Source organism: Streptomyces sp. NPDC020996 (genome assembly GCF_040641355.1).
In the GTDB taxonomy this organism is placed as follows: domain Bacteria; phylum Actinomycetota; class Actinomycetes; order Streptomycetales; family Streptomycetaceae; genus Streptomyces.
Window position 1 is genome coordinate 1 of the sequence record NZ_JBFADM010000058.1, and the last position, 56228, is coordinate 56228.

The 56228-nt window shown below is 71.6% G+C and carries 49 protein-coding genes and 1 pseudogene; 26 read left to right on the top strand and 24 right to left on the bottom strand.

Annotated features, from left to right (window positions below; all coding sequences use genetic code 11):
• Nucleotides 1–62: 62 nt before the first annotated feature.
• The 9 genes from AB0G63_RS30525 to AB0G63_RS30565 all read right to left on the bottom strand — a co-directional run bounded on the left by AB0G63_RS30525 (nt 63) and on the right by AB0G63_RS30565 (nt 12360).
• Nucleotides 63–1832 carry an IucA/IucC family siderophore biosynthesis protein gene (locus AB0G63_RS30525; protein ID WP_360756752.1) on the bottom strand — a complete coding sequence of 590 codons (1770 nt, stop codon included), beginning with the start codon at nt 1830–1832 and terminating at the stop codon, nt 63–65.
• Nucleotides 1829–2407 carry a GNAT family N-acetyltransferase gene (locus tag AB0G63_RS30530; protein WP_360756754.1) on the bottom strand — a complete coding sequence of 193 codons (579 nt, stop codon included), beginning with the start codon at nt 2405–2407 and terminating at the stop codon, nt 1829–1831. The genes AB0G63_RS30525 and AB0G63_RS30530 overlap by 4 nt, the downstream gene beginning before the upstream one ends.
• The gene (locus AB0G63_RS30535; RefSeq protein ID WP_360756756.1) at nt 2404–3687 is read right to left on the bottom strand and encodes a lysine N(6)-hydroxylase/L-ornithine N(5)-oxygenase family protein; all 1284 of its coding nucleotides are present in this window, start codon (nt 3685–3687) and stop codon (nt 2404–2406) included. Before AB0G63_RS30535 ends, AB0G63_RS30530 begins: the two co-directional genes overlap by 4 nt.
• Nucleotides 3671–5113 (bottom strand): lysine decarboxylase DesA, encoded by a 1443-nt coding sequence (gene desA, locus AB0G63_RS30540; RefSeq protein WP_360756759.1) that lies wholly within the window; start codon nt 5111–5113, stop codon nt 3671–3673. The genes AB0G63_RS30535 and desA overlap by 17 nt, the downstream gene beginning before the upstream one ends.
• A gap of 297 nt (nt 5114–5410) precedes the next feature.
• The gene (locus AB0G63_RS30545) at nt 5411–6457 is read right to left on the bottom strand and encodes an ABC transporter substrate-binding protein (protein ID WP_360756761.1); all 1047 of its coding nucleotides are present in this window, start codon (nt 6455–6457) and stop codon (nt 5411–5413) included.
• A gap of 127 nt (nt 6458–6584) precedes the next feature.
• Nucleotides 6585–7745 carry an acyl-CoA dehydrogenase family protein gene (locus AB0G63_RS30550; protein WP_360756764.1) on the bottom strand — a complete coding sequence of 387 codons (1161 nt, stop codon included), beginning with the start codon at nt 7743–7745 and terminating at the stop codon, nt 6585–6587.
• Between the two features lie 6 nt (nt 7746–7751).
• On the bottom strand, nt 7752–8705 hold the full coding sequence (locus tag AB0G63_RS30555; protein ID WP_360756767.1) for a hydroxymethylglutaryl-CoA lyase: 954 nt from the start codon (nt 8703–8705) through the stop codon (nt 7752–7754).
• Nucleotides 8702–10726, bottom strand: coding sequence for an acetyl-CoA carboxylase biotin carboxylase subunit (locus AB0G63_RS30560; protein ID WP_360756769.1), 2025 nt, complete (start codon nt 10724–10726; stop codon nt 8702–8704). Before AB0G63_RS30560 ends, AB0G63_RS30555 begins: the two co-directional genes overlap by 4 nt.
• Before the next feature lie 17 nt (nt 10727–10743).
• Nucleotides 10744–12360, bottom strand: coding sequence for a carboxyl transferase domain-containing protein (locus AB0G63_RS30565; protein WP_360756772.1), 1617 nt, complete (start codon nt 12358–12360; stop codon nt 10744–10746).
• Nucleotides 12361–12456: 96 nt separating this feature from the next.
• Between AB0G63_RS30565 and AB0G63_RS30570 the strand changes: the two genes are divergently transcribed.
• The 4 genes from AB0G63_RS30570 (at nt 12457) to AB0G63_RS30585 (ending at nt 16213) form a co-directional block, all read left to right on the top strand.
• A complete protein-coding gene (locus AB0G63_RS30570) occupies nt 12457–13065 on the top strand; it encodes a TetR/AcrR family transcriptional regulator (RefSeq protein ID WP_360756774.1) in 609 nt (202 codons plus the stop codon).
• 352 nt (nt 13066–13417) lie between these two features.
• Entirely contained in the window at nt 13418–14575 is a 1158-nt protein-coding gene (locus AB0G63_RS30575; RefSeq protein WP_351884982.1) for an acyl-CoA dehydrogenase family protein, read from the top strand.
• A gap of 35 nt (nt 14576–14610) precedes the next feature.
• Nucleotides 14611–15486: an acyl-CoA thioesterase II gene (locus AB0G63_RS30580; RefSeq protein ID WP_360756777.1), complete on the top strand. Its 876-nt coding sequence runs from the start codon at nt 14611–14613 to the stop codon at nt 15484–15486.
• Between the two features lie 58 nt (nt 15487–15544).
• Complete coding sequence (locus tag AB0G63_RS30585; protein ID WP_360756780.1) at nt 15545–16213, top strand: maleylpyruvate isomerase N-terminal domain-containing protein; 669 nt, start codon at nt 15545–15547, stop codon at nt 16211–16213.
• A gap of 24 nt (nt 16214–16237) precedes the next feature.
• On the opposite strand, the gene AB0G63_RS30590 is transcribed toward AB0G63_RS30585, so the two are convergent.
• Both AB0G63_RS30590 and AB0G63_RS30595 read right to left on the bottom strand, forming a co-directional pair.
• Complete coding sequence (locus tag AB0G63_RS30590) at nt 16238–17026, bottom strand: phosphatase (RefSeq protein WP_360756782.1); 789 nt, start codon at nt 17024–17026, stop codon at nt 16238–16240.
• A 537-nt stretch (nt 17027–17563) separates the two neighbouring features.
• Nucleotides 17564–19078 carry a helix-turn-helix domain-containing protein gene (locus tag AB0G63_RS30595; protein ID WP_360756784.1) on the bottom strand — a complete coding sequence of 505 codons (1515 nt, stop codon included), beginning with the start codon at nt 19076–19078 and terminating at the stop codon, nt 17564–17566.
• A 116-nt stretch (nt 19079–19194) separates the two neighbouring features.
• Here AB0G63_RS30595 and speB point away from each other — a divergent pair, with 116 nt between their 5' ends.
• From speB to AB0G63_RS30625, 6 genes are all read left to right on the top strand, one after another.
• Nucleotides 19195–20175, top strand: coding sequence for an agmatinase (gene speB / locus AB0G63_RS30600; protein WP_360756787.1), 981 nt, complete (start codon nt 19195–19197; stop codon nt 20173–20175).
• 454 nt (nt 20176–20629) lie between these two features.
• Nucleotides 20630–20998 (top strand): hypothetical protein, encoded by a 369-nt coding sequence (locus tag AB0G63_RS30605; RefSeq protein WP_360756789.1) that lies wholly within the window; start codon nt 20630–20632, stop codon nt 20996–20998.
• A gap of 57 nt (nt 20999–21055) precedes the next feature.
• Nucleotides 21056–21870, top strand: a protein-coding gene (locus tag AB0G63_RS30610; RefSeq protein ID WP_360756792.1) for an IS5 family transposase whose coding sequence is annotated in 2 segments (ribosomal slippage) — nt 21056–21401 and nt 21401–21870 — 816 coding nt in all. Because the reading frame shifts where the segments join, the coding sequence is not laid out codon by codon here.
• A 188-nt stretch (nt 21871–22058) separates the two neighbouring features.
• Nucleotides 22059–22535, top strand: coding sequence for a hypothetical protein (locus tag AB0G63_RS30615; RefSeq protein WP_360756795.1), 477 nt, complete (start codon nt 22059–22061; stop codon nt 22533–22535).
• A gap of 21 nt (nt 22536–22556) precedes the next feature.
• Complete coding sequence (locus AB0G63_RS30620; RefSeq protein WP_360756797.1) at nt 22557–22853, top strand: hypothetical protein; 297 nt, start codon at nt 22557–22559, stop codon at nt 22851–22853.
• A gap of 283 nt (nt 22854–23136) precedes the next feature.
• Nucleotides 23137–23619: a hypothetical protein gene (locus AB0G63_RS30625; RefSeq protein WP_360756800.1), complete on the top strand. Its 483-nt coding sequence runs from the start codon at nt 23137–23139 to the stop codon at nt 23617–23619.
• Between the two features lie 94 nt (nt 23620–23713).
• Here AB0G63_RS30625 and AB0G63_RS30630 read toward each other — a convergent pair whose 3' ends face one another.
• Complete coding sequence (locus tag AB0G63_RS30630; protein WP_360756802.1) at nt 23714–24517, bottom strand: endonuclease; 804 nt, start codon at nt 24515–24517, stop codon at nt 23714–23716.
• 395 nt (nt 24518–24912) lie between these two features.
• Here AB0G63_RS30630 and AB0G63_RS30635 point away from each other — a divergent pair, with 395 nt between their 5' ends.
• A complete protein-coding gene (locus AB0G63_RS30635) occupies nt 24913–25767 on the top strand; it encodes a serine hydrolase (protein ID WP_360756805.1) in 855 nt (284 codons plus the stop codon).
• A 48-nt stretch (nt 25768–25815) separates the two neighbouring features.
• Nucleotides 25816–26913 carry an esterase-like activity of phytase family protein gene (locus tag AB0G63_RS30640; RefSeq protein ID WP_360756807.1) on the top strand — a complete coding sequence of 366 codons (1098 nt, stop codon included), beginning with the start codon at nt 25816–25818 and terminating at the stop codon, nt 26911–26913.
• 80 nt (nt 26914–26993) lie between these two features.
• Here the strand turns inward: AB0G63_RS30640 and AB0G63_RS30645 are convergent, their stop codons facing one another.
• On the bottom strand, nt 26994–29738 hold the full coding sequence (locus AB0G63_RS30645) for an AAA family ATPase (RefSeq protein WP_360756810.1): 2745 nt from the start codon (nt 29736–29738) through the stop codon (nt 26994–26996).
• A 20-nt stretch (nt 29739–29758) separates the two neighbouring features.
• A complete protein-coding gene (locus AB0G63_RS30650) occupies nt 29759–30250 on the bottom strand; it encodes a hypothetical protein (protein ID WP_360756813.1) in 492 nt (163 codons plus the stop codon).
• A gap of 192 nt (nt 30251–30442) precedes the next feature.
• Here AB0G63_RS30650 and AB0G63_RS30655 point away from each other — a divergent pair, with 192 nt between their 5' ends.
• The 3 genes from AB0G63_RS30655 (at nt 30443) to AB0G63_RS30665 (ending at nt 36227) form a co-directional block, all read left to right on the top strand.
• Nucleotides 30443–34162, top strand: coding sequence for an ABC transporter ATP-binding protein (locus tag AB0G63_RS30655; RefSeq protein WP_360756815.1), 3720 nt, complete (start codon nt 30443–30445; stop codon nt 34160–34162).
• A 154-nt stretch (nt 34163–34316) separates the two neighbouring features.
• The gene (locus tag AB0G63_RS30660) at nt 34317–34706 is read left to right on the top strand and encodes a hypothetical protein (RefSeq protein ID WP_360756818.1); all 390 of its coding nucleotides are present in this window, start codon (nt 34317–34319) and stop codon (nt 34704–34706) included.
• A gap of 99 nt (nt 34707–34805) precedes the next feature.
• On the top strand, nt 34806–36227 hold the full coding sequence (locus tag AB0G63_RS30665; protein ID WP_360756821.1) for a S28 family serine protease: 1422 nt from the start codon (nt 34806–34808) through the stop codon (nt 36225–36227).
• A 210-nt stretch (nt 36228–36437) separates the two neighbouring features.
• Here AB0G63_RS30665 and AB0G63_RS30670 read toward each other — a convergent pair whose 3' ends face one another.
• Nucleotides 36438–38237 carry a glycoside hydrolase family 3 protein gene (locus AB0G63_RS30670; protein WP_360756823.1) on the bottom strand — a complete coding sequence of 600 codons (1800 nt, stop codon included), beginning with the start codon at nt 38235–38237 and terminating at the stop codon, nt 36438–36440.
• A 235-nt stretch (nt 38238–38472) separates the two neighbouring features.
• Here AB0G63_RS30670 and aroA point away from each other — a divergent pair, with 235 nt between their 5' ends.
• Entirely contained in the window at nt 38473–39714 is a 1242-nt protein-coding gene (gene aroA, locus AB0G63_RS30675) for a 3-phosphoshikimate 1-carboxyvinyltransferase (RefSeq protein WP_360756825.1), read from the top strand.
• A 65-nt stretch (nt 39715–39779) separates the two neighbouring features.
• Nucleotides 39780–40126: pseudogene (locus AB0G63_RS30680) on the top strand (GNAT family N-acetyltransferase); the annotation flags it as partial.
• A gap of 56 nt (nt 40127–40182) precedes the next feature.
• On the opposite strand, the gene AB0G63_RS30685 reads toward AB0G63_RS30680, so the two are convergent.
• Complete coding sequence (locus AB0G63_RS30685) at nt 40183–40743, bottom strand: TetR/AcrR family transcriptional regulator (RefSeq protein WP_360756828.1); 561 nt, start codon at nt 40741–40743, stop codon at nt 40183–40185.
• 120 nt (nt 40744–40863) lie between these two features.
• On the opposite strand from AB0G63_RS30685, the gene AB0G63_RS30690 reads away from it, so the two are divergent.
• The 4 genes from AB0G63_RS30690 (at nt 40864) to AB0G63_RS30705 (ending at nt 44359) form a co-directional block, all read left to right on the top strand.
• Nucleotides 40864–41556: an SDR family oxidoreductase gene (locus AB0G63_RS30690; RefSeq protein WP_360756831.1), complete on the top strand. Its 693-nt coding sequence runs from the start codon at nt 40864–40866 to the stop codon at nt 41554–41556.
• Between the two features lie 51 nt (nt 41557–41607).
• Nucleotides 41608–42663, top strand: coding sequence for an aldo/keto reductase (locus AB0G63_RS30695; protein ID WP_360756833.1), 1056 nt, complete (start codon nt 41608–41610; stop codon nt 42661–42663).
• Between the two features lie 136 nt (nt 42664–42799).
• Nucleotides 42800–43804, top strand: a complete 1005-nt coding sequence (locus AB0G63_RS30700; protein ID WP_360756836.1) for an NADP-dependent oxidoreductase — start codon at nt 42800–42802, stop codon at nt 43802–43804.
• Nucleotides 43805–44146: 342 nt separating this feature from the next.
• On the top strand, nt 44147–44359 hold the full coding sequence (locus AB0G63_RS30705; RefSeq protein WP_360756838.1) for an alpha/beta hydrolase: 213 nt from the start codon (nt 44147–44149) through the stop codon (nt 44357–44359).
• A 435-nt stretch (nt 44360–44794) separates the two neighbouring features.
• Here AB0G63_RS30705 and AB0G63_RS30710 read toward each other — a convergent pair whose 3' ends face one another.
• The 4 genes from AB0G63_RS30710 to AB0G63_RS30725 form a co-directional block, all read right to left on the bottom strand.
• On the bottom strand, nt 44795–45583 hold the full coding sequence (locus tag AB0G63_RS30710; RefSeq protein ID WP_360756841.1) for an alpha-L-glutamate ligase: 789 nt from the start codon (nt 45581–45583) through the stop codon (nt 44795–44797).
• On the bottom strand, nt 45580–46494 hold the full coding sequence (locus tag AB0G63_RS30715; RefSeq protein ID WP_360756844.1) for a hypothetical protein: 915 nt from the start codon (nt 46492–46494) through the stop codon (nt 45580–45582). The genes AB0G63_RS30710 and AB0G63_RS30715 overlap by 4 nt, the downstream gene beginning before the upstream one ends.
• Before the next feature lie 120 nt (nt 46495–46614).
• The gene (locus AB0G63_RS30720) at nt 46615–46851 is read right to left on the bottom strand and encodes a DUF397 domain-containing protein (protein ID WP_360756846.1); all 237 of its coding nucleotides are present in this window, start codon (nt 46849–46851) and stop codon (nt 46615–46617) included.
• Nucleotides 46848–47663: a helix-turn-helix transcriptional regulator gene (locus AB0G63_RS30725; protein WP_360756849.1), complete on the bottom strand. Its 816-nt coding sequence runs from the start codon at nt 47661–47663 to the stop codon at nt 46848–46850. Before AB0G63_RS30725 ends, AB0G63_RS30720 begins: the two co-directional genes overlap by 4 nt.
• A gap of 118 nt (nt 47664–47781) precedes the next feature.
• Here AB0G63_RS30725 and AB0G63_RS30730 point away from each other — a divergent pair, with 118 nt between their 5' ends.
• Together AB0G63_RS30730 and AB0G63_RS30735 are read left to right on the top strand one after the other, a co-directional pair.
• The gene (locus tag AB0G63_RS30730; RefSeq protein ID WP_351884927.1) at nt 47782–48180 is read left to right on the top strand and encodes an ATP-binding protein; all 399 of its coding nucleotides are present in this window, start codon (nt 47782–47784) and stop codon (nt 48178–48180) included.
• Between the two features lie 57 nt (nt 48181–48237).
• Nucleotides 48238–48822 (top strand): alpha/beta hydrolase, encoded by a 585-nt coding sequence (locus tag AB0G63_RS30735; RefSeq protein ID WP_360756852.1) that lies wholly within the window; start codon nt 48238–48240, stop codon nt 48820–48822.
• A gap of 22 nt (nt 48823–48844) precedes the next feature.
• Here AB0G63_RS30735 and AB0G63_RS30740 read toward each other — a convergent pair whose 3' ends face one another.
• The 4 genes from AB0G63_RS30740 to AB0G63_RS30755 form a co-directional block, all read right to left on the bottom strand.
• The gene (locus tag AB0G63_RS30740) at nt 48845–49645 is read right to left on the bottom strand and encodes a sugar phosphate isomerase/epimerase family protein (RefSeq protein WP_360756854.1); all 801 of its coding nucleotides are present in this window, start codon (nt 49643–49645) and stop codon (nt 48845–48847) included.
• 11 nt (nt 49646–49656) lie between these two features.
• Complete coding sequence (locus AB0G63_RS30745) at nt 49657–50589, bottom strand: helix-turn-helix domain-containing GNAT family N-acetyltransferase (RefSeq protein WP_360756857.1); 933 nt, start codon at nt 50587–50589, stop codon at nt 49657–49659.
• 89 nt (nt 50590–50678) lie between these two features.
• Entirely contained in the window at nt 50679–51284 is a 606-nt protein-coding gene (locus AB0G63_RS30750) for a dihydrofolate reductase family protein (protein WP_360756860.1), read from the bottom strand.
• Between the two features lie 231 nt (nt 51285–51515).
• Nucleotides 51516–52562: a LacI family DNA-binding transcriptional regulator gene (locus AB0G63_RS30755; protein ID WP_360756862.1), complete on the bottom strand. Its 1047-nt coding sequence runs from the start codon at nt 52560–52562 to the stop codon at nt 51516–51518.
• 379 nt (nt 52563–52941) lie between these two features.
• Here AB0G63_RS30755 and AB0G63_RS30760 point away from each other — a divergent pair, with 379 nt between their 5' ends.
• The 3 genes from AB0G63_RS30760 to AB0G63_RS30770 are packed head-to-tail and all read left to right on the top strand — an operon-like array spanning nt 52942 to nt 56089.
• Nucleotides 52942–54093, top strand: a complete 1152-nt coding sequence (locus tag AB0G63_RS30760; protein ID WP_360756864.1) for a Gfo/Idh/MocA family oxidoreductase — start codon at nt 52942–52944, stop codon at nt 54091–54093.
• Nucleotides 54090–55241, top strand: a complete 1152-nt coding sequence (locus tag AB0G63_RS30765; protein WP_360756867.1) for a dihydrodipicolinate synthase family protein — start codon at nt 54090–54092, stop codon at nt 55239–55241. The genes AB0G63_RS30760 and AB0G63_RS30765 overlap by 4 nt, the downstream gene beginning before the upstream one ends.
• A 32-nt stretch (nt 55242–55273) precedes the next feature.
• Nucleotides 55274–56089: a sugar phosphate isomerase/epimerase family protein gene (locus AB0G63_RS30770; protein WP_360756869.1), complete on the top strand. Its 816-nt coding sequence runs from the start codon at nt 55274–55276 to the stop codon at nt 56087–56089.
• The last annotated feature ends 139 nt before the right edge of the window (nt 56090–56228 follow it).

The following is a 56228-nucleotide window of genomic DNA, read 5'->3' on the forward strand; positions in this document are numbered from 1 at the left end:
GGTGGCGCGGGGGGGGTGGCCGCGGCGGGGGCGGCGGGGGGGGGCCCCCGCCGCGTCGCGGGTCAGAACCGCGCGAGGGGGTTGTGCAGGGTGCCGGCGAACTGGAGCGCTCCGGACGGGTCGGCCAGGTCCACCATCTGCCGGTTGTCGCGCAGTTGGAGCCGGTTGAGGCAGGACAGGGCGAACTCCGGCGCGAACAGGTCGTACCGGGCGAACCGGTCGGCGAGTCCGGGCGCCGACTCCTGGTACTCGCGGGTGACGTCGGCGACCGTCCGCCAGAAGCCGTCCTCCTCCAGGATCCCCTCGGTGGCGAGGTTCGCGGCGAGGAAGCGGAAGAAGCAGTCGAAGACGTCCGTGAAGACCGACAGCAGCCTTTGTTCCTCCGGGACTTCCATGCGGATGCGCCGCACCTCGGGCGGCAGATCCGCGTCCGGGTCCAGGACGGCGATCTCCTCGGCGATGTCCTTGTAGACCGCCCGCCGCACCACGCCGTCCCTCAGTACCAGGATCACGTTCTCGCCGTGCGGCATGTAGACCAGGCCGTAGGCGTAGAAGCTGTGCAGCAGCGGGACGTAGTAGGCCCGCAGGTAGTGCCGCAGCCATTCGGCGGGGGCGAGGCCCGACCGCTCGATCAGCGCGCCCGCGACGGACGCGCCCTCGTGGTCGACGTGCAGCAGGCAGGCCATGGTGGCCAGCGACTCGCCGTCCGCCAGCGAGGGGACCGGGCTCTCCCGCCACAGCGCCGCCAGCATCTTGCGGTACGGCGAGTGGCGGTCGGTCGCCTTCTCGTACTCCAGGTGCCGGTAGCCGACCGCGGCCCGCTCACGGATGATCGTCAGGCCGGTCGCCCTCAGCACCGGATCCGCCTCGACGAGCCGGGCCAGCCAGTCGTTGATCGCCGGGGTGGCCTCCATGTAGGCGGCCGAGAGGCCGCGCATGAAGCCCATGTTGAGCACGGACAGGGCCGTCTTGACGTAGTGCTTTTCCGGGTGGGAGACGTTGAAGAAGGTCCGCACCGACTGCTGGGCCAGGTACTCGTCGTCGCCCTCGCCCAGGCACACCAGGTGCCCGCGGGCGACCTCGGCGGCGAAGGTGACGGCGAGCTTGTTCCACCACTGCCAGGGGTGCACGGGGATCAGCAGGTAGTCGGCCGGGTCCAGGCCCCGGCCGGTGAGCGTGCGGTGGAAGCGCTCGACGGTCGCGGCGCCCAGCTCCCGCCGGACGAACGTCTCGTACTCGATCCCGGCGCCCGCCGTGAACGCCGCCCGCGAGCGGTGCGCGGCCAGCCACACCAGGCGGACCGGGCTCGCGGTCTCCGGGGCGTACGACAGGTAGTCGTGGACGCCGAAGCCGAGCCGCCCGTTGTTGGCGACGAAGCAGGGGTGGCCCTCGGTCATGCCGGTCTCGACGTCCTGGAAGCCGGCGCGGGCCAGCTCGGCGGCGGTGACCGGCGGTTTGGTCAGCTTGTAGCAGATGCCCGAGACGGTGGAGGAGATCTCCTCCAGGTAGACGGGCAGGATGTCGTCGCCCAGGCCCAGCGTCCGCCGCAGTTCGATGAAGAACTCCAGCGCGTCCAGCGGAAGTTCGACGCCGTCGCGGTGCCGGGTGATCGAGTCCGCGTCCACCTGCCAGTGGTCCAGGGCGCGGCGGGTGGCGGTGAACCGGTAGCGGGTCAGCCCGTCGTCGCCGCGGACGACGTACCCGTCGCCGTCCGGCTCGGGGGTGATCAGCCGCTCGTGCGCGAACTCGGCGAGCGCCTTGCGCACGAGGAGGCGGCCCGCCCGCTCCCAGCGCTCGGGGGAGAGGTGGGCCACGGCGTCGGCGAGGCTCACGCGACCGCCCCCGTCGCCGCCCGGAACCGCTCCCGGGTGCAGACGCTCAGCAGCGCCCGCTTCTCCGGCTTCTCGATCTCGCGCAGGGCTTCAAAGCCGACGGCCTCGTTCAGAGCGTGGACGGCCTTGTTGCGTACGTCCGGCTCGACCACGACGCGGGCGGCCGCCGGATCCGCGAAGAGGTGCGCCAGCACGGCGGTGATGACGGCGCGGGTGAAGCCGTGCTCGGGGGTGTCGGTGGCCGGCACCAGGAAGTGCATGCCGACGTCCCCCGGCTCGGGCTCGTACAGGCCGGTCAGTTCGCGGTGCGCGGGGTCGTACTTCTCCATCAGGAAGGCGGGTTCGCCGCCGCGCAGGCCGAGCAGGGCGTGGTGGTGCTCGTCGGCGGCGATCTCCAGGTAGGCGCGCTCGACGTCCTCCTGCCGGGCGTCCGCCATCATCCAGAAGGCCGCCTTGGGATGCGTCACCCAGCGGTGCAGCAGCTCGCCGTCGGCCTGCGGGTCGACGGGCCGGAAGGTGAAGTCCGTGTACCGGACCGTGTGCCGGGTCGTGTGCCTCGTCGTCTGTCGGGTCATACGCCGAACTCCTGGAAGGCGATGGTCTTCTCGACCGGGTAGTACTCGCCGCCGAGCAGCTCGCGGATGATGCAGCTGTTGCGGTACGGGCCCATGCCGAGGTCGGGTGAGGTGACGCTGTGCGTGTGCACGCCGGCGTTCTGCAGGAACACACCCCGGCCGGTGACGTCGACGGCGTAGTTGCGGCCCACGTCGAAGCGGCCGTGGCCGTCGAAGCGGAGGCGGTCGCGGACCGGGTCGAGGAAGGCCGGGGGTTCGTAGTGGTAGCCGGTGGCCAGCACCAGGCCCTCGGTGCGGATCTCGAAGTCCTTGCCCTGCTCGTCGTGGTGGAAGCCGAGCGTGTAGCCGCCGTCCTCGTGACGGGCGTGCACCAGCGAGGAGTTGGTGAGCAGACGGGTGGGTACCGGGCGGCCGCCGCGTTCGGCGTTCTTCTGGTAGAGCAGGTCGAAGACCGCGTCGATCAGGTCCGAGTTGATGCCCTTGAACAGGCCCTTCTGCTGCTTCTCCAGCCGGTAGCGGGTCTCCTCGGGCAGCGCGCGGAAGTAGTCGACGTAGTCCGGGGAGGTCATCTCCAGGGTCAGCTTGGTGTATTCCAGCGGGAAGAAGCGCGGGGAGCGGGTGACCCAGTTGAGCTGGTAGCCGTGGACGTCGATCTCGCCGAGCAGTTCGTGGTAGATCTCCGCGGCGCTCTGGCCGCTGCCCACGATCGTGATCGACTTCTTCGCCCGCAGCTCCTCCCGGCGCCGCGTGTACTCGGCGGTGTGCAGGAGGTCGCCGCCGAGCCCCCGGCACGGCTCGGGCAGGAACGGGGTGGTGCCGGTGCCGAGCACCAGGTGCCGGGCGCGGTAGCTGTCGCCCGCCGCGGTCCGCACCGCGTACAGCCCGTCCTCGTACGTCACCCGGGTGACGGTCGCGCCGAAGCGGACGCTGCTCAGCTTGCCCGCGGCCCAGCGGCAGTAGTCGTCGTACTCGACTCGCAGCGGGTAGAAGTTCTCCCGGATGTAGAAGGGATACAGCCGGCCTTTCTCCTTCAGGTAGTTGAGGAAGGAGTACGACGAGGTCGGGTCGGCCAGGGTGACCAGGTCCGACATGAACGGCGTCTGCAGGTGGGCGCCGTCGAGGAACATGCCCGAGTGCCACTCGAAGTCCGGCTTGGACTCCAGGAAGACGCAGTCGAGTTCGGCGATCGGCTCGGTCAGGCAGGCCAGCCCGAGGTTGAACGGGCCGAGCCCGATGCCCACCAGGTCATAGGCGCGGCTGGGTTCAGGATGCGCGGTCAAGGGACTCTCCCAGGTACTGCTCGGCGTGGCCGGCGATGAGGTCGAGGACGGCGGCGATGTCGGACGGCCGCGTCTCGGGGTTGAGCAGGGTGAACTTCAGGTAGTGGCGGCCGTCCACCTTGGTGCCCGCGACCACCGCGTCACCGGAGGCGAACAGGGCTTTGCGCGCGTGCAGGTTGGCGCGGTCGATCTCCGCGGGGTCGGTGACGGCGGCCGGGACGCAGCGGAAGACGAGGGTGGACAGGGCCGGCTCGACGACCACCTCGAAGCGGGGGTCGGCCGCCAGGAGCTCCCAGCCCTGCCGCGCCAGGTCGCACACCTCGTCGAACAGCTGCCCGATGCCGTCGGCGCCCATCGTGCGCAGCGTCATCCACAGCTTCAGCGCGTCGAAGCGGCGGGTGGTCTGGAGGGACTTGTCGACCTGGTTGGGGATGCGCTCGCGCGCCGTGCGGCGCGGGTTGAGGTAGTCGGCGTGGTAGGTCGCGTGCCGCAGGGTGGCGCTGTCGCGCACCAGCACCGCGGACGAACTCACCGGCTGGAAGAAGGACTTGTGGTAGTCGACGGTGACCGAGTCGGCGCGCTCGACGCCGTCGATGCGGTCCCGGTGCTTCAGCGAGACCAGCAGCCCGCAACCGTAGGCGGCGTCGACGTGCATCCACGCGCCGTACCGGGCGCACAGCTCGGCGATCTCGGGCAGCGGGTCGATGGAGCCGAAGTCGGTGGTACCGGCGGTGGCGACGACGGCCATCGGCACCAGGCCGTCCTGCCGGCAGCGCTCCAGCTCACGGGCGAGGGCGACGGTCCGCATGCGCTTGTCGCGGTCGACGGGTACGGAGACCACGGCGTCCTGGCCGAGGCCGAGCAGTTTCGCGGACTTCTGCACGCTGAAGTGACTGGCCTCGGACGCGAAGACGCGCAGGTCGGCGAGCGACGCACGCTTGGCCTCCTCTCTGGCCAGCAGCAGCGCCTGGAGGTTGGACTGGGTGCCGCCGGAGGTGAACACCCCGTCCGCGGCGGGGCCGAAGCCGATGCGTCCGGCGGTCCAGTCGATGAGCCGTTGCTCGATGAGGGTGCCGCCGGCCGACTGGTCCCAGGTGTCTAGGGAGGAGTTGACGGCGGACAGCACCGCCTCGCCGAGCACCGCCGGGATGACGACCGGGCAGTTGAGGTGGGCGAGGTAGCGGGGGTGGTGGAAGTAGACCGCGTCCCGGAGGTAGACCTCCTCGAGCTCGTCGAGCACGGCCGCGGTGTCGAGCAGCGGCCGGTCGAGGTCGATCCGCTCGATGCGGGGCGCCAGGGCGTCGACCGTGATGCCGGTGAACGGACGATCGGCGGCGGCCAGTTGCGCGGCCACCCGCTCGACGCCTTCGGTCACGGAGCGGCGGTAGTGCTCCGCGGTCGTGTCATTGAGCAGGTGCGAGCGCATGGTGGGGGTCCTCCGGTGGGGACGGTCCGCAGCGGGGCGGACGCGGGGCGGATCCGCGAGATCAACTTAGGTTAGCCTAACCTAAATTTGAGGGGGGAAACCTGCCTCGTCCGTGACCGTCGTCACGCCCCCGGAGCGTCGCCGCGGCCGCCGCACGCACCGCGGCCCGCCCCGGTTCGGTGCGGGGCGGGTCGCGGTGCGGGGCGTGCCGGGTCGGTGTGTGTCGGGTCGCGGTGCGGGGCGTATCGGGTCGCGGTGCGGGGCGTATCGGGGATCGGCGGGTCGGGGAGCGGCGGGTCAGGAGACCTTCTTCGCCTTCTCCAGCGCCTCCGCGAGGCCGGTGAGCAGCGGCGTGCACTTGTCGTACGACAGGATCGGCTCGGGTGAGCGGGGGATGACCTGGCCGGCCTTGACGGCGGGCAGCTTCTTCCAGGTGGCCTCGGTGATGTCGGCCGGCTGGATGGCCGAGGTGCGGTCGTCCATCATGATGATGTCGGCCGCGTACTTGTCGACGTTCTCCCAGCTCAGGCTCTCGTACCAGCCGCCGCCCTGGGCCTTGGCCTTCTCCGGCGGCTCGACGAGGTTCACGCCGAGCGTCTTGAAGTACTCCAGGTCGATGGAGAGGTTGCTGCCGGAGACGTAGAACAGCTCCTGGCTCGCGGAGCCCGCCATCACCTTGATGTCGGGCTTGGCCTTGGCGGCCGCGCGCAGCCGGGCGGCGGCCGCCTCGAACTTCTTCCTGGCCTCGGTGACCGCGGCGGCCTTCATGTCGGCGCCGAGCGACTCGGCGAGCGCCCACATGCGCTGCAGCGGCTCGGTGAGCGGGCGGTCGTAGACGGAGAGGCCGACGCTGGGGGCCAGCTTGGCGATCTTGTCCTGCGACTCCTCGGGGACGTACCACAGGGTGCCCGCGTCGTCGAACATGGTGGAGACGAGCACGTCGGGCGCGAGGGCCGCGTACTTCTCGACGTTGAACTGGCCCCAGACGTTGCCGAGGACCGTGACCTTGCTGATGTCCATGTCGCCGGCCTGGACGTCGGGCTTGCCGTCCGGGGTCCTGGTCGGGCCGAAGACGCCCTTCACGGAGATGCCGTAGTCGTACAGCGCGGCGGCGACGCCGGTGAACGCGACGATGTTCCGGGGGGCTTCGCCGAGCTTCACGGTCTTGCCGCGGTCGTCCTCGAAGGACCAGGGGCCGGACGCGGCGGCGGTCGTCCCGCTGCCCGAGCCGCCGCTTTTCGCGTCGTCGCCGCCGCAGGCCGCGAGCGCGGCGCCGAGGCCGAGGGCGCCGCCCGCGGCGAGGAGGCCGCGGCGGGTGAGGTGGGAGGCTCTGGCGTTGGGCATGGCATGACTGCTTTCGAACAGGGCGAGACGCCCGCCGGACGAGTTCGAAGGTAGGTTAGCCTAACCTCACTAATTGTCCAGCGGGTGTCCCGTCCCGCTCGCGGTCACCGCCCGGCCGGCGGGACGGTCAGCTCACCAGCCCCAACTCCCGTGCGATCAGCATCCGCTGGACCTCGCTGGTGCCCTCGCCGATCTCCAGGATCTTGGAGTCGCGCCACATCCGGGCCACCGGGTACTCGTTCATGAAGCCGTAGCCGCCGTGGATCTGGGTGGCGTCCCGGGCGTTGTCCACCGCGATCGTCGACGAGTACAGCTTCGCCAGCGCCGCCTCCTTCTTGAACGGCTCGCCGGACACCAGCCGGGCCGCCGCGTCGCGCCAGGCCAGCCGGGCCGTGTGGGCCCGCATCTCCATGTCCGCGATCTTGAACTGGACGGCCTGGTTGGCGCCGATCGGGCGGCCGAACGCGTGACGTTCCTTCGCGTACTTCACCGACTCGTCGACACAGCCCTGGGCGAGCCCGGTGGCCAGGGCGGCGATGGCGACGCGCCCCTCGTCCAGGATGCGCAGGAACTGCGCGTAGCCCCGGCCCTCCTCGCCCAGCAGGTTGGCCGCCGGGACGCGGACGTCCGTGAACGACAGCTCGCGGGTGTCGGACGCGTTCCAGCCCACCTTCGAGTACGCCGGCGCGACCGTGAAGCCCGGCGTGCCGGACGGGACGATGATCGCCGAGATGCGCGGCCTGCCGTCCGGCTTGCGGCCGGTGACCGCGGTGACCGTGACCAGGCCGGTGATGTCCGTGCCCGAGTTGGTGATGAAGCACTTGGTGCCGTTGATCACCCACTCGTCCGTGTCCGGGTCCAGCCGGGCGGTCGTGCGCGTCGCGCCCGCGTCCGAGCCGCCGTCCGGCTCGGTGAGCCCGAACGCGCCGAGGATCTCCCCGGAGCACAGCCGGGGCAGCCACTGCCGCTTCTGCTCCTCGGTGCCGAACAGGTGGACCGGCATCGCGCCCAGGGAGACGCCCGCCTCCAGCGTGATCGCCACCGAGGAGTCGACGCGGGCCAGCTCCTCCAGCGCCACGCCGAGCGCCAGGTAGTCGCCGCCCATGCCGCCGTACTCCTCCGGGAACGGCAGCCCGAACAGGCCCATGCGGCCCATCTCGCGGACGATCTCGTACGGGAACTCGTGGTGCTCGTAGAACTCGCCGATCTTCGGCGCCACCACGTCGTGCGCGAACTGCTCGACCGTGCGCCGCAGTTCTTCGAGTTCGGGGGAGAGACGGTAGTCCATGGCGGATCACTGGTCCTTGTGGGAGAGGGCACGGACGGTGCGGGACGGGCTGGGTCGGCCCAACTGCTCGGCCATCCACACGCTGGTGGCGACGAGGCGGCCGAGGTCGACTCCGGTGTCGATGCCGAGGCCGCGCAGCATCCACACGAGGTCTTCGGTGGCGAGGTTGCCGGTGGCGGACTTGGCGTAGGGGCAGCCGCCCAGACCGCCGGCGGAGGCGTCGACCGTGGTGACGCCGTGCTGGAGGGCGGCCAGGGTGTTGGCGAGGGCCTGGCCGTAGGTGTCGTGGAAGTGCACGCCGAGCACGGACACCGGAACGCCCGCCTGGCCCAGCGCGGTCAGCAGCGCGCGCACATGGCCCGGCGTCGCCACGCCGATGGTGTCGCCGAGACTCAGCTCGTCGCAGCCCATGTCGAGCAGCGCCCGGCACACGCCCACGACCTGCCGCACCGCGACGGCGCCTTCCCACGGGTCGCCGAAGCACATCGACAGATAGCCGCGCACGTGCACCCCCTCGGCCTTGGCCCTGGCCACCACCGGCTCGAACATGGCCAGCGCCTCGGCCACCGTGCGGTTGAGGTTGGCCTTCGCGAAGGACTCGGTGGCGCTCGCGAAGACGGCGACGCGCCGGGCGCCGAGAGCCAGCGCGCGGTCCAGCCCGCGTTCGTTCGGCACCAGCACCGGCAGGTCGGCCGGCAGATCGGCGACCAGCGGGAACAGCGCCTCCGCGTCGGCGAGCTGGGGCACCCACTTCGGGTGCACGAAGCTCGTCGCCTCGATCGTGGTCAGACCCGCGCCGGCCAGCCGCCGCACGAACTCCGCCTTGACCTCGGTCGGCACGGTCGCCCGCTCGTTCTGCAGGCCGTCCCGCGCGCCGACCTCGTGGATCCGCACCCGCGCGGGCAGTCCCTCGGCCGGTACGGTCATGGGGAGCCCTTCCGGGAGCCCTTCCACCGTCATTGCGCCACCTCCTCGTGGGGCGTGATCACCGCGAGCACCTGGTCCATGGCGACCGTCGTGCCCGGGGAGACGTCCAGTTCGGCGACCGTGCCGGCGTGCGGGGCGGAGATGACGTGCTCCATCTTCATCGCCTCGACGACCAGCAGGCTCTGACCGGCGCTCACCTCGTCGCCGACGGCGACCTTCACGACGGTGACCGTGCCGGGCATGGGCGCGGTGAGCGAGTCGGCGCCCGCGTGCGCCGCGCGGGTGAGCGACGCGGCGACCGGGTCGTGGTCGCGCACCTGCCAGGCGTCGCCGTCGCGGCCCAGCCAGGTGCCGTCCGGCAGGGCGGCGAAGGTGTGGACCAGGCCGTCGAGCCGGAAGCTGAAGACGTCCTCGGCCCCGGGCCGCGGGAGCACGCCCCCGGAGCCGCGCACGGGCCGGTCCGCGCCGGGCAGCAGGACCTCGGTCCCCCCGTCCGGCGTGCGGCGCACCCGCACGCTGACCGGGTCGTGGCCCGGCACCCGCAGATGGTGCACCGTCCAGGCCCGCTCCCCGCCCAGCCGCCAGCCGTCCGCGGCCGCGAACGGGTCGGCCCAGCCGGTGCCGTCGCCGCCACCGGGGGCGAGCGCCGTCTGGCGCAGCAGCGCCGCCGCCGCGTAGACCTCCGCCGGGACCTCGTCCGTGACCAGCCCGGCCGCCTCCCGCTCCACCAGCCCGGTGTCCAGCTCGCCCGCGACCACCGCCGGGTGGGCCAGCAGCCGGCGCAGGAACCCGGCGTTGGTCTGCACGCCCAGCACGACCGTCCCCGCCAGGGCCGCCCGCAGCTTCCTCAGCGCGCTCGCCCGGTCGGGGCCGTAGGCGATGACCTTGGACAGCATCGGGTCGTACAGGCTGCCGACCTCGGTGCCCTCGCTGAGCCCGGAGTCGGTGCGCACGCCGTCGCCCTGCGGTTCGCGCAGGGCGAGCACGGTGCCGCCGGACGGCAGGAACCCGCGCGCCGGGTCCTCCGCGCACACCCGGGCCTCGACCGCGTGCCCGGTCAGCGTGAGGTCGCCCTGCTTGAACGGCAGCGGCTCCCCGGCGGCGACCCGCAGCTGCCACTCCACCAGGTCGAGCCCGGTGATCAGCTCGGTGACCGGGTGCTCCACCTGAAGACGGGTGTTCATCTCCATGAACCAGTACGACGACGGGTCGTCGCCCGGGACGATGAACTCCACCGTGCCCGCGCCCCGGTAGCCGCAGGAGCGGGCGGCCTGCGCCGCCGCCTCGCCCATGGCCGCGCGGGTGTCCTCGTCCAGCAGGACCGAGGGCGCCTCCTCGATGATCTTCTGGTGGCGGCGCTGCAGGGAGCACTCGCGCTCGCCGAGGTGGACCACGTTGCCGTGGCCGTCGGCCAGGACCTGGATCTCGATGTGCCGGGGACGGTCGATCCACCGCTCGACCAGGAGGGTGTCGTCGCCGAAGGAGGCGCGGGCCTCGCGGCGGGCCGCGGCGATCTCGTCGGCGAGATCGGCGGCGTCCCGCACCCGCCGCATGCCCTTGCCGCCGCCGCCCGCCGACGGCTTCAGCAGCACCGGCATGCCGATCTCCCGCGCCGCGTCGGCCAGTTCGGCGTCGCTGAGGCCGCTGCCGCTGGAGCCGGGCACGACCGGGACACCGGCCGCCTTCACCGTCTCCTTGGCGCGGATCTTGTCACCCATGAGGGCGATCGCGTCCGCGGGCGGCCCGACGAAGACCAGCCCGGCGTCGGCGCACGCGCGCGCGAAGGCCGCGTTCTCCGCGAGGAAGCCGTAGCCGGGATGGACGGCCTGGGCGCCGGTGCGGGCCGCCGCGTCGAGCAGCCGCTCCACCGACAGATAGCTCTCCGCCGCCGGCGCCGGACCGATCCGCACCGCCGTGTCGGCCTCCCGGACGTGCCGGGCGTCGGCGTCCGCGTCGGAGAAGACGGCCACCGAGCGCACGCCCAGCGAGCGCAGCGTGCGGATGACACGCACGGCGATCTCGCCCCGGTTGGCCACGAGCACTGTGTCGAACATGGTCGGGTAACCCCCCTCTACATCCGGAAGACGCCGAACTGGGGTTCACCCAGGGGCGCGTTGGCACAGGCGGTCAGGGCCAGGCCCAGCACCTGACGGGTCTCCAGCGGGTCGATGACCCCGTCGTCCCAGAGCCGGGCGGTGGCGTAGTAGGCGCTGCCCTGGCGCTCGTACTGGGCGCGGACGGGGGCCTTGAAGGCCTCCTCGTCCTCCACGGACCATTCCTCCCCGCGGCCCTCGAGCTGGTCCCGCTTGACGGTGGCGAGGACCGAGGCGGCCTGCTCGCCGCCCATCACCGAGATCTTGGCGCCCGGCCACATCCACAGGAAGCGGGGCGAGTAGGCCCGCCCGCACATCGAGTAGTTGCCCGCGCCGTACGACCCGCCGACCACCACGGTCAGCTTCGGCACGCGCGTGCAGGCGACCGCCGTGACCATCTTGGCGCCGTGCTTGGCGATGCCGCCGGCCTCGTAGTCCCGGCCGACCATGAAGCCGGAGATGTTCTGCAGGAACACCAGCGGGATGCCGCGCTGGTCGCACAGCTCGATGAAGTGCGCGCCCTTCTGGGCGGACTCGGAGAACAGGATGCCGTTGTTGGCGACGATGCCGACCGGGTGGCCGTGGATCCGGGCGAAGCCGGTGACCAGGGTCTGCCCGAACTCGGCCTTGAACTCCGCGAAACGCGAGCCGTCTACCACGCGCGCGATGATCTCGCGCACGTCGTAGGGGGTGCGGGGGTCGACCGGGACGGCGCCGTAGAGGCCGTAGGGGTCCACCTTCGGCTCGACGACCGGGGCGGCCCGCCAGGGCAGCGGGCCGCGCGCGGGCAGCGTGGCGACGATGTCCCGCACGATCCGCAGCGCGTGCGCGTCGTCCTCGGCGAGGTGGTCGGTGACGCCCGACACGCGCGCGTGGACGTCGCCGCCGCCGAGCTCCTCGGCGGTCACGACCTCGCCGGTGGCCGCCTTCACCAGCGGCGGCCCGCCCAGGAAGATGGTGCCCTGGTTGCGGACGATGACCGCCTCGTCGCTCATCGCCGGGACGTACGCCCCGCCGGCCGTGCAGGAGCCGAGCACGGCCGCGATCTGCGGGATGCCGGCGCCGGACATCCGGGCCTGGTTGTAGAAGATCCGCCCGAAGTGGTCGCGGTCGGGGAAGACCTCGTCCTGCATCGGCAGGAAGGCGCCCCCGGAGTCCACCAGGTACACGCACGGCAGGCGGTTGTCGAGGGCGACCTCCTGGGCGCGCAGGTGCTTCTTCACCGTCATCGGGTAGTACGTCCCGCCCTTGACGGTGGCGTCGTTGGCGACGACCACGCACTCGCGCCCGGCGACCCGCCCGATCCCGGCGATCACCCCGGCGGCCGGGGCCTGCCCGTCGTACATCCCGTCGGCGGCCAGCGGGGCCAGCTCCAGGAACGGCGAGCCGGGGTCGAGGAGGGTGTCCACGCGGTCCCTGGGCAGCAGCTTCCCGCGCGCGGTGTGCCGGGCGCGCGCCCTCTCGCCGCCGCCGAGCCGGGCCGCGGCCAGCTTCTCGTGCAACTCCTCCACGAGCGCGCGGTGCGCCGCCTCGTTGGCCCGCCAGGCCTCCGACGCGGGATCCGCCGCGCTCGTCAGCTCCGGTGCCTGATCCATTCCTGCGGTCCCCTCACCCAGTGTCCGGCTGTTAATGAGCGTTAACCATCCCCTTCAGGTTAACGACCGCTAACCTCCCTGTCTAGAATTGCCTCCATGGCCACCAGAACCGACGCCCCCACCCGCCGCGACCAGATCCTCAAGGAGGCCGCGCGGCTGTTCGCCGAGCGCGGGTTCCACGGCGTCGGTGTCGACGAGATAGGCGCCGCGGTCGGCATCAGCGGGCCCGGTCTCTACCGCCACTTCCCGGGCAAGGACGCGATGCTCGCCGAGTTGCTGGTGGGCATCAGCGGCCAGCTGCTGACCGGCGCGAAGCGGCGCCTGAAGGAGGCCGACGGGACGGCCGGTCCCGGGGCGGTCCTCGACTCGCTGATCGAGGGGCACATCGACTTCGCGCTCGACGACCGCCCGCTCATCACCCTGCACGACCGTGAGCTGGACCGCCTGCGGGACAGCGACCGCAAGCTGGTCCGCCAGCTCCAGCGGCAGTACGTGGAGCTGTGGGTGGAGGTGGTCCGCGAGGTCTACCCGGGCCTGGCCGAGCCGGTGGCCCGCTCGGCCGTGCACTCGGTCTTCGGCCTGCTCAACTCCACCCCGCACCTGGGCCGTCCGGGCTCCCTGCCCGGCCGGGGCGCCACGGCGACCCTGCTGCACCGGATGGCGAGGGGCGCCTTCGCGGCGGCGGCAGCGGACGGCGACGACTGACGCGAGCCCCGGCGCGCCCCGGCCCCGCGCCCCGGCGTGCCGCGGTCCCGAGCCCCGGCGCGCCCCGGCCCCGGGCGCCGGGGAACCCGGCGCCCGGAACGCTCACTCGCCGGGTGCACGGGCCCGGCACTCACTTGGTGCGATGTCCGCGAAGCGGGCTGTTCGCAGCCTGCGCGGACACCGGCCGCCGCGCCCGGTGGATGAGCCGTGCGGGTGTACGCGCCGCCGAACGGGTGAGAGGGTGACGAGCGTTACGCGGACCCCTCTGGACGCCCTCGCCTACTCGCCGGTACGTTGGCGTGAGCAAGCGCTTAGACATGCTCAGTCATGCCGAGTACGTGGAGGTGGCGGCGTGCGCCGTACGGTGTTCAACGAGGACCACGAGGCGTTCCGGGAGACCCTCCGGGCCTTCATCGAGGCCGAGGTCGTCCCCGTCTACGACGAGTGGTTCGCGGCCGGCCAGGCGCCGCGCGACTTCTACTACAAGCTCGCCGAACTCGGCGTCTTCGGCATCAACGTGCCCGAGGAGTACGGCGGCGCCGGCATCGACTCGTACAAGTTCGAGGCCGTGATGTACGAGGAGACCGCGCGCGCGGGCGTCCAGTTCGGCGGCTCCGGCGTGCACGTGCTGCTGGGCCTGCCGTACATCAAGATGCTCGCCACCGAGGAGCAGAAGAAGCGCTTCCTGCCGAAGTTCGTCTCCGGCGAGGAGATGTGGGCGCTGGCGATGACCGAGCCGGGCACCGGCTCCGACCTCGCGGGCATGAAGACCACCGCCAAGCTCTCCGAGGACGGCACGCACTACGTCCTCAACGGCGCCAAGACCTTCATCACCGGCGGCGTCCACGCCGACCGCGTGATCGTGTGCGCCCGCACCTCCGCGCCGACCGCCGAGGACCGCCGCTTCGGCATCTCCCTGTTCGCCGTGGACACCAAGTCCGAGGGCTACTCCATCGGTCGCAAGCTGGACAAGCTGGGCCTGCGCACCTCCGACACCGCCGAGCTGGCGTTCGTCGACGTGAAGGTGCCGGTCGAGGACCTGCTCGGCGAGGAGAACAAGGGCTTCTACTACCTCGGCCACAACCTGGCCTCCGAGCGCTGGGGCATCGCCTTCGGCGCCTACGCGCAGGCCAAGGCCGCCGTCCGGTTCGCCAAGCAGTACGTCCAGGAGCGCACCGTCTTCGGCAAGCCGGTCGCCAGCTTCCAGAACACCAAGTTCGAGCTGGCCGCCTGCCAGGCCGAGGTCGACGCCGCCGAGGCCGTCGCCGACCGCGCCCTTGAGGCGCTGGACGCCGGCGAGCTCACCCCCGCCGAGGCCGCGTCCGCCAAGCTGTTCTGCACCGAGGTCGCCCACCGCGTGATCGACCGCTGCCTGCAGCTGCACGGCGGCTACGGCTTCATGAACGAGTACCCGATAGCCCGCCTGTACGCGGACAACCGCGTCAACCGCATCTACGGCGGCACCAGCGAGATCATGAAGACGATCATCGCCAAGGACATGGGCCTGTAAGGTCCGGGCAATCCCTGGCCGGTACAACTAACTCCATGAGTCAGGCACTACAGGATCTCCTCGATCTGCTCGACCTCGAGCAGATCGAGGAGAACATCTTCCGCGGCAGCTCCCGGCCCTCCCTCGTCCCGCGCGTCTTCGGCGGGCAGGTCGCGGCCCAGGCGCTCGTCGCCGCCGGGCGGACGGTCCCCGCGGACCGGCCCGCCCACTCCCTGCACGCGTACTTCCTGCGCCCCGGCGACCCGGGCGCGCCGATCGTCTACAGCGTCGACCGCATCCGGGACGGCCGCTCCTTCACCACCCGCCGGGTGGTCGCCGTCCAGCACGGCAAGCCGATCTTCCACCTGTCGGCGTCCTTCCAGACGCACGAGGAGGGCCTCGACCACCAGGCCCCGATGCCGCCCGCGCCGGACCCGGTGACGCTGCCGACCTCCGCCGAGCGGCTGCGCGCCTACGACCACCTCGACCCGGCCGTGGTCGAGCGGTTCATCGCGGCCCGGGAGGCCGTCGACCTGCGGTACGTCGACGAACCGCCGTTCGGCAGGTTCGGCGAGCCGCGCGAGCCGCACTCCCAGGTGTGGTTCCGGGCCAACGGCAAACTCGCCGGCGCCGTCGACGAACCCCTGCTGCACGTCGTCCTCGCCACGTACGTCAGCGACATGACCCTGCTCGACTCGATCCTGCTCGCGCACGGGCGCGGCGGCTGGGCGGTCGGCGACGTCGTCGGCGCCTCGCTGGACCACGCCATGTGGTTCCACCGCCCGTTCCGCGCCGACGAATGGCTCCTGTACGACCAGGAGTCGCCGTCGGCGTCCGGCGGGCGCGGCCTCGGGCAGGCCCGCATCTACACCCAGGACGGCCGGCTGGCCATCACGGTCATCCAGGAGGGCGTGGTCCGCGTCCCGCGGTGATCCGGCTGCCCTGCAAGTCGGTTGCCGCGGACCGGGCGCCCGCGTTGGGATGGGCACCATGACCGAACCGTGGAACTGGCGGGGCGGGCGGATCCGGGATGCGTACCTCCTGGCGGCGGGCACGGTCGCCGGACTGCTCGCCGACCCCGCCGTGGCAGCCGTATGGGACGGGCCGAGCGTGCTGGAGGACTTCGGCGTGCGCGGGCTCGCCGGGCACCTGTTCGGGCAGGACCTCGACCTGCCGGGCCTGCTCGCCGCGCCCGTGCCGTCCGAGCCCGTCGTCTCCCTGCGCACGTACTACCTGGAGCGCGTGATCTGGCTGGACGCCGGGGCCGACGCGCCCGTCAGCGCGCGCATCCGCGCCGGCGGCGAGGCCAGGGCGGCCGACGGGCACGCGGCCCTGAACGCGCGCGTGCGCGAGGCGCTGGAGGCGCTGCGCGCGGAGGTGCCCCGGGCGCCGGCCGCGCGGCCCGTGCACGTGGCCACCTGGGGCGAGTGGTCCCTCGAACTCGACGACTTCCTGCTCACCCGCCTGACGGAACTCGTCGTGCACGCCGACGACCTGGCGTGCAGCGCGGGTCTGCCGACGCCGGAGTTCCCGGAGAGCGTCACCGCGCCGGTCGTCGAACTGCTCGCCCGGCTCGCGGTCCGGCGGCACGGCGCGGTGGGCGTGATCCGGGGGCTCGCCCGCGCCGAGCGCGCCCCCGCCTCCATCGCCGGTCTCTGACCGGTCACCGGAAGGGCATCGGCCTCATGAGAGCCCCGCCTCCGCCAGCAGGTACGCCGTCAGCGGGTCGTAGTAGCGCGGGCTGAGCACGTGGTCGTCGAGCGGGACCGTCACCTGTACGGTCCCCTCGGCCTCGGCGAGGAACAGCGCCGGGTCGTTGCAGTCGGCGTAGCCGACGGAGTCCACGCCGTGCTGGCCCGCGTACCCGGCCCAGCCGTGGTCGGCGACGACCAGGTCGGGCAGCGGGCGGCCCTCGCGCTCCAGCGCCGTCAGGATCGCCTTCATCGGCTCGCCCGAGTGCGTGTGCCACAGCGTGGCGCCGTGCTCCAGCACCGCCACGTCCGCGAACTGCATCACGTACCCCTCGTCCGTCTGCAACCCGTCCGGGATGACGACGATCTCGCACCCGGCGGCGCGCAGCGCGGCCGCCGTGGCGCGGTGCACGTCGAGCAGGCCGCCGGGGTGGCCGGTCGCGAACAGCACCCGCTGCCGTCCGTCGGCCGCCTTGCGCAGCCGGGCCGCCATCCGGTCGAGGGCGTCGACGGTCAGCTCGGGGTCGATGGTGTCCTGGCCGTACCGGTGCTCCGGGTCGTCGTTCACGCCCACCCGCTCCGCCATCACGGCGAGCACGTCCTGCTCGTCCCGCCAGCGGTCGCCGAGTTCCAGGCCGAGCCAGAAGTTGCGGACGCCGTTGGCGAGCTGGCGGTAGTGGGAGAGGTTGTTCTCGCGCGGGGTGGCCACGTCGCCCGCGATACGGGTCTTGACGAGGTGGTCGACGAGCTCGGCGCGGCTGGGTGTCCCGGGTATCGGCATGGCTCCCATTGTGAGGCAGGCGCCTGTGCTCGTCCCCGGCGTTTCCGCACGCTGGGATGTGGGTCACGTGCGCGCCGGGGTACGGAGCCGGATCGCGCCGCCGCGCCGTTGGGCCGCCACGCCGCCGGGCGGGCACGGCGCGCGCCGTCGGCGTGCCGCACGCCCTTGCGCCGGGCCGGGCCCTCGCACCGGCCGCAGGCCGACTTGCGGACGGTGCGGCGACCGGGGGCCAGGGGACCGGCGGTACGGGGACCATCCGGCCCGCGAGGCCGTGCGGGCGGGCCGGGCACGCGGACGGCCTGTGCCCGTCCCCGGCGCTTCCGTACGCCGGGACGCCGTTCACGTGCGTGCTGTGGGCGCACCGTCCGCTCCGTGCCGGGCGTGGGCCGGCTTCCGACGGTGCCACGACCAGGGAGCCGGGACCGGCCCCGGCGGCCACGGGGGCCTCCCGCCGACAGGGCACCTGCGGGCGCGCCGCGCGCGGCACGGCGGACGCACGCCGCTCGCGGGCCGCTCCCTCGCCCCGCGCCTGCCGCGCTACCGCACCTGCCGCAGGGCGAACCACAGCTCCATGCGTACGTCGGGATCGTCCAGGTCGGCGTCGAGCAGCGCCGCGCACCGGGCGATGCGCTGGCGGACGGTGTTGCGGTGCACCGACAGGGCCACCGCCGTGCGGTCCCAACTCCCGTGCAGGGAAAGCCAGGCGCGCAGCGTCTCGGTGAGGGCCGGGACGGCGGCGATCGGGCCGAGCAGCGCACGCGCGTGTGCCTGCGCCTCGGCCGGGCCGACCAGTTCGGCGAGGGCGGGGCGGGCGCCGTGCCGGACGAGCGGGACGCGGGTGGCGCGGGCGCGGGCCAGGGCGCGGGCCGCCTGCGCGTCGGCGGCCGGCCACTCGCCGGGACCGGCGGCCGCGCTCACGCCGAGCGTCCAGCCGGGACACGGCGTCGGCTCCCGGTCGGCGGGCACCAGCACCCGTACGACTCCGTCCCCGAGGTCGACCAGCGGCGAGCCGAGCGCGGCGCCCAGCGCGGAGGCGGCCACGGCGTCGGGCGGCCGTTCGTCGGGCCGACCGTGCACGACGATCCACCGCTCGGCGCCCAGCAGCGCGGCGGCCTCTTCGGGCGGGGCGCCCAGCAGCAGCCGTACCAGCGCCGCGGAGCGGGCCGCGTCGGTGCCGCCGCGGTGGGCGCCGGTGAGCAGCGACAGCAGCACGGCGGCGACGGAGGCGACGGTGTGGTCGCCGGGGTCCCGCCGGGCGGCGGCCACCCCGAGGACGAAGCCCCGGCCGGCGCCGAGGCCGTAGGCGGCGAGGTGGGTGCCGGCGACGGTGTCGGTGGCGGAGGCGGGAGCGGGTCCGGCGAGGCGAGCGGGGCCGTCCGCCCACCGGTTCACGCCCGGCCGTACGACGTCCGCGAGCCGGGCCAGCGCCTGTCGCGCTTCCGTCGGCGCCGGCCGCCCCGCCGACGCGATCTCCGCACCGTCCGGCCCGTACAGCACCGCCCACCCGTTCACCTGCCGGGCCAGCCTCCGCAGCACCGACGGCACCGGGTCCGGGCGGGCGGCCGCGGCGGCCAGGCCCTGCTGCGCCTCCGCGACCCGGCGCAGCTCCGCCAGGCGGACCTCGGCCATCAGTTGCCACACCGCGCGGGCCACGCCCGAGAACGTCGTCCGCGGCGGGACCTCGACGAGCGGGAGCCCGTGCGTGTCGCAGGCGGCGACCAGGGCGGGCGGCACCGTGTCGTGCACCGGCGCCAGCCCGAAGCCGAGGGCCGCGCCGCCCGCCGCGACGATCCGCGCCACGTAGTCGTCGAAACCGGCGCCGGAACCCGCCACCGCCTCCGGGATGTGCACGCCCGCGGTCAGCAGCAGCTCGCCGCCCAGCAGGTACGGGGAGGGGTCGGCCAGTTCCGAGGCGTGCGCCGCGTGGACGACGACGCCGGGGCCGGACGGCCCGGCGATCTGCCGCAGGGCGAGGTCCTCGCGGGCCAGCAGGGACGCCAGCGGCACCGGGGGAGTGGGCGGAACGGCGGGCTCCCGCCCGGAGGACGACATGGTGGACGTTTCCTCCACAATCAGCGGCCTGAATGGAGGAAACGTACACTTCGCAGCCGCGCTCCGGCCACCTACCGTCGGTGGCACGCAGCGCGCAGAAGGAAGGCAGCATCCCCATGAGCAGCAACGAGACGCCCCGCGGCCCCGTCGACTCCTCCCGCGTCCCCCGGTACGCCGGACCCGCGACCTTCGCCCGGCTGCCCCGCCTCGACGAGGTCGGCCGCGCCGACGTCGCCGTGGTGGGGGTGCCGTTCGACTCCGGCGTCTCCTACCGGCCGGGCGCCCGCTTCGGCGGCAACGCGATCCGCGAGGCGTCCCGGCTGCTGCGCCCCTACAACCCGGCGCAGGACGCGTCCCCCTTCGCGCTGGCGCAGGTCGCCGACGGCGGCGACATCGCGGTGAACCCGTTCGACATCCACGAGGCCGTGGAGACGGTCGAGGCGGCGGCCGACGACCTGCTCTCCTCCGGCGCCCGCCTGATGACGCTGGGCGGCGACCACACCATCGCCCTGCCGCTGCTGCGCGCGGTGGCCAGGAAGCACGGCCCGGTCGCCCTGCTCCACTTCGACGCCCACCTCGACACCTGGGACACCTACTTCGGCGCCGAGTACACGCACGGCACCCCGTTCCGCCGCGCGGTGGAGGAGGGCATCCTCGACACCTCCGCGCTGTCCCACGTCGGCACCCGCGGCCCGCTGTACGGCAAGCAGGACCTCACCGACGACGAGAAGATGGGCTTCGGCATCGTCACCTCCGCCGACGTCTACCGGCGCGGCGCCGACGAGGTCGCCGACCAACTCCGCCAGCGCATCGGCGACCGCCCCCTCTACATCTCCATCGACATCGACTGCCTCGACCCGGCGCACGCGCCCGGCACCGGCACGCCCGAGGCCGGCGGCATGACCTCCCGCGAACTGCTGGAGATCCTGCGCGGCCTGGCCTCCTGCAACCTGGTCTCGGCGGACGTCGTCGAGGTGGCCCCGGCCTACGACCACGCCGAGATCACCTCGGTGGCCGCCTCCCACACGGCCTACGAACTGACGACGATCATGACCCGCCGGATCGCCGAGGCCCGCCGGGAGAACGACGGCATCTGACCCACGGCCACGCCCCGCAAACCCGGCCCGACGGCTTCCCGGGCGACGACCTCGGTGTGGTCACATCAATTTCATAGCGGGCCTTCTACGGGCGCCAGGACGCCAACCGCGTGGACACGGGCGCCGACGTAGCGAGTGGCTGCGAACGGGTTCCGGGACGATGGTACGGATCACCGCGGTCCGCCGACGGACCGAAACCCGCACGGTTCACAACCTGACCGTCGCGGACATCCACACCTACTACGTGCTCGCCGGGGCCCAGTCCGCCCTGGTGCACAACTGCGGCAACAAGAAGGCCGACGCGCCAGGCGGCTCCCGGCGGCAAGAACGGTGCGACATCGTGGACGTACTGGAGCTTCGGCCGCATGGGCAACAACGACTTCGGCGGCAGGGAGTCCGTGGCCGAGCGGTTCGGGCAGCGCATCCTCGGCATCTTCAAGAAACGGACAGGAGGGTGAGAGCCGAGATGAAGAACTTCGAGCCCGCCGAGGTACAGACCCTGGCGGCGGAGCGCAAGTTCCTGTTCGACCAGTCCGAGTGGCGCTGCCCCGCGTGCGGGGAGGAGGCAGTCAGAAGCTACCTCTACCGGGCCGACCGGCCGAACCGGCCGACGGTCATCAGCTACACCTGGTGCGCGCACTGCCGAAGGGCGACGGGGGCGACCGGTCCCCTACCGCCGGGCCTGGCCTTCGACGACCCCTGGGCGGACCTCAGCCCGAGGCAACGTGAGGAACTGGAGGAGGACGCGGACCGGATGTTCGCCGAGTTGGATGCCCTGTGGGCCAAGGGTGTCCTGCCCCAGAAATTCGGTAAGAACTCCTAACGAAATGATCTTCGAGGTGGTTGGATCACTCCGGGACCGGTGATCCGGGGGTGCGAGGTGGCGCGGCCGAAGCCGTGGGAAGTCGACGACGAGTTGTGGGCGGTGATCGAGCCGCTGCTGCCCAAGGTCGAGCGACGGACCCGCCACCCAGGACGCAAGCGGCATCCGGACCGGCTGGTGTTCCAGGGCATCCTGTTCGTCCTGCACACCGGGATCTCCTGGGAACACCTTCCGCAGGAGCTCGGCTTCGGGTCGGGCATGACCTGCTGGCGCCGCCTGGCCGAGTGGACCGAGGCCGGCGTGTGGCCCCGGCTGCACGAGGTCCTCCTCGCCAAGCTCCGCAGCGCGAACGCACTGGACTTCTCCCGCGCGGCGGTCGATGGCTCCCACATCCGGGCGTTAAAGGGGGAGCCAAGACCGGACGAAGCCCTGTCGACCGGGGCAGAACCGGCAGCAAACATCATCTGATCACCGACGCCACCGGCATTCCGCTCGCCGCCACCCTGACCGGCGGCAATCGCAACGACGTCACCCAGCTGATCCCTCTTCTCCAGGCCGTGCCGCCGGTGCGGGGCAGGCGCGGCCGACCCCGGCGCCGCCCGGACGTGGTGCTGGGCGACCGCGGCTACGACCACGACAAGTACCGCCGCCTGGTCTGGGGCCCCGGCGTGAAGCCGTTGATCGCCCGCCGCGGCACCGAGCACGGCTCCGGCCTGGGCACCCAACGCTGGGTCGTCGAGCGCGCGTTCGCCCATCTGCACTGGTTCCGTCGCCTGCGGATCCGCTGGGAGATACGCGACGACATCCACGAAGCCTTCCTCACCCTCGGATGCGCACTCATCTGCTGGAGACGCCTGAAGTCATTGCGATAGGAGTTCTAAGACCGGCGGCGAGGGCCGACGGCGCTGACCCGACCCACCCTCGTCCTGCTGGTGCCCGACTCGGACCGTGAGCGGTTGCGCGCGGATCTCCGGGCACTCGGACTGACGGATCGACCGGCCCCTTCTTCGACCTGCTCGAACTCGGAGAGCACGCCTACGGCTTCGTGCTCTCCGGGTGCGTGATCGAGGACTTCGACCCGGAGGAACTCGAAGGGGTCACGCTCGTGGCGCCGGATCCGTACGCGGTCCTCGTGGAGTACGAGAACGCCGAGTCGGCGAAGGCCCTCCTCGGTAGGCTCATCCGCGACCGGACGGGGTGGTGGACACGAACTTCGGAGAGCTCATCGCACTCTCCGAGTTCGCGAACCGCATGGACAGCGCACCGGAATGGGACTGGCGGTAGTGAGCTGCCGCTATGCGCTGCCCGAGGACATCGTGCGTCTCGAGTAGTGCTGGTGGGGACCGGGGCCCTTCCCGGAAAATCGGAGAGGGCTCCGGACGGCGCGGTGGTGGAGGCGGCTTTCGGCCTCGACCGGCATGTGGTGCGCAACCAGGCGGCGGCTCTCTTCATCCGGAAACCGTCTGCTCGACAGGTTGAGCAACTGAAGCAGCACATGGTGGAGCGCGGCTGGTACCTGGAGGACGACAAGAGCTGAGAGTCTGGAGAGCCCGAGACCATGACCGACTCCGAAGTGAACGCAGTCGACCTGCGTCTCATGGGTCACCTCGTCGAAGGCGAGGTCGTGGCCGTCTTCCGCTGGGGCGTCATCGTGGACCTGAGGATGTCATGGGTGGGCCTCATCGACGTCCTCTACATCGAGGATGACGACAACTGCCAGGTGGGAGATCGGGTGTCCTGCTACCTGGAATGCTTCGACAAGCAGAAGCGCAAGTTCATCCTGAGGCCCCCGGGACAGGTGCCTCTCGCGGAACGCCTGCGCAGGATCAGGGAGCTGAGGGATCTCTCCTCCTGACTTCCATACGACGGCGGTCGCCGGGAGCATGTGTGACGAGCTGCCCGGCGATCGCTTCGCACAGTCGATCTTCGTGGAGCAGCAACCCCCGAGGACGGGAGATTCACTTGAGCCGACCCACCCTCGTCCTGCTGGTGCCGGGGGACCGGCATGTGGCGCGCAAGCGGGTGGCAGCGGCCCTCCGTCCGCGAACCCGCCCGCTCAACAGGTCGAGCGGCTGGGGCAGCGCATGGTCGAGCGCGGGTGGTGTCTGGAGGACGACGAAAACGGATGGGGCCGAGCCGTGGTGACCTCTGTCGAGCAGTGGTTCGCCGGATTCCTGTTGTCGTTGGACCGGTTCCAGAAGAAGCTCGCCGAGTTCATGCTCGGCCGCTACCTGGAACACGACTTCGGCAGCAACTCCGGCGGTGGGGGCGAGACGACGCTCGTCCCGCAGGTGCTGCTCGACGTCGTGGACGGCACACCGCGGATCACGCTCCACCACGTCATCACCTGGATGGACCTGGCCCGGGACCAGGAGCCGAACGAGTACCGGCTCGCCGTGATCCTGGCCTTCGCCGAGGCGGGGATCACAGTGGAGGCGTACGTCCGGCTCGACCTGGAGCGGGACCTGGGCGAGTGGCCGGCCGGGGTCCACCTCCCGTACCGGCGGCACGCCGAAGGCCTCGGCCTCGACGACGCGCTCATCTTCGTCGAGGCCCGGGTCGAGGAGATGTGCCGGCGCTACGACGACGTGGCCCGGTTGGGTCTCGTACGGAGAGACTGACCGAAGGGGACGGAGGCCGTGCACGGCGCGGCACCGCCCGCCCGCCGGCGCCATGCGGCAGGCGAGCGGTGCGTGGCGCCGGGGGCGCCGCGGTCTACCAGATCGCGTCCACCCACTCCGGGTGGTCGATGAACGGGTTGCGGTTGTGCTGGTAGGTGTCGTAGATGACCTGGTTGCGGCGCTCCTCGAAGGCGTCCGGCGGGTCCTCGTCGTTCCAGGTCTTCAGTACCGAGAGCTTGCCGATGTACGGGGTGGAGCCGTTGCCGACCTTGTCGTCGGGCTCCAGGTCGGCGAAGCCGTCGTCGCCCTCGTAGCGGACCGCCATGTAGAGGATCATGCGGGCCACGTCGCCCTTGACGGCGTCACGCGGCTCGAAGGAGTCCGAGTCGGCCTTGCTGCCGCCGGAGTTGGTGAAGGTGCTGCCGCCCTCGTCGAAGTCCAGGTTGCCGCGCTTGGAGTTGACGGCCACGTCCTCGGGGCGGATGTGGTGCAGGTCGGTGCCCGGGCCGGTGGAGGTGGTCAGGTTGCCGTGCGAGATCGCCCACACGTGCTCGCGGTTCCAGTCGCCGGTGTTCCCGCCGTTGAGGGACTTGCTGCGGGAGATCCCCGAGTACAGCAGGATCACGTTGCTGCTGTTGTTCGGGTCCTGGTCGGTGTTCTTCAGGGCTTCCCAGAGCGCCGAGTACGACAGCTTGGTCTGGCTGCTGATGATGGTGTGCAGCGAGGACTTCAGGCTGGTGCCCGTCTTGCCGACCGCGTTCTTGTAGTACGTCGAGTCGTACGCCGTGGTCGTGGCGGCGGCCGGGGTGGCCGTCAGGGCCGGGGCGCTGAGGCCCACCAGGACGGTGGCGGTGGCCAGCGCCACCGACTTCCAGCGGCGTATGCGTGTCGCCGGCATGTGTGGGGTCCCATCTACGCGGGTTGAATGAAGGCGGCAGAGGGAGCGTGACATGGACACGCGGGCCTGTAAATGAATCAGACATGTCAATCACATGACCGGAACCGGCAATCCACCCCGACCCACGCGAGTCGGCCCAGCGAAACGGCCCAGGCGAACTGCTCGGCCACGCGGCCGACATGCCGGCGGGCGACCGAGTGACATCCGTTCAACTCCGGTATCTGTCGGCCGAGACGCGCGCCGCGCTGACCGACGTACTGCGGATCGCCGGAAGCCGGGGCGCACGTCTCCGCGACAGCGGCGGCCCCGATCCCGCCCCCGATCCTGCCCCCGACCCCGAATGCTGATCGGGGTCCGCGCACAACCATCGGCGCGGCCTCGTGAGTCAACTGGGCATGACTCACCTCAACTCCAGACGAGCCGGCGTGCTCACCGCCGCGCTCGGCGCCGCGGTGCTCATACCGGCGACCGTCGCGGCGACCCCCGCCGCCGCTGCCACCACACCCACCGTCAGCTGTACGTCCGCCAAAGCCGGACTCGCCACGAAGCTGCAGAAGGACATCACCGCCGCCCTCGCCAACCGCAAGGGCACCATCGCCGTCGGCCTCTACGACCGTTCCACCAGCACGACCTGCACCCTGCGCTCCAGCTACGCCTACGACTCCGCCAGCGTCGTGAAGGTGACCATTCTGGCCACGCTGCTGTGGGACGCGAAGAAGCACAACCGCTACCTGACCGACCGCGAGGCGTCCCTCGCCAAGGCCATGATCACCAAGTCGGACAACACCGCGGCCACCACGCTGTGGAAGCAGCTCGGCCTGACGAAGATCAAGGGCTTCCTCGCCGCGGCCGGCATGACCCAGACCAAGCCGGACCCGAACGGCCACTGGGGCCTGACCCAGATCACCGTGACCGACGAGCAGAAGCTGCTGAAGCTCCTCACCGCGAAGAACACGGTCCTCAGCGACAACTCCCGGGCCTACATCCTGAAGCTGATGGGCCAGGTCATCTCCTCCCAGCGCTGGGGCACCCCGTACGGCGCGCCGTCCACCGTGTCCGTGCACGTCAAGAACGGCTGGCTGCAGCGCTCCACGCACGGCTGGCGGGTGCACAGCGTAGGCACCTTCAACGGCGGCGGCCACGACTACATGATCACGGTGCTCACGCACGGCAACAGCACCATGAGCTACGGCGTCACCACCATCCAGGGCGTCGCCAAGGTCATCCACAAGGATCTCGCCGCGAGTTGACGTTTCTTCGTCCCCCGTCCGTCACCGCATCGCCCTACGGTGACGTCCATGCGCCTGAGAACCGTACTCGCGACCCTCACCGCGGCCCTGGCGGCGGCCGGCTGCGTGACCGCCGCAGGACCGGCCGCCGCGGGACCCGCCGCCGGATCCGCCGCCGGATTCGCCGCCGCAGGACCCGCAGCCGGATCCGCCGCCGGACCCGCGGTCCAGGACCACTCCTGTTCGCCCTCCGTCTCGCTCGACCGCTTCTCCGACGCGCTCGACAAGACGACCTACCAGGGCACCTTCGTCGGCAACTTCTCCGCGCTCGCCGTGGACAGGGACGGCTCCCTCGCCGCCCTGGAGGACCGCTCCTCCCTCTTCCGTCTCGACGCGAAGACCCTCCAGCCGAAGGCCGTCGTCCCGCTCGCCGACGAGAACGGTGACGCGCTCGACAGCGAGGGCCTGGTCGTCGACCGGGACGGCACCCGGCTGATCACCTCGGAGACCGAGCCGTCCGTCCGCCGCTACTCCCGCGACGGCGAGATCCTCGACCGCCTCCCCGTGCCGGACGCCCTCCGCGTCGCCCCGGCCGGCCGTGCCGTCCGCAACGGCACCTTCGAGGGGCTGACCCTGCTGCCCGGCGGCCGCACGCTGCTGGCGTCCATGGAGTACGCGCTGAGCGGCGACAGCTCCGGGATCGTCCGCTTCCAGACCTGGCGGCGGACCGGGGACGGGCGCTTCGTGCTCGGCGCCCAGTACGCCTACCCCGTCGACGCCGGGCTCGGCGTGCCCGAGGTGCAGGCCGTCCCCGACGGCCGCCTGCTGGTCCTGGAACGCGGCTTCACCTCCGGCGTCGGCAACACCGTCCGCCTCTACCTGGCCGACCCTCGCCGCGCCACGGACACCAGCGGTGTCGAGCACCTGACCGGCCAGGGCGGCGACGGCGTGCGCCCGGTCGGCAAGACCCTCCTCGCCGACCTCGCGGACTGTCCGTCCCTGGGCGCCACCGCCAAGCAGCCCCAGCCGAACCCGCTGCTGGACAACATCGAGGGCATGACGGTCACCGGTCGCGCGAAGGGGCGCCTCAAGGTGCTCCTGGTCAGCGACGACAACCAGAACGCCACCCAGACGACCCGGTTCTACTTCCTGCGCGTCCGCGTCTGAGATCCCTCTCGGTACCGGGGGATGGCCTTGACAGCCGGGCCGGGTGGCTGTCGGTGTCGTCAGGCACCTTGGCGGCCGCCTCACCTACGCCAGAGGACCTTCGCTCGCCGCTCGCTGCCGAATCCCAGGCCGTGTCGGTAGATCTCCGCCACCCAGTAGCGGCCGTCGTTACCGCGTGCGAAGACTCCCGACTCGACGAGGAAGTCGGCGTCGGCCACGTCCAGCCCTACCTCTGCCAGCGAGAAGGGAACGGTCACAGGTTCGCGTACCTGCTGAAGTCGGCTCAGCAGATCACCGATCTCCTGGCTTTCGTCCTGAATGGCACTGATCTTGATCATGCTGCATTCGAGCAGTGCCTTGCGCATGGCACTCGGTACCAGCACACGGTCTTCCCACGTCGTCTGGGGAATCGACTGACGTGCTGCTTCGGCCAGGAACACCACGACATCCCTCGCTTGTACCTGGTCCTTGAAGTCGCCAAGTGCCGCCGGTACCCACAGGTGAGAGCGTGCCTCTTTGGACTTCTCCGTTCCCATCTTCCATCCCCACACAGGGATGAGAGCGTTCACCAGTGCATCGTAGGAAAGCTCCGCGATGTCGGATTCGGCCATCGCCGTGGGCAACGCGTCGGCATGCGCGGTGACCCAGAGCGCCAACCGCAGTGCCTCCTCCTTGTTCCATCGCAGTGCATAGGGCTCGTAGCGTGCGAGCAGTTGCTCGCTGTTCTGCCGGACGGCTCGTTTCACAAGGTCCCGGCGTACAAAGACGACGAGTCCGAGAGGCCGCCCGCGCAGGGAGCGCAGCCAGGCGAGAACGTCGATCAGGAGCACGCGCAGGGCAGTGCGCTTGACTTCTGTGTCCAGCGACTGCAGCAAGTCTTCGAGCCCGTCCATGACGAACACCGCTCGGGACCGCTTGCTGAGTTCCGTGAGTGCGGATTCGGCGTCCAGGTCCCCCGTCTGCGGCGCTCCCGCAGCGACAGCCAGGCATTCCAGCCACAACTGCCGCCATCCGATCTCGTCTCCCGCGTCGAGAGTGGCAAGGCCCCTCCTCAGACGGTCCTTGATCTGTTGGGAAGTCCCGGCTCCTCCTGCCGGCGTGCTGTGCGTGGCGGCGAACGCGTCCCTGAGGTCCTGAGTTGTCAGGTCGTCGTTCTCCAGGTTGTCCGACTCCAGTACCGGGACCACGGGCAGCGCCAGTCGGACGTCCTTGACGCCGGACTGCTCGGCGAACGCGTTCCACGTCCTTGCTGCACATGCCTTCGCGTACATGAACGTCTTGCCCGCCCCCTTGGCGCCGACAACGAGGGCCAAAGGAGGTTCCGTGCGGTGGTCCCCGAGGAGCCTGCGCAAAGGGTCGGTGGCGAGGAAGCCACTGGCTGACGACATGCCTTTCCGCTCGGCATAGATGAGCGGTTGAGCGGTCTCCACCAGCCGTTTGCGCAGCGTTGAGTAGTCGACATGCTCCCCGTCTCCGTCCGCGTCCGGCGTGGGGGAGGAGACCGGCGCAGGCACGATGGATTCCAGGACTTCCGGCACCTTGCAGCTTTCCAGTACGCGCAACACCGCGTCCCAGGAAGACGGAAGCGCCAGCAACTCCTCCCGGAACGGGCTGAGCAAGGGCTGGGACAATACGCCGGCGTCCACTTCGCCCGTGTCGTCAGCCTCGGTCTCTGGGCCGCCGTCCGGCGGCCTCAGCGAGCTGAGCAGCGCACTGCTCAGCTCCGCTCGCGCCTGTTCTGCCTGCGCCTCATGGACGTCCTGCCGGTATTGCGTGACGATCACGGAACTGGCCGGGTCTGTACCCCGCAGAGCCGGCGCGCGCTGCCCCAATTGCTTCAGCAGGGTCTTCGTACCCTCGAGGGACTGATGGCTGAGCGTGGTGACGAAGACGCGTTGCACTCGTGGGTCGAGGAGAACGGGAGCGGACAGCTCGGAGGCTCCGGCCCGCAGATCCACGACAACAGTGTCCGCGCCGGTGCGTGCGGCGAGCGCGGCGAGGGCCTCGGTCAGAAAGTATGGGGAGCGCCCAGGCGTCAGCAGGTCCGCCGGCTCGATGCGCGGCGGGCCCAGAAGCTCCCTCCTGCTCGTAGGGACCACGGTGACCCGTCCCCCACTCACGAACCGTCCGACCTGCTGATTGGGCAGGTAGGCGGCCGCGATCTCGACGGCCGCGGACCAGCCGCCGTCCTCCGACCCCTGCAACAGGGCGAGCAGGTCCTCGTAGGAGAAGTCGAGTTGCCCGCCTTGGGCCTTGTGCATCCAGGTGATCCCGGGTGCCTCAAGGTCCGAGTCGACCAGCAGGACGCTGCCGCCTCTCCGCGCGATCGCGTCTGCCATGGCGACCGCGTGCACGGTGCGTCCCACTCCGCCCTTGAAAGAGTGGAAGGCCAGAATTTGCACGTCCCCGGAAAATCGCTCGGCCGAAGGGCGTTGCAGCGCGTGCGCCAACTGCGGGGTGATGTGCTTCTCCCGCAACAGTGGCAGACGGCGCGGCTGATCCGGGCTCTCCGACGCAGGGCTGAGGGTGACAGGGATGCCGGTGAAGTCTGGCGTCCGTGGGTCGTCGAGCCGGAGCATGAGGATGCCGTCATGCCATTCCGTCGACCCTGCGCCAAAGGCCTCGTCCAGCCAGTGCCTCGCCGTCTCGGCTTCCGTACCGTTCGAGACGACGAGTTCCAGTCCGTCCCACCAGCCGTCCGCCGCACGGAGCCACTCGGGCCAGCGGCCGGCAACGGCAAGGGTCGTCAGATGATCGTCTACGTCTACCCAGGTGAACAGATGCTCCGGGGGCGTCAGCCCTTCCAGGTCGGTCAATCCGGCCACGGCCTCGTACTCTCCTAGCCTCAGTCCCGCTCGCACCACTTGATCAACGCCCGGAGGGCTTCCTTCGCTTCCTTCTCATCGGTCCCGTCGAGCTTTGCACCATAGCGCCATGCTTGATGCAGCTCCGCCAGGGCGACAGACGCGCCCGCAGGTGTGTGCAGACGACAGCTTCGAAGCCGGTTGAGCATGTCGTCCATGGCGCGGGGAAGTCTCAGCTCCTTGGCGAGCTTGCGAAGGTCGTGAGTGGGTTCCAGCGCCGCTGTGTCGCGAAGCCCTCTGCGGAACAGGAGTCGTTCCTTCAAACCGCATTCGGCGGCGTAGAACAACAGGAGCCCCACGGTGGCCGCGTCCTCCCCCCTACCGTGTACTTCCACTGACTCCGCTGAGACTGTCAGCTCATCTCGTCTCTTCTTGAGCGCCTTGGCCCCCACCTGAAGCACCATGCGGGCATCCTCGCAGAGTCCGCCAAGTGCCATCAGCCATCGGTTCTCGCCGGTGCCCTTCAGGAGCATGGCCCGGTCCGTGGGTGAGAGCGGAGCGACGGCAACCAGAGCGCGGTGCCGACGGACGGTTCCGCAGCGCAGCCCCGGCGGCCACAAGGAAAATGGCCGGAATCCGCGGAGCGGATTGTTGCGGAGGGATGAAATCCGCTTCCTCTGGCGTTGGTGCCTTCCGGCAGACCAGGACGAACGGGAGGCACCCGCGTGAGCGAGCAACGGGGATGGGCGCGGCGACTGGCCGGATACGCGTGGCGGTATCCGAAGGACGTCGTCCTGGCCCTCGGCTCCTCGCTCGCCGGCATGGCGGTCATGGCGACGGTGCCGCTGATCACCAAGGTGATCATCGACGACGTGATCGGCGGCCACAGCCGGCGGATGGCCCCCTGGGCGGGCGCCCTGATCGGCGCGGCCCTGCTCGTGTACGCCGCGACCTACGTCCGCCGCTACTACGGCGGCCGTCTCGCCCTCGACGTCCAGCACGACCTGCGCACGGCGATGTTCGACACGATCACCCGGCTCGACGGCCGACGCCAGGACGAGCTGTCGACCGGCCAGGTCGTCGGCCGCGCCACCAGCGACCTCCAGCTGATCCAGGGCCTGCTGTTCATGCTGCCGATGACCATCGGGAACGTCCTGCTGTTCCTGATCTCCCTGGTGATCATGGCGTGGCTGTCGCCGCCGCTGACGCTGGTCGCGCTCGCCGTGGCGCCCGCGCTGTGGTGGATCGCCCGGCGCAGCCGCTCCCGGCTGCACCCGGCCACCTGGTACGCGCAGGCCCAGGCGGCCGCCGTGGCGGGCGTGGTGGACGGCGCCGTCAGCGGCGTGCGCGTGGTGAAGGGGTTCGGGCAGGAGGAGCAGGAGACCGGCAAGCTGCGGGAGGTCGGGCGGCGGCTGTTCGCCGGACGGCTGCGCACCATCCGGCTGAACGCCACCTACACCCCCGCCCTGCAGGCCGTGCCCGCCCTCGGCCAGGTCGCCATGCTGGCGCTCGGCGGCTGGCTGGCCGTGCGCGGGCACATCACGCTCGGCACGTTCGTCGCCTTCTCCACCTACCTCGCCCAGCTGGTCGGCCCGGTCCGCATGCTCGCCATGGTCCTCACCGTCGGGCAGCAGGCCCGCGCGGGCACCGAGCGCGTCCTTGAGCTGATCGACACCGAGCCGTCGCTCACCGACGGCACCAGGGAGCTGCCCGCCGACGCGCCGGCGACCGTCGAGTTCGACGACGTGTCCTTCGGCTACGACCGGCAGCGTCCCGTCCTCGAAGGGCTCAGCTTCGAGATCCGCGCCGGGGAGACCCTCGCCGTCGTCGGCTCCTCCGGCTCCGGCAAGTCCACCGTCTCCCTGCTGCTGCCGCGCTTCTACGACGTCACCCACGGCGCCGTCCTGGTCGGCGGCCACGACGTCCGCGAACTCACCCTCGACTCGCTGCGGGCCGCGATCGGCCTGGTGCCCGAGGACTCCTTCCTCTTCTCCGAGACGGTGCGCGACAACATCGCCTACGGCCGTCCCGACGCCACCGACGAGCAGATCGAGGCCGCCGCCCGCGCCGCCCAGGCCGACCGCTTCATCCGCGAGCTGCCCGACGGCTACAACACCAAGGTCGGCGAGCACGGCCTGACCCTCTCCGGCGGCCAGCGCCAGCGCGTCGCCCTGGCCCGCGCGATCCTCACCGACCCGCGCCTGCTCGTCCTGGACGACGCCACCTCCGCCGTGGACGCCCGCGTCGAGCACGAGATCCACGAGGCGCTCCGGCACGTCATGGAGGGCCGTACGACCCTGCTGATCGCCCACCGCCGCTCCACCCTGAACCTGGCCGACCGCATCGCCGTCCTCGACGGCGGCCGGCTCGCCGACATCGGCACCCACGAGGAACTCCAGGAGCGCTCGGCGCTCTACCGCCGCCTGCTCACCGACCCCGACGAACTGGGCGGCGTCTCGCCCGGTCACGCCCAGGCCGCCGCGCCCGCGGAGGACACCTCCGTGCGCGACGAGCTGGACGCCGAGTTCGACGCCGAGCGCGGGGTGACGCCCCGGCTGTGGACCGGCGACCGCGAGCCCAGGGACGCGGCGCTGGCCGGGATGCCGGCCACGCCCGAACTGCTGGCGCAGGTCGAGGCGCTGCCTCCGGCGAACGACACCCCCGACGTCGACGAGGCGCGGGCGGTGCTGCCGGAGGAGTCGTACGGGCTGCGCAGGCTGCTGCGGGGCTTCGGGCTGCCGCTGCTGGTCAGTCTGGGGCTGGTGGCCGTCGACGCCGGGGCGGGGCTGCTGCTGCCGGTGCTGATCCGGCACGGCATCGACCAGGGCGTCACGGCGATGGCCATCGGCGCGGTGTGGGCGGCGTCCCTGCTGGGCCTGCTCACGGTCGCCGTGCAGTGGGCGGCGCAGGTCGGCGAGACCCGGATGACCGGACGCACCGGCGAGCGGGTCCTGTACGCGCTGCGGCTGAAGATCTTCGCGCAGCTCCAGCGGCTCGGGCTGGACTACTACGAGCGGGAGCTGACCGGCCGCATCATGACCCGGATGACGACCGACGTCGACGCGCTGTCGACGTTCCTGCAGACGGGCCTGGTCACCGCGTTCGTCTCGGTCGTCACCTTCTTCGGCATCATGGCCGCCCTGCTGGTGATCGACGTGCAGCTCGCGCTGGTCGTGTTCGCGACGCTGCCGCCGCTGTTCGTCGCCACGTTCTTCTTCCGCCGGGCGAGCGTGAAGGCGTACGAGCTGGCCCGCGAGCGCGTGTCCGCGGTCAACGCCGACCTCCAGGAGTCGGTGTCCGGGCTGAGGATCGTGCAGGCCTTCCGGCGCGAGCAGGACGGCGGGCGGCGGTTCGCCGAGCGCAGCGACAGCTACCGCAGGGCCCGCATCCGCGGCCAGTGGCTGATCTCGGTCTACTTCCCGTTCGTCCAGTTCCTGTCCTCCGTCGCCGCGGCCGCCGTGCTGATCGCGGGCGCCGGCCGGGTCGACGACGCCACGCTGACCACCGGCGCGCTGGTCGCCTACCTGCTCTACATCGACCTGTTCTTCGCGCCGGTCCAGCAGCTCTCCCAGGTCTTCGACGGCTACCAGCAGGCCACCGTCTCGCTGGGCCGCATCCAGGAACTGCTCCAGGAGCCGACCTCCACCAAGACCGCCGACGCCCCCCGCGAAGTGCGCTCGCTGCGCGGCGAGATCGCCTTCGAGGACGTCCACTTCGCCTACGGCGCCGACGAGGAGGCCCTCAGCGGCGTCGACCTGCGCATCCCCGCCGGGCAGACCGTCGCGTTCGTCGGCGAGACCGGCGCCGGCAAGTCCACCCTGGTGAAGCTGGTCGCCCGCTTCTACGACCCGACGGCCGGCCGGGTCACCGTCGACGGCACCGACCTGCGGTCCCTGGACCTGACGTCGTACCGGCACCGGCTGGGCGTCGTCCCGCAGGAGGCGTACCTCTTCCCGGGCACCGTCCGCGACGCCATCGCCTACGGCCGTCCCGGCGCCACCGACGCCGAGGTCGAGGCGGCGGCCCGCGCGGTCGGCGCGCACGAGATGATCGCCACGCTGGACGGCGGCTACCTGCACGAGGTCGCCGAGCGCGGCCGCAACCTTTCCGCCGGCCAGCGCCAGCTGATCGCGCTCGCCCGCGCCGAACTCGTCGACCCCGACATCCTGCTCCTCGACGAGGCGACGGCCGCCCTCGACCTGGCCACCGAGGCGCAGGTCAACCAGGCGACCGACCGTCTCGCCGGCCGCCGCACCACCCTCGTGGTCGCCCACCGGCTGACCACGGCGGCCCGTGCGGACCGGGTCGTGGTCATGGACCACGGCCGGGTCGCCGAGGACGGCACCCACGACGAACTGCTCGCCCGGGGCGGGCGGTACGCCGCGCTGTGGCGGACGTTCATCGGGGAGCCGGACACGGAGGAGACCGTCGGCGCGGCCCGCTGACGGCGGGGCTCCGGGGGCGCTGACCGGCTGTCCGGCCACGCAACCATCCGCCGTACGCCGTGCGTCCGTACACCCGTACGCTCATTGACGGCTGCACGGCTGCACGGCTGCACGGCTGCACGCCTCATTGACGGCTGCACGGGGGAGGGCGACGGTGGACAGTGGTGCGATACGCAGGCGGTTCGCGCTGGGCGCGGCCCTGCTGACCGCGTCCGGGCTGCTCGCGCTCGCCGCGCCCGGCGAAGCGCAGGCCGCCGCCTACTGCTCGGGCCGCAAGGTCAGGGAACTGCCGTTCTCCACCGGCGTCGTGCACGTCTACAAGCGCGACGGCTACGTCTGCGCCGTCACCTTCCCCGAGCACCCCGGCGGTTCGAGGCGGTCCATGTCGGTCAGCGTGCAGGCGCGCGGCAACCGTCCCGTCGTCGACAAGGGCCAGTACTCCCACCACGCCGGACCGGTGACGGTGCACGCCGGGCACCGGTGCGTGCGGATCAAGGGCTCGGTGGGCGGCGGTTCGGTCAGCTCCGCCTGGATTCTTTGCTGAACCATAGGTTTATTACAACTACTTCCTGAACTCCCCTGGTGCGTGCGCCGGTTGCGTTGCTAGCTTCCGGCCCACATCTGTAATCACAGGGGAGGGTGCATGCGCAAGGCGCTCAGATGGCTGCTGGCGTTCACCGTGTTCATCGGTACGCTCAGCACGGCCACGGCGGCCACCGCCGCCGAGCCGGAGGCCACCGGCACCACGGACATCAAGGAACAGCTGCTCTCCATACCGGGGATGAGCCTGATCCAGGAGAAGCCCTACACCGGCTACCGCTTCTTCGTCCTGAACTACACCCAGCCGGTGGACCACCGGAACCCGTCCAAGGGCACGTTCCAGCAGCGGATCACCGTGCTGCACAAGGACGTCAGCCGGCCGACGGTCTTCTACACCGGCGGCTACAACGTCTCCACCAATCCCAGCCGACGCGAACCCACCCAGATCGTGGACGGCAACCAGGTCTCCATGGAGTACCGCTTCTTCACCCCGTCCCGGCCCGCCCCGGCGGACTGGAGCGACCTGGACATCTGGCAGGCCGCCAGCGACCAGCACCGCATCTTCAAGGCGCTGAAGAAGATCTACACCCGCAACTGGATCTCCACCGGCGGCTCCAAGGGCGGCATGACCGCCACCTACTACGAGCGCTTCTACCCCAGGGACATGGACGGCGTCGTCGCGTACGTCGCCCCCAACGACGTCGTCAACGACGAGGACTCCGCCTACGACCGCTTCTTCGCGACCGTCGGCACCAAGGAGTGCCGGGACCGGCTGAACGCCGTGCAGCGCGAGGCGCTGGTGCGCCGGGAGCCGCTGGAGAAGAAGTACGCGGCCTACGCGGCCGACAACGGCTACACCTTCGACGTCATCGGCAGCCTGGACCGGGCCTACGAGGCGGTCGTCCTGGACTACGTGTGGGGCTTCTGGCAGTACAGCCTGCTGTCGGACTGCGACACGATCCCGGCGGACGCCAAGTCCGCGACCGACGAAGAGATCTGGGACTCCGTCGACACGATCTCCGGGTTCTCCGCCTACACCGACCAGGGCCTGACGCCGTACACGCCGTACTACTACCAGGCCGGCACCCAGCTGGGCGCGCCGACGATCCACTTCCCGCACATCGAGAAGCAGTACATCCGCTACGGCTACCAGCCGCCGCGGAACTTCGTCCCGCGTGACATCCCCATGAAGTTCCAGCCGTGGGCGATGCGCGACGTCGACACCTGGGTGCGCCACCACGCCGACCACATGCTCTTCGTCTACGGGCAGAACGACCCGTGGGGCGCCGAGCGGTTCCGCCTCGGCAAGGGCGCGCACGACTCCTACGTCTTCACCGCGCCCGGCCTGAACCACGGCGCGAACGTCGCGGGCCTGGTCCCCGACCAGAAGACGCTCGCCACGGCCCGGATCCTGGAGTGGGCCGGCGTGTCCGACGCCGCGGTGGCCCGCGCGAAGCCGCTGGCGGCGTACGACCGCAAGCTGGACGTCCGTGACGTGGAGCGCGAGCCCGCGCTGCGCCCGTGACGCGTCCGCCGCGCCCGTGACGCGTCCGCGTCCGTGACCGTCCCCAGGTGCCCGGCCGGTGTTCACACCGGCCGGGCACCTGGGGCAAGCAGGCCGGGCGAAGTCCGCCACGGTCAGGCAGCGCCCTGAAGGGGCGCGGGGAACTGCGCGACCAGCCACGACGGCGTCGCAGCCGACTGACGGCACAGCACGGCACATCCAGCGGAGCGCCTAGTACGACAGGCCGTACCCGATCGGGTACAGGACCCGTGCCGGGTCGTCCGCCCGTTGTACCGGGACCGGGAGGCGCCCGCGTGGGTCGGTCTTTCCGGCGATCACCCGTGCCGCCGACCGCAGTTCGACGTCGGTCCAGGAGTACGCCGCCAGGAAGCCCGGCACGGACGGCAGTTGGGCCACGTCGTACGGATTGCGGATGGCGACGGCCACCACCGGCCGCCCGGTCGCCGTCAACTGCTCGACCAGTGTCTTCTGCGAGCTGGCCGCCGTGACGTTGTACGTGCCGACGACCACCGCGTCCGCGTCCTGGGCGGCGGCGACCGCCTTGGCGATGGTCGCGGCGGACGGCGCGGTGCCGGTGGACAAGGCGGTGGCGGTGAAGCCCAGTTCGGTGAGCGCGGCGGCGAGCACGCCGGTCGGCGGTCCCGTCGTGCCGGACGGAGAGGCCGGGTCGGCGCCCACGACGAGGAGCTTCCGGTGCGTGGTGCGGGACAGCGGCAGCAGGCCGCCCTCGTTGACCAGGAGGGTGGTGGTCCGCCCGGCGATGCGGTCGGCCGCCGCCAGGTGGGCCGGGGTGCCGACGGCCCGGTCGACGCCGGCCTGGCCGACGTACGGCTCGTCGAACAGCCGCAGCTTCGCCTTCAGCCGCAGGATCCGCAGTACCGACTCGTCCAGCCGCGCCTCGGTGAGCTCGCCGGCGCGGACGGCGTTCAGCACGGCGTGCCAGGCGACGTCCAGGGAGGGCGGGTTGAGGAGCTGGTCGACGCCCGCCTTCAGGGCGAGGACGGGGACGCGGTCGTCGCCGTACTTGGTGCGCACGCCCTCCATGCCCAGCGAGTCGGTGACCACCACGCCGTCGTAGCCCAGTTCCCCGCGCAGGATGCCGGTGACGATCGGGTGGGAGAGGGTCGCCGGGTCGCCGGAGTCGTCGAGGGCGGGGAACTGGATGTGCGCGGTCATGATCGAGTCGATGCCCGCGCGGATCGCGGCCCGGAACGGCACCGCGTCCAGCTTCTCCCACACCTCGCGGCTGTGCGTGATCACGGGGAAGCCGTAGTGGCTGTCGACGGCCGTGTCGCCGTGCCCCGGGAAGTGCTTGGCGGTCGCCGCGACCGACGAGGCCTGGTAGCCGTCGACCTCCGCGGCGACCAGGCCGGCCACCGCGTCCGGGTCGGCGCCGAAGGAGCGCACGCCGATGACCGGGTTGGCCGGGTTGACGTTCACGTCGGCGACGGGGGAGTAGTCCTGCCGGATGCCCATGGCGCGCAGCTCGGCGCCGGAGATCCGGCCGAGCGTGCGGGCGTCGCCGCGCGAGCCGCCCGCCCCGATGGCCATCGCGCCCGGGAAGAGGGTGGCGGGCTTGCCGACGCGGCAGACGATGCCGTGTTCCTGGTCGGTGCTGATCAGCACGGGCAGTCCGCGCGGCAGGCCGAGGGACGCCCGCTGGATGCCGTCGGAGAGGCCGGCGATCTGGTGCGGGTCGCGGGTGTTGTGCGCCCAGGTGAAGTAGATGATGCCGCCGACCCGGTACTTCTCGATCAGCTCGGCGGCGGTGCGGACGCCGATCTCCTTGAGGTTGGCGTCGATGTCGGCCTGGTCGGGCGCGGTGGCGGAGTGGCCGTAGACCCGCATCACGAAGAGCTGGCCGACCTTCTCCTCGAGCGTCATGCGGGAGACGAGGGAACGGAGCTCGCTGTCGTCGGGCTTGCTGTCGTCGGCGTGCGCGGCGGAGCCGAGGGCGAGGGTGGCGGCGACGCCTGCCGTGGCGGCCAGGACGGTACGTCTGGAGGGCACGTGCGCTCCTTCCGGAGGTGATCCGCTGAAGGAAACTTCCGAAGAGCCAGCAATATCCGGGAAGTTTCTGCCAGTCAAGGGAATGTGCGCCGAACGGTTCCCGCTCACCGGCCGATCTGCGGAAGCCGGTGGTACTGGGACCGACGGGACGTCCGGGCCGTCCATTCGGGTCGCCGCTGCCGTCCATCCCGTGGACGTCCCGGCGTCGGAGGCGGCGGACGGCCGATCATGAGGCATGCCCGCAGTCGCCATCCCCGGTTCCAAGTCCATCACCGCCCGCGCCCTGTTCCTGGCCGCCGCGGCCGACGGCGTCACCACCCTCGTACGGCCCCTGCGCTCGGACGACACCGAGGGCTTCGCCGAGGGCCTGGTACGGCTCGGCTACCGCGTCGGCCGCACCCCCGACGCCTGGCAGGTGGACGGCCGCCCGCAGGGCCCGGGCGTCACCGAGGCGGACGTCTACTGCCGGGACGGCGCGACGACGGCCCGCTTCCTGCCCGCGCTCGTCGCCGCCGGCCACGGCACGTACCGCTTCGACGCCTCGCCCCAGATGCGCCGCCGCCCCCTGGGCCCGCTCACCCGCGCCCTGCGCGACCTCGGCGTGGACCTGCGGCACGAGGCGGCCGAGGGCCACCACCCGCTGACGGTGCGGGCGGCCGGCGTCGAGGGCGGCGAGGTGACGCTGGACGCCGGGCAGTCCTCGCAGTACCTCACCGCCCTGCTGCTGCTCGGCCCGCTGACCCGCACCGGCCTGCGCATCACGGTCACGGACCTGGTCTCGGCGCCGTACGTGGAGATCACGCTGGCGATGATGCGGGCGTTCGGCGTGGAGGTGGCACGGGAGGGGAATGTGTTCGTGGTCCCGCCGGGCGGCTACCGGGCCACGACGTACCCGATCGAGCCGGACGCGTCCACCGCCAGCTACTTCTTCGCGGCGGCGGCGCTGACGCCGGGCGCCGAGGTGACGGTCCCCGGCCTGGGCGCGGGCGCGCTCCAGGGCGACCTGGGCTTCGTCGACGTGCTGCGCCGCATGGGCGCGGACGTGAACGTCGGCGCCGAGGGCACGACGGTCAGGGGAACCGGCACCCTGCGCGGCCTGACGGTCGCCATGCGGGACATCTCCGACACCATGCCGACGCTCGCGGCGATCGCCCCCTTCGCCTCCGGCCCGGTGCGCATCGAGGACGTGGCGAACACACGGGTGAAGGAGTGCGACCGGCTGGACGCCTGCGCGGAGAACCTGCGGCGGCTGGGCATCGGCGTGTCGACCGGCCCGGACTGGATCGAGATCCACCCCGGCACCCCCGCCGCCGCGCAGATCAAGACCTACGGCGACCACCGCGTCGTCATGTCCTTCGCGGTCACCGGCCTGCGGACGCCCGGTATTTCGTTCGACGACCCCGGATGCGTGCGCAAGACCTTCCCGGGCTTCCACGAGGCGTTCGCGGAGCTGAGGAGCGGACTGGAGAGCAGTTGACCTTCGTGCTGCAAGGACCCGTGCTGCAAGGACCCGTGCTGCAAGGACCCGTGCTGTAGGGCGCGTTGGTGCGTCTGAAGCCGCTGGAGCACCGGCACGCCGCCGATCTGGCGGTGGCGGCGGAGGAGGAACGGGAGACCTACTCCTTCACCTGGGTGCCGCGGGCCGAGGAGGTAGGCGCGTACGTCGACGCGCAGTTGGAGCGCGCGTCGACGGGACGGCTGGCGCCGTACGCGCAGGTGTCGGTCGCGACGGGACGGGCGGTCGGCGCCACGTCGTACCGGGACCTGCGCTGCCGGCGACCAGCCGGTCCGACGACCGGCTGGACGCCGTCGAGATCGGCTTCACCTGGCTCGCCCGCTCCGCCCAGGGCACCGGCATCAACGCCGAGGCCAGACTCCTGCTGCGGCGGGTGCGTGCGGGGCGGACTGGGGGAGGCCGGCTGCGCTACGGTCACGTGGCGGCGAATCAGCCGGATCCCGTCAGTGCCGCGCGCGCGGCGGTGAGGATCTCCTCGGAGAGCGGGGAGCCGTTGGTGGCCCGGGCCAGGACGAGTGCGCCGAGCATGGTGCACAGCCGGGTGATGCCGTCCTGGTCCTCAGTGGTGAGCCAGTCGGCGAAGTCGCCCACGCCTTCGGTGTAGATACGGCGGGCTTCCTGGCCTTCGCCCCCGCGCGCCATGTCGGTGACGAGTGCGGCGACAGGGCACCCGTCCGCCGGGCTGTCGCGGTGTCCAGGGGAGAGGTAGGCGTCGATCAGTGCCCGCTGGGCGGCGGCGCGCTGTCCGCTGTGCTGCTCGAGTCCGTCCTTGTGGTGTCGGCTGAGTTCGTTGAAGGCGTGGGCGGTGGCTTCGTCGATGAGTGCCTCTTTGGAGGCGAACTGCTTGTAGAAGCCGCCGTGGGTCAGTCCGGCCGCCTTCATGATCTCGGCGACGCTGGCGTGAGTTCCCTGTTCCCGGAACAGGCGAGACGCGGTTTCCACGACCCGCCGGCGGTTCTCCTCTGCCTGCGCCTGTGATGCGCGACCCACGGGCCACCTCCCCGATTGGATGTCGACTGGCATCTATCCTAGACCAGTGCTTAGATTGTGGATGCAATCTAATTCGGTGCCGTCGGCCGCTCGCCGACGGCCGTAACGCTGGGAGTGGGCATGGAACTGAAGGACGCGGTCGCGGTGGTGACCGGCGCCAACCGGGGGCTCGGACGGCATCTGGCAGCCCAGCTCGTCGAGCGTGGCGCGAAGGTGTACGCGGTGGCCCGGCGCCCCGAGACGGTCGACGTGCCGGGCGTCATTCCGCTGCGGCTGGACGTCACGGACGAGACGTCGGTGCAGGAGGCCGCCCGCGTGGCGTCCGACGCGACACTGCTGATCAACAACGCGGGCATCTCCACCGGCGCGGCGCTGATCGGAGGCGACCTGGCCGAGGTACGCCGGGAGATGGAGACCAACTTCTTCGGCCCGCTCGCCGCGACCCGCGCCTTCGCCCCCGTGATCGAGGGCAACGGCGGCGGCGCCGTACTCAACGTCCTGTCCGCCCTGTCCTGGTTCCACCCGGCCGGCCTCGGCTCCTACGCCGCGTCCAAGGCCGCCGCCTGGGCGCTGAGCGACGCGACCCGCGAGGAATTGGCACCGCGCGGGATCACCGTCTCGGCGCTGCACGTCGGCTACATGGACACCGACATGGCCGCCGGCGTGCCCGCCGATCAGAAGGTCGCTGCCGCCGACGTCGCGGCCCAGGCCCTGCAGGGCATAGAGACCGGCCTGCCCGAGATTCTCGCCGACGAGACCAGCCGGTACGTCAAGCAGAGCCTGTCCGCGGCACCCCAGCCGAACGCAGGCTGACGCTCACCCCCCGGCGCGACCACCTCCACACCTCTCGGACAAGGACATCTCATGCGCTACACGACCTTCGGCCACCGGACCGGACTGCGCGTCTCCGAGTACGCGCTCGGCACCGCGAACTTCGGCACCGGCTGGGGTGCAGGCGCCGAGCCCGACGAGGCCCGGCGGATCTTCGACCGGTTCGCCGAGGCCGGCGGCACCTTTCTCGACAGCGCGGACGGCTACCAGTTCGGCGAGTCGGAGGAACTGACCGGGAAACTGATCTCCGCCGACCGCGACCACTTCGTCCTGGCCACGAAGTTCACCCTCGGCGCCGCCCCGCAGCCGGACATCTCCAGGACCGGCAACAGCCGCAAGAACATGGTCGCCTCGGTCGAGGCCAGCCTGAAGCGCCTGGGCACCGACTACATCGACCTGCTGTGGGTGCACTTCCCCGACGAGCTCACGCCGATGGAGGAACTCCTGCGCGGACTCGACGACCTGGTGAGCGCGGGCAAGATCCACCACGCAGCGCTGTCCAACTTTCCCGCCTGGCGAGTCTCGCGCGCGGTAACCCTCGCGGACCTGAAGAGCTGGGCCCCGATCGTGGGCATCCAGCACGAGTACAGCCTCGTCGAGCGCACCGCCGACCGTGAGCTCCTGCCCATGGCCGAGAGCCTCGGGCTCGGCGCAGCCCTGTGGTCCCCGCTCGGCGGCGGACTGCTCACCGGCAAGTACCGCGGCTCCGCCGAGGGGCGCCTGAGCGATCTGGGCATGGTCATCCACACCGAGAGCACCGACCAGAAGACCGCCGTCGTCGACACCGTCCTGGCGATCGCCGAGGAGAGCGGCGTGACGCCCGCCCAGGTGGCGGTCGCGTGGGTGCGCGAGCGCGCCGCCCGTTCCGTGGCCACGCTCGTCCCGATCATCGGCCCGCGCAGTCTCTCCCAGCTCGACAGCTACCTCGGCGCCCTCGACGTCCAGCTGACCGATGAGCAGTACACCCGCCTGGACGAGGTGAGCGCGGTGCCGCTCGGCGTGCCCCACGAGGGAATCGCCGCCTCCCTGGACCGCCTCCAGGGAGGCGCCGCCGACCACGTCACCGCCCCGGTCGTGCCGGTGGCCTGATGGGTGAACGCGGCTGAGGACGCGGTGCGCCCTCGCCGCACCCAGAAAGACAACACAAATCAGTTCGCACTGGGAGAAGCCCGGGGCGAGCGGAGACCCGGACCTTCCACGGACGGGAAACGGAACGGAGACGACGATGAAGGCTTTCATGGTCGAGAAGTACGGCGACCAGGCCGGGATGCGTGCCGCCGAAACCGCCAACCCCCAGGTGGGTGCCGACGACGTCCTGGTCAAGATCCACGCGGCGGGCGTCAACCCGCTGGACCTCAGGATCCGCAACGGAGACTTCAAGGCGTTCATGCCCTACCGTCTCCCGCTCATTCTGGGCAACGACCTGGCGGGAACGGTCGTCCAGGTCGGCCCGTCCGTCACCCGCTTCACGGTGGGCGACGAGGTCTACGCCCGGCCCGACAAGGACCGCATCGGTACCTTCGCCGAACTCATCGCCGTCCACCAGGACGACCTGGGACCCAAACCGGCCACCCTCACCATGACCGAGGCCGCCTCCCTCCCCCTGGTCGCCCTCACCGCATGGCAGGCACTGGTCGAACGGGCACGCGTGCAACCGGGTCACAAGGTCCTCATCCACGCGGGCGCCGGCGGCCTCGGCTCCATCGCCGTCCAGCTGGCGAAGGCGCTCGGCGCACACGTCGCCACCACCGTGAGTACCGCCAAGGTCGACCTGGCCAGGGACCTCGGCGCGGACATGGTCGTCGACCACCGCACCCAGGACTTCGAAGAGGTCCTCGACGGCTACGACGTCGTCCTCGACAGCCTCGGCGGCGAGAACCTCGCCAAATCCCTGCGCGTACTCAAGCCCGGTGGCACGGCCATCAGCGTCGCGGGCCCGCCCGACCCGGCCTTCGCCCGCGAACTGGGCGCGAATCCGATCCTCCGCCTTGCCATGTCCGCCCTCAGCTTCAAGACTCGGCGCGACGCCAAGCGCCACGGTGTGACGTACTCGTTCCTGTTCATGAAGGCCAGCGGCGACCAACTGCGCGAACTCACCCCCCTCATCGACACCGGGAAGATCCGTCCCGTCGTCGACCGCGTCTTCCCGTTCGACGAAACCCTCCAGGCCATGGAGTACGTCGAGAAGGGCCGCGCGAAGGCGGGGAAGGTCGTCGTCTCCATGACGTGAGCGCGGGCACAGCCCAACCGGACGCCGGGACTGCCCGGTCACAACGACAGGCCCAACCCCACCCCCGCCCCCCACCACACATCAAGGACCCGGCCATGAGCGCGTCGTCCAGCTCCCCCACACCCACCCCGTCGTCGTACAAGAACGCGCCGACCCGCTCCGTGTCCGTGCAGGGCGTCAACTTCGCCTACCGGCAGCCGGGCACCGGCCCCGCCGGCGGACCCGGCATCGCGGCAGAGGAACCCGAACGCGGCGTCGGGCGGCCAGTCGGACGACCGCGACAAGGCGATCTCGGTGCCGTCGTTCCGCGCCCAGTTGAAGGCCGTCAAACGCTGGGGCCGCATGGCACCGCAGGACCTGTCGCGCATCCAGCAGCCGGTCCTGGTGGCCAACGGCGAGAGCGACCGGATGGTCCCGAGCGAGAACACACTCGACCTGGCCGCGCGGCTGCCCCGGGGCGAACTCGTCCCCCTCTACCCGGATGCCGGACACGGGGGCCTCTTCCAGTATCACGACGAATTCGTCGCACGGGCGCTCGGGTTCCTGGAATCGTAGCCAGGCCGGGGCCCGACCCCGATCCACGAAGCCCCGTGAGTTTCGCGGTTTCTCGAACCCGGCAAGCACGTCGGTCTCGAACTGCTCCAGTTCCTCCGCCGAGACCGGATCCCGGAACTCAAGCAGGTCGCGTACGGCTGCCAGCGCCTACCCGAGCCTCCTCACCTTCACCTCGATCACGGACCGATCGGACGAAGTGAGAACGCTTCAAGAATCCTGAAGTTACGTCACCAACTTGAGGAGCATCCCAAGGAGACAGAACACCCTGGCCGCGGGGACAAGGACTCAGCGGGGCTCAGGGGAACTCGCGGGATGTCGCACAATCGGCTGGAGCAGCGGGTGACGGGGTTCGCGACGCGGGCGCGCCGGCCCTGACCGACCGGGCGCCGCAGGCCGGGGCCGGGTTCCGGGGGCAGGTGGGGTTGGGTTTCGGGGTCAGGCGGCCCGGGAGAGGGCCAGGGCTGCCAGGGCCTCGGGGGCGCCCGACTGGCCTCGGATGCCGGGGAAGGCGTTGATGTCCACGATCAGGGGGGCGCCGTCGCCGCCGTCGACGATGTCCACGCCGTAGACGTCGAGGGAGAACACCTCTCCGACGCGGTGCACCAGGGCCGGCCATCCGGGCGGCAGGTCGTCGAGGCGGAGCGATCGTGTGGGGCCGCGTCCCTGGGGGGAGAGTTCGGAGCGGCGCAGGCCGGCGAAGAGCTGGTCGCCGATCGCCCAGAGCTTGTAGTCCCAGCCGTCGTTGGGGGCGAAGTCCTGCACCACGACCGGCTCGTCCGGGTGGGCGGCCGCCAAGTCCCGTAGCTGCGCGGGGGTGTCGACGCGGGCCACCACGTCGTGCCGCCGGCTGTGGCGGCTCTTGACCACCGCGGGGCGGGACAGCGCCGGCCCGGACGCCAGTCGGGCGAGGGTGGTGAAGGTGCGCGTGCCCGCGAAGGGGAGACCGGCACTCAGGGCCAGCGCGGCCATGGACGTGCGGTCCTGGCACAGCGCGGTCGCCGCGGCCGAGTTGACCACGCGGGCGTGACGTTGTTCCAGATGCCGGGCGAGTGCGAGGGCGGGCGGTGTACGTGCCTTCAGCAGGTAGACGTCGGCGAGAGGTCCGGGGACGGGCAGCGGCGCGCGCGGATCCAGCACCTCCACCTGGTGGCCGGGCGCGAGCAGGGCCGTGGTGAGGTCCAGCAGCGGGTGGCCGGGGTCGGACGTGATCAGGCCGACTCTCACGCCGTCTCGCCCGCCGTCATGGGGACCGGAACGACGCCCAGCGGTGGCCGTGAGGCCGCGCCGAGCGCCGCGGCGGCCGACCCGGCCGCGGTCACCCCGCCCGCGCCGGCCGCCAGGGCGAGGACGGCTCTCGCCAGGCGGGCCGGCGCGTCAGGGACCTGGCGGAAGCTGGGAAAGTCGTTCACGTCGACGACCACGGGGCCGTCCGGTCCCAGGACGACGTCCAGACCGTACAGATCGAGGCCGTAGACCACGCCGACCTGAGCGGCGATCGCGGCGATCTCGGCCGACAGCGGCACCCGGCGCTCCCGTACGGCATGGTCGGGGTGGAGCGGGGAGCGGCGCTCGGTGGCGTACAACTCGTCGCCGACGCTGTACACCTTGAGGTCCACGCCGGAGTTGGGCACGTACGGCTGGGCGACGAGCATGCCTTCTCCCGCCAGCTCGGGGAGCATCTCGGCGAGCTTGTGCGGGGAGGACACCAGGTGCACGGCCCGGCCCGCGCTGCCGTCGGCGGGCTTGACCACGATCGGATACTCCGAATCCGGTATCTCCAGCAGCAGTTCGGGGCACGCGGCCGCGTAGGTCGCGGGCAGGGGCAGCCCGCAGTTGAGGCCGATGGCGGCGGCGAGCGCCTTGTCCCGCACGCCGCGAATCGCCCGGGCGTTGTTGATCGTCGTCAGACCGGCCGAGGCCGCCGCCTCGAGAAGGGTGAGGCCCGGACCGCCGGAGACCGTCTTGAGCACCCATGCGTCATGCGTGCTCGTCTGCACGGCCTCGGTCAGACGCAGCAGGGAGCCGCCCGGGCGCAACACGTCCACTTGGTGTCCCCAGGAGGTGAGTTGGTGGATCACCTCGTTGGGCATACCGTCCCGGCGATACTGCTCCTCCACCAGAAAGCAGAACTTCATCGTTCGTCCCCGTTACCGCCGGCGCGCCCGTCTTGTCGTCTGTCGCCCGGCATTCCGTAATGTCCTGTGGCGGTACAGGATGTCATGGCCGTGCGGCGGGAACAGGGGGAGGTCGGCGCCCTAACGCCCGCGAACGCCGCCGAGGAAGGCGGACCAGGTGGCGGGGGAGACGGTGAGGTGGGGGGTGTCGGGGGCCTTGGAGTCGCGGACGTGTATGAGGGTGCAGGCGGCGACCTCGACGCATTCGCCGCCGCCCGAGTCGCTGTAGCTGCTCTTGCGCCAAGAGAGTGCGACCTCTACGCAATCACCGCCTGAGCTGTCGCTGTAGCTGCTCTTGAACCACGTCAGTTCGGTCATAGCTCACCTGCCAACTGCCCGATCAGCGCTACGGATTCCTCCGGCCGGAGGGCCTGGCTTCTGATCATCCCATAGCGCCGGGCGAGGACACCCACCTCTTCCGGCCTGGATACGAGCAGGCTCTTGCCCAGGGCTTCTGTGTAGACCAGGGAGGTCTGTTCCGGAGTTTCGAGCACGGTCATCGGACCACGCAGCCCCGCGTGGACGCCGATCCGCGAAGGCATCACCTGGACGACCACGTTGGGACGCTCGGCGCATTCGAGCAGGTGCCTGTACTGAGCCCGCCTGATCTGCTCGTCACCGATCCGCCTCCGCAGCGCCTCCTCCTCAAGGATCACATTGATGACGCACACCGGCCTGCGATCGAGTAGGGCCTTTCGTTCCAGCCGGGCCAGTGTCAGCCGCTCGATTTCCTCCTCGTCCAATGGAGGGAAATCGCAGCGGAACAGGGCGCGTGCATACGCTTCGGTTTGAAGCAGGCCGTGGATCAGCTGAGCGCTGTATGACGACACACTCAGCGCCTCCTGCTCCAGCTGCACGAATCCCTGGAAATACTCGGGATACCGCTCCAGCCGCAGGTACTTCGCTGCCGCCGCCAGGATCCCCCCGGCGTTCAGCGCCTTCTCCGCCGCCCCGATGAACTCGTCCGTCGCCGGTTTCGCGCAGGTCTCCACCGCGCTCACCGCCGCGCCGGAGTAGGCCATCAGGTCGCCGAGTTCGTTCTGCGAGAGTCCGGCCGCCGTGCGCAGCATGCGCAGCACCTCGGCGAAGTACTGCGCGGCAGGCGATGAGTTCTTCTTCGGTTGTCCCATGGCGGCGCCCCTCAACCCGGCTCAACGTCGGTCAACCCGCGCCCGGTTGCACTCACCGTGCGGGGTTGTCGACGCTCGGTCACTGTCGAAAGTAGTCGTTGCGACCGAAAGTCGTCATGTGAACACAGAAAGTCATCGCACCTGGCGCCGCCCCTTCTTACCGGTCGTCGAGAACATCCCCGAGGTCCGGCACGGTGCCCGACTGGTGCTCGCCTCCTGGGCCGTTCCGTCCGACGCCGGCGACGTGGCCGTGCTGGTCCTGTCGGAGCTGGCGACGAACGCCGTCCGGCACGCCCGCGTCCCGGGCCGCACCTTCGACGTGGCGCTCGCCTACGACGGCGAGAAGACGGTCGAGGTGGAGGTCTTCGACGCCTCACCGCGTCACCCGGTCGTCAGGTCCTTCGATCCGGACGCCACTTCGGGGCGGGGCCTGCTGCTCGTGGAGGCCCTCGCGGACGCCTGGGAGGTGCGGGACCGCGCGGGCGGCAAGTCCGTGTGGGCGCGTGTCATCGGCTGACGGGCGGCGCGGAAGATCGACTGGACCGGCATCCGGTGATCGGAAACGATCGCGTCCATGACCGCGTACCTGATCCTGCACGGCTGGCAGAACCACCGCCCCGAGGGGCACTGGCAGCACTGGCTCGCCGACCGGCTCACCGGACTCGGCCACCAGGTCACCTACCCGCAGCTGCCCGACCCCGACGCCCCCGACCTGGAGGTCTGGCTCACCGAGCTGGCCCGGCACCTGGACGGTCTGGAAGGACCCGAGCGCGTGGTGCTCGCCCACAGCGCCTCCGCCGTGCTGTGGCTGCACGCGGCGTCCCGCGGGATCGTGCGGCCCGGCGCGGCCGACCGGGTGCTGCTGGTGGCGCCGCCGTCCGCCTCCGTGCTGGCGCGGCACCCGGAGATCGCCGCGTTCGCCCCGCCGCCGCCGGGCTTCGGCCTGCCCGCGCCCACCCGCCTGGTCGCCGGCGACGACGACCCGTACTGCCCGGAGGGCGCGCGCGAGGTCTTCGGCGAGCCGTACGGCATCCCCACCGACATCCTGCCGGGCGCCGGCCATCTCGACATGGACGCCGGTTACGGCTCCTGGCCGTCCGTGCTGGGCTGGTGCCTGGACCCCACGGTGCCGCTCCTGGCCCGCCCGGCGTCGTCGTAGCCGCACGGTCCGGCCGGCGGACTCACGCCGATTCGTTCAGCAGGCGGGCCAGGTGCTCCCGCCCCGCGTCCAGCAGCTCGGGCAGCGGCGCCGCCTGCTCGTACCACCGCTTCTCGTACTCCCAGCACAGCCAGCCGTCCCAGTTGTGCCGGGAGAGGACCTCCACGCACTCGGCGAGCGGGAGGATCCCGGCGCCCAGCGGCAGCGGGGTGGTGTCGTCGGCCGAGGCGATGTCCTTGACCTGCACGTATCCGAGGTACGGCGCGAGGGCGGCGTACGTCTCCGCCGGCTGCTCGCCGCCCAGCCAGGTGTGCATGACGTCCCACAGCGCGCCCGCGTTGCGGTGGCCGACCGGGCCGAGGACGCGGATGGCGTCGGCGGCCGTGCGGTGCGAGTCGTGGGTCTCCAGCAGGATGCGCACGCCGGCGTCGGCGGCGTGCTCCGCGGCCAGGCCGAGGCGCCGGGCGGCCGCGCGGTCGGCGCGCTCGGTGGTCTGCTCGGGGTCCGCGCCGGGGAAGACCCGGACGTACGGGGCGCCGAGGTCGCGGGCGAGGTCGCACAGGGCGCGCAGCTCGTCGATCACGGGCCCGTCGTCGCCGGGCGCGGCGATCCGCGCGTACCCCGCCAGGCCCAGGATCTCGACGCCTCCCGCCTTGAACGCGGAGGCCACCGCCGACCGTTCGGCGGAGCCGAGGCCGGGGTGCACCGGTTCCTCCGGATGGGCGCGCAGTTCGACGCCGTGGAAGCCGTGGGCGGTCGCGAGCCGGACCACGTCCGGGATCGGCAGGCCGGGGACACCGAGGGTGGAGAACGCCAGTCGCATGGTCACCACTCTCACCCGGGGGCGGTGTGCAGGTCCAGCCGCCAGTCCTGGCCGACCAGGTCTTTCCCGAAGGAGCGGTGCGGTCGTTCGGCCACGAGGACGAAGCCGTGGCGCCGGTAGAGGCGGCGGGCGGCGGTGAGGACGTCATTGGTCCACAGGACGAGTTCGCGGTACCCGGCGCCGCGGGCGAAGTCGACGACGGCCCGCACCAGCCGGTCGCCGACGCCCAGCCCGCGCGCCTCGGGCTCGACGAGCAGCAGCCGCAGCCGTGCGGTGGCGGGCGCCTCGTCCCGTACGCACATCACGCAGCCGACCGGCCTGCCGTCGAGCTCGGCGATCCACACCCGCTCCAGGTGCGGGTCGTGGTCCTCGGCGAAGTCGGCGACGATACGGGCCACGAGCCCCTCGTAGTCGGAGTTCCAGCCGTACTCGGCGGCGTACAGGGCGGCGTTGCGCTGCACGATCCAGCCCAGGTCGCCCGGGGCAGGGTCGCGCAGGACGGCGTCCTCGCGGCGCGGGGGACGGCCCACGGAGAGGATCTCGCGGACGGTCAGCATCGCCTCCGCCAGGCGCGGCCGGTCGGCGGCGGGCACGGTGGACAGCAGCGCGCCGACGGACTCGTTCGCCCGCTCCGCGAGCAGGGCGGCGGTCTCCCGGCCGCGCGGGGTGAGCGTGACGTGCCGCCGCCGGGGGTCCTGCCGTGCGGGGGCGCGCTCGATCAGCCCGTCCTGCTCGAACTTGTTCAGGATGCGGCTCAGGTACCCGGCGTCCAGCGACAGTTCGGCCCGCAGGTCGGCCGCGTCGGTGCGCGGGGAGTGGGCGAGCTCGTACAGGACGCGGGACTCGGTGAGGGTGTACGGCGCGTACAGCCGGCGGCTGTAGTCGAGGGCGCCGATGACGTTCGTGTAGAAGCGGTTGAAGGCGCGGATGTCCTGGACGGTCATGATCGTCGGCCTCCGGATCTGATCGTTGACATCGTTGACTCAGTCAGAGATGCCGTCGATTCGAGCGTAGGACACCCGCACCCGGGCGGCTACCCCTCGGCTGCCTGCACGGCGGGCCGGTAGACGCACACCTGCACGCCGGTGCCGCCGGTCACCGACGACACCAGCTCGAACGGCCGCTTGGCCCCGTCGGCGGGGAAGACGGACTTGCCGCCGCCCAGCAGCACCGGCATCACGATCAGCTGGAGCTCGTCGACCAGGTCCTCGGCGATCAGCGTGCGCACCAGGGTGGGGCTGCCCATCATCGCCAGGTCCCCGCCGGGCGCCGCGCGCAGCTCACGGATCCGCGCGACGGCCTGCGAGCCGGGGATGCGCTCGGTGTTGTTCCAGGTCAGGTCGTCGTCGCCGAGGGTGTCGGAGACGACGTACTTCTTCAGGGCGTTGAGCCGGTCGGCGAAGGGATCCCCGGCCCGCTCGGGCCAGGCCGCGGCCATCGTCAGATACGTCCGCCGCCCGTACAGCAGCGCCTCGGCGTTCTCCAGCCCCTTGGTGAACGCCCCGCCGACCACCTCCGGGTCGAAGTACGGGTGCGACCAGCCACCGTGCGCGAACCCGCCGTCGGTGTCCTCCTGCGGGCCGCCGGGCGCCTGCACGACGCCGTCGAGACTGATGAACTCACTGATCACGACACGCATGGGAAATCACTCCTGGGGTTCGTCCGGTGTCCGGTCGGGGCCGGTCGGGGGCCGGTCGGGGGGCCGGGCGGGTTCGTCCGGCCGGTGACGGCAGTGAAGACCGCGCCGCTGCACGAAAATCATCGGTGACCGTCACCCAGCCCGCCCGGCGTTTCAGGACAAGGCCCGTCCAGGGCCGGTGCTCTACAGGGGCGGCAGCCGCGCACGGGCGCCCCGGCGACCCCCGCCCCGTCAGCCCCGCGGCACCCCGGAGGACCCCCGCACCATCAGCTCCCCCCGGATCGCCGCGATGTCCCCGGGCGGGGGCTCCTCGCGGCCCATCGCGATGCGGCCGGCCCGTGCTCCCGCCTCCGCGAGCGGCAGCCGCACCGTCGTCAGGGCCGGCACCGCGTCGATGCTGAACGGCAGATCGTCGAACCCGGCGACCGACACGTCCGCCGGGATCCGCAGCCCCGACTCGCGCAGCGCCGCGCACGCCCCCAGCGCGACGGAGTCGTTCGCCGCCACCACCGCCGTCAGGGACGGGTCGCGGCGCAGCAGTTCGAGCGTGGCCTCGTAGCCGGAGCGGCGGTCGTAGCGGCCGTACACGGTCCAGCGGGGGTCCTCCTCGATCCCGGCCGCCGCCAGCGCGGCCCGGTGGCCCTCCAGCCGGTGCCGGGTCGTCGTCCGCTCCTCCGGGCCGGCGATGTAGCCGAGCCGCCGGTGCCCGAGCCCGATCAGGTGCTCGGTCAGCTGCTGCCCGCCGCCGCGGTTGTCGAAGGTCAGCGCGATGGCGCCGGTGTCCGGCGCCGGCGGCCGGCCGCACAGCACCACCCGCGTCCCCGCGTCCGTCAGCCTGCGCAGCTTGGCCGCCACCGCCGCCGCGTGCGGCTCGTTCTCCATCGCCCCGCCGGTCAGCACCACCGCCGCCGCGCGCTGCCGCTGCAGCAGCGTCAGATACGTCAGCTCGCGTTCCGGGGAGCCGCCGGTGTTGCAGACCACGGCGAGGCGCTCCCCGCCGGCCCGGCCGCCCGGGCCGCCGATCTCCGACTGGATGGCGCTCGCCATGATCCCGAAGAACGGGTCGGCGATGTCGTTGACCAGGATGCCGACCAGGTCGGACGTGGCGGCGGCGAGCGCGCTCGCCGGACCGTTCAGCACGTAGTCCAGCTCGTCGACCGCCTTCAGGACCCGCTCGCGGGTGGAGGCGGCGACGGGGTAGTTGCCGTTCAGCACACGCGACACCGTCGCGGGGGAGACCTGCGCGCGGGCCGCCACGTCCGCCAGGGTCACCGTCATCTCGTCGTCCTCCGGTCGCGCATCTCGTCGTACCTCGTCGCATCTCGCCGTACTTCGCCGCACGTCGCCGCACGTCGCCGCACTTCGCCCGTACTTCGCCGTACGCCCTCGTAGACAGGCCGCCCGGCGGCCACGGTTCCGAGCAGGTGACGGCGTGTCGGGGCGGACTCCGGAGCCGCAGCTTTGCTCGTTCGTTCGCCCGAACACTCGAAGTAGCGGTCACGGTCTTGTCCGGACCACTGGTCAGAGGCTAGCTTCTCATCAGATAGAAAGCGCTTGCTGTTACGCTCGCCATCGGGGCGTCACACGGCGCGCACACCCGCGACGCGGCGCGCACACCCACGTACGAGCTGCGTACGACGCTGCGAAGGGAACGAACGTGACACGCAAGACGGTGCGTATCGCCATGAACGGCGTGACCGGGCGCATGGGCTACCGCCAGCACCTGGTCCGCTCCATCCTGGCCATCCGCGAACAGGGCGGCCTCGACCTCGGCGACGGCACCGTGCTGTGGCCGGAGCCGGTGCTGGTCGGCCGCCGCGAGCACGCGCTGCGCGCGCTCGCCGAGAAGCACGGCCTGGAGCACTTCTCCACGGACGTCGACGAGGTACTCGCCGACCCGTCCGTCGACATCTACTTCGACGCCCAGGTCACCTCCGCCCGCGAGGAGGCGATCAGGAAGGCGATCGCGGCCGGCAAGCACATCTACACCGAGAAGCCCACCGCGACCGGCCTCGACGGCGCCCTGGAACTCGCCCGCCTCGCGCACGCCAAGGGCATCAAGCACGGCGTCGTACAGGACAAGCTGTTCCTGCCGGGCCTGCTCAAGCTCAAGCGCCTCATCGACGGCGGCTTCTTCGGCCGCATCCTGTCCGTGCGCGGCGAGTTCGGCTACTGGGTCTTCGAGGGCGACTGGCAGGCCGCCCAGCGCCCCTCGTGGAACTACCGCGCCGAGGACGGCGGCGGCATCGTCGTCGACATGTTCCCGCACTGGGAGTACGTGCTGCACGAGCTGTTCGGCCGCGTGAAGTCCGTGCAGGCCGTGGCCACCACCCACATCCCGCAGCGCTGGGACGAGAACGGCAAGCCCTACGACGCCACCGCCGACGACGCCGCCTACGGCGTCTTCGAACTCGACGGCGGCGCGATCGCCCAGATCAACTCCTCCTGGGCGGTCCGCGTCAACCGCGACGAACTCGTCGAGTTCCAGGTCGACGGCACCGAGGGCTCGGCCGTCGCGGGCCTGCGCAACTGCCGCGTCCAGCACCGGAGTCTGACCCCGAAGCCGGTGTGGAACCCGGACATCCCCGCCACCTACTCCTTCCGCGACCAGTGGCAGGAGATCCCCGACAACGACGAGTTCGACAACGGCTTCAAGGCCCAGTGGGAGCTGTTCCTCCGGCACGTCTACGCCGGCGCCCCCTACCACTGGGACCTGCTCGCCGGCGCCCGCGGCGTCCAGCTCGCCGAGCTGGGCCTGAAGTCGTCGGCCGAGGGCCGCCGCATCGACGTACCGGAGATCGCGCTGTGACCATCCGACTCCCCGACGCCACCGGCGTCCTGCGGGACTACGAACCCCGCCCCGAACCCCTCGCCGTCACCCCCGGCGCCCCCTTCACCTCCCGTACGGTCTTCTCCGCCGCGCACGTCGTCGCCGACCCGTACGCCGACGTGTCGCCCGACTCGCCCGCCGCCGTCGACTGGGACGCCACCCTCGCCTTCCGTCGCCACCTGTGGTCGCACGGGCTCGGCGTCGCCGAGGCCATGGACACCGCCCAGCGCGGCATGGGCCTGGACTGGGCGGGCGCGGCCGAACTGATCCGCCGTTCGGCGGCCGAGGCGAAGGCCGTCGGCGGCCGCATCGCCTGCGGCGTCGGCACCGACCAGCTCACCGCCGGCTCCCTCGCCGAGGTCCGGGCGGCCTACGAGGAGCAGCTCGCCGTCGTGGAGGAGTCCGGCGCGCAGGCCATCCTGATGGCCTCCCGCGCCCTCGCGGCGGCCGCCTCCGGCCCCGAGGACTACCTGGAGGTCTACGGCCACCTGCTGCGCCAGGCCGCCGAGCCGGTGATCCTGCACTGGCTGGGCCCGATGTTCGACCCGGCGCTGGAGGGCTACTGGGGCTCGTCCGACCTGGACGCGGCCACCGACACCTTCCTGGAGGTCATCGCCGCCCACCCGGACAAGGTCGACGGCATCAAGGTCTCCCTGCTGGACGCGCAGCGCGAGATCGACCTGCGCCGCCGCCTGCCGCAGGGCGTGCGCTGCTACACCGGCGACGACTTCAACTACCCGGAGCTGATCGCGGGCGACGAGCAGGGCTTCAGCCACGCCCTGCTCGGCATCTTCGACCCGCTGGGCCCGCTGGCGGCGCAGGCGGTGCGGGTGCTCGACACCGGGGACACCGGCGGCTTCCGCGGACTGCTCGACCCCACGGTCGAACTCTCCCGTCACCTCTTCCAGACCCCGACCCGCTTCTACAAGACGGGCGTGGTCTTCCTCGCCTGGCTGGCCGGCCACCAGTCCCACTTCACCATGGTCGGCGGCCTGCAGTCGGCCCGCTCCCTCCCGCACTTCGCCCGCGCCTACGAACTCGCCGACGGACTGGGCCTGTTCCCGGACCCGAAGCTGGCCGAGGAGCGGATGAGGAACCTGCTGTCGCTGTACGGGGTGAACCAGTGAGCACCGACCTCGAGCGCTTCTCCATCAACCAGATGACCGTCAGGCAGCTGTCGCTGCCCGAACTCGTCGACGCCTGCCGCGAACTGGGCGTCCCGGGCGTCGGCCTGTGGCGCGAGCCGGTGCAGTCCTACGGCGTCGAGGCGACCGCGAAACTGGTCCGCGACGCGGGCCTGACGGTCACCACGCTGTGCCGCGGAGGCTTCTTCACGGCCGTCGACCCCGACGAGCGCGCCGCCGCCCTGGCCGACAACCGCCGCGCGATCGACGAGGCGGCCACCCTCGGCACGGACACCCTGGTCCTGGTCTCGGGCGGCCTTCCGGCCGGCTCGAAGGACCTGCACGGCGCGCGGGAGCGGATCGCGGACGCGCTGGCGGAGCTGGGCCCGTACGCCGAGTCGCGCGGCGTACGCCTGGCCATCGAACCGCTCCATCCGATGTTCGCCTCGGACCGCTGCGTGGTCTCCACGCTCGCCCAGGCACTCGACCTGGCGGAACGCTTCCCGGCCCACCAGGTCGGCGTCACGGTCGACACGTACCACATCTGGTGGGACGACCGGGCCCCCGAGCAGATCGCCCGCGCGGGCGCCGGCGGCCGCATCCACACCTTCCAGCTCGCCGACTGGACCACCCCGCTGCCGGAGGGCGTCCTCAACGGCCGCGGCCAGATCGGCGACGGCGCGATCGACATGCGCGAGTGGAAGGGCTACGTGGAGGCGGCCGGCTACACCGGCCCCATCGAGGTCGAACTCTTCAACGACGCCCTGTGGGCCCGGGACGGCCGGGAGGTGCTGGCGGAGACGGCGGCACGTTTCGTGCAGCACGCGATCCGGCCGGCGTCACAGGGCTGACCCTTTGCCGGGGCCGTGCGTTCCGGGGCGCCTACGGGCCCCGGGCGGCCCCGGGCCGGCGTGGCGGTCCTGGGCCGGCGTGGCGGTGGCGGGGGGCCGGGCGACGCTGGGCCCGGGGCGCGCCCCCCCCGCGAACGCC

What these genes read in the sequence shown, in the direction of transcription:
- AB0G63_RS30530 (WP_360756754.1), bottom strand. Translation starts at nt 2,407, where the DNA reads ATGACCCGACAGACGACGAGGCACACGACCCGGCACACGGTCCGGTAC.
- desA (WP_360756759.1), bottom strand. Translation starts at nt 5,113, where the DNA reads ATGCGCTCGCACCTGCTCAATGACACGACCGCGGAGCACTACCGCCGC.
- AB0G63_RS30545 (WP_360756761.1), bottom strand. Translation starts at nt 6,457, where the DNA reads ATGCCCAACGCCAGAGCCTCCCACCTCACCCGCCGCGGCCTCCTCGCC.
- AB0G63_RS30550 (WP_360756764.1), bottom strand. Translation starts at nt 7,745, where the DNA reads ATGGACTACCGTCTCTCCCCCGAACTCGAAGAACTGCGGCGCACGGTC.
- AB0G63_RS30555 (WP_360756767.1), bottom strand. Translation starts at nt 8,705, where the DNA reads ATGACGGTGGAAGGGCTCCCGGAAGGGCTCCCCATGACCGTACCGGCC.
- AB0G63_RS30560 (WP_360756769.1), bottom strand. Translation starts at nt 10,726, where the DNA reads ATGTTCGACACAGTGCTCGTGGCCAACCGGGGCGAGATCGCCGTGCGT.
- AB0G63_RS30565 (WP_360756772.1), bottom strand. Translation starts at nt 12,360, where the DNA reads ATGGATCAGGCACCGGAGCTGACGAGCGCGGCGGATCCCGCGTCGGAG.
- AB0G63_RS30570 (WP_360756774.1), top strand. Translation starts at nt 12,457, where the DNA reads ATGGCCACCAGAACCGACGCCCCCACCCGCCGCGACCAGATCCTCAAG.
- AB0G63_RS30580 (WP_360756777.1), top strand. Translation starts at nt 14,611, where the DNA reads ATGAGTCAGGCACTACAGGATCTCCTCGATCTGCTCGACCTCGAGCAG.
- AB0G63_RS30585 (WP_360756780.1), top strand. Translation starts at nt 15,545, where the DNA reads ATGACCGAACCGTGGAACTGGCGGGGCGGGCGGATCCGGGATGCGTAC.
- AB0G63_RS30590 (WP_360756782.1), bottom strand. Translation starts at nt 17,026, where the DNA reads ATGCCGATACCCGGGACACCCAGCCGCGCCGAGCTCGTCGACCACCTC.
- AB0G63_RS30595 (WP_360756784.1), bottom strand. Translation starts at nt 19,078, where the DNA reads ATGTCGTCCTCCGGGCGGGAGCCCGCCGTTCCGCCCACTCCCCCGGTG.
- speB (WP_360756787.1), top strand. Translation starts at nt 19,195, where the DNA reads ATGAGCAGCAACGAGACGCCCCGCGGCCCCGTCGACTCCTCCCGCGTC.
- AB0G63_RS30620 (WP_360756797.1), top strand. Translation starts at nt 22,557, where the DNA reads ATGACCGACTCCGAAGTGAACGCAGTCGACCTGCGTCTCATGGGTCAC.
- AB0G63_RS30630 (WP_360756802.1), bottom strand. Translation starts at nt 24,517, where the DNA reads ATGCCGGCGACACGCATACGCCGCTGGAAGTCGGTGGCGCTGGCCACC.
- AB0G63_RS30635 (WP_360756805.1), top strand. Translation starts at nt 24,913, where the DNA reads ATGACTCACCTCAACTCCAGACGAGCCGGCGTGCTCACCGCCGCGCTC.
- AB0G63_RS30640 (WP_360756807.1), top strand. Translation starts at nt 25,816, where the DNA reads ATGCGCCTGAGAACCGTACTCGCGACCCTCACCGCGGCCCTGGCGGCG.
- AB0G63_RS30650 (WP_360756813.1), bottom strand. Translation starts at nt 30,250, where the DNA reads ATGCTCCTGAAGGGCACCGGCGAGAACCGATGGCTGATGGCACTTGGC.
- AB0G63_RS30665 (WP_360756821.1), top strand. Translation starts at nt 34,806, where the DNA reads ATGCGCAAGGCGCTCAGATGGCTGCTGGCGTTCACCGTGTTCATCGGT.
- aroA (WP_360756825.1), top strand. Translation starts at nt 38,473, where the DNA reads ATGCCCGCAGTCGCCATCCCCGGTTCCAAGTCCATCACCGCCCGCGCC.
- AB0G63_RS30690 (WP_360756831.1), top strand. Translation starts at nt 40,864, where the DNA reads ATGGAACTGAAGGACGCGGTCGCGGTGGTGACCGGCGCCAACCGGGGG.
- AB0G63_RS30695 (WP_360756833.1), top strand. Translation starts at nt 41,608, where the DNA reads ATGCGCTACACGACCTTCGGCCACCGGACCGGACTGCGCGTCTCCGAG.
- AB0G63_RS30700 (WP_360756836.1), top strand. Translation starts at nt 42,800, where the DNA reads ATGAAGGCTTTCATGGTCGAGAAGTACGGCGACCAGGCCGGGATGCGT.
- AB0G63_RS30705 (WP_360756838.1), top strand. Translation starts at nt 44,147, where the DNA reads ATGGCACCGCAGGACCTGTCGCGCATCCAGCAGCCGGTCCTGGTGGCC.
- AB0G63_RS30715 (WP_360756844.1), bottom strand. Translation starts at nt 46,494, where the DNA reads ATGAAGTTCTGCTTTCTGGTGGAGGAGCAGTATCGCCGGGACGGTATG.
- AB0G63_RS30720 (WP_360756846.1), bottom strand. Translation starts at nt 46,851, where the DNA reads ATGACCGAACTGACGTGGTTCAAGAGCAGCTACAGCGACAGCTCAGGC.
- AB0G63_RS30725 (WP_360756849.1), bottom strand. Translation starts at nt 47,663, where the DNA reads ATGGGACAACCGAAGAAGAACTCATCGCCTGCCGCGCAGTACTTCGCC.
- AB0G63_RS30735 (WP_360756852.1), top strand. Translation starts at nt 48,238, where the DNA reads ATGACCGCGTACCTGATCCTGCACGGCTGGCAGAACCACCGCCCCGAG.
- AB0G63_RS30740 (WP_360756854.1), bottom strand. Translation starts at nt 49,645, where the DNA reads ATGCGACTGGCGTTCTCCACCCTCGGTGTCCCCGGCCTGCCGATCCCG.
- AB0G63_RS30745 (WP_360756857.1), bottom strand. Translation starts at nt 50,589, where the DNA reads ATGACCGTCCAGGACATCCGCGCCTTCAACCGCTTCTACACGAACGTC.
- AB0G63_RS30750 (WP_360756860.1), bottom strand. Translation starts at nt 51,284, where the DNA reads ATGCGTGTCGTGATCAGTGAGTTCATCAGTCTCGACGGCGTCGTGCAG.
- AB0G63_RS30755 (WP_360756862.1), bottom strand. Translation starts at nt 52,562, where the DNA reads ATGACGGTGACCCTGGCGGACGTGGCGGCCCGCGCGCAGGTCTCCCCC.
- AB0G63_RS30770 (WP_360756869.1), top strand. Translation starts at nt 55,274, where the DNA reads ATGACCGTCAGGCAGCTGTCGCTGCCCGAACTCGTCGACGCCTGCCGC.